The organism is Paracoccus indicus (genome assembly GCF_003056335.1).
GTDB classification, from domain to species: Bacteria; Pseudomonadota; Alphaproteobacteria; order Rhodobacterales; family Rhodobacteraceae; genus Paracoccus; species Paracoccus indicus.
In genome coordinates, this window is sequence record NZ_PYWA01000008.1 from 57672 (window position 1) to 113365 (window position 55694).

General features: G+C 64.7%; 55 protein-coding genes (2 of these 55 cut by a window edge). 32 read left to right on the top strand and 23 right to left on the bottom strand.

What is annotated here, in order from left to right; all coding sequences use genetic code 11:
* The 5 genes from DDE75_RS13740 to DDE75_RS13760 form a co-directional block, all read left to right on the top strand.
* Nucleotides 1-286, top strand: partial view of a LamB/YcsF family protein gene (locus DDE75_RS13740; protein ID WP_108502966.1) — the 3' end only. The gene continues 482 nt to the left of window position 1, outside the view; 286 of the gene's 768 nt are visible here — the last part of the coding sequence; its start codon lies beyond the left edge, outside the window; it ends in the stop codon at nt 284-286.
* Complete coding sequence (locus DDE75_RS13745; RefSeq protein WP_108502967.1) at nt 283-1053, top strand: putative hydro-lyase; 771 nt, start codon at nt 283-285, stop codon at nt 1051-1053. The genes DDE75_RS13740 and DDE75_RS13745 overlap by 4 nt, the downstream gene beginning before the upstream one ends.
* Complete coding sequence (locus DDE75_RS13750) at nt 1050-2618, top strand: 5-oxoprolinase subunit B/C family protein (protein WP_108502968.1); 1569 nt, start codon at nt 1050-1052, stop codon at nt 2616-2618. Before DDE75_RS13745 ends, DDE75_RS13750 begins: the two co-directional genes overlap by 4 nt.
* Nucleotides 2615-4384, top strand: coding sequence for an acetyl/propionyl/methylcrotonyl-CoA carboxylase subunit alpha (locus DDE75_RS13755; RefSeq protein WP_211659356.1), 1770 nt, complete (start codon nt 2615-2617; stop codon nt 4382-4384). The genes DDE75_RS13750 and DDE75_RS13755 overlap by 4 nt, the downstream gene beginning before the upstream one ends.
* Before the next feature lie 167 nt (nt 4385-4551).
* Nucleotides 4552-4779: a hypothetical protein gene (locus DDE75_RS13760; protein WP_162799047.1), complete on the top strand. Its 228-nt coding sequence runs from the start codon at nt 4552-4554 to the stop codon at nt 4777-4779.
* 3 nt (nt 4780-4782) lie between these two features.
* Here DDE75_RS13760 and DDE75_RS13765 read toward each other — a convergent pair whose 3' ends face one another.
* The 7 genes from DDE75_RS13765 to DDE75_RS13795 form a co-directional block, all read right to left on the bottom strand.
* Nucleotides 4783-6252 (bottom strand): mannitol dehydrogenase family protein, encoded by a 1470-nt coding sequence (locus DDE75_RS13765; RefSeq protein ID WP_108502970.1) that lies wholly within the window; start codon nt 6250-6252, stop codon nt 4783-4785.
* A gap of 81 nt (nt 6253-6333) precedes the next feature.
* Entirely contained in the window at nt 6334-7338 is a 1005-nt protein-coding gene (locus tag DDE75_RS13770; RefSeq protein ID WP_108502971.1) for an ABC transporter ATP-binding protein, read from the bottom strand.
* Between the two features lie 9 nt (nt 7339-7347).
* Nucleotides 7348-8172, bottom strand: a complete 825-nt coding sequence (locus tag DDE75_RS13775; protein ID WP_108502972.1) for a carbohydrate ABC transporter permease — start codon at nt 8170-8172, stop codon at nt 7348-7350.
* Nucleotides 8173-8182: 10 nt separating this feature from the next.
* Nucleotides 8183-9052, bottom strand: a complete 870-nt coding sequence (locus DDE75_RS13780) for a carbohydrate ABC transporter permease (protein WP_108502973.1) — start codon at nt 9050-9052, stop codon at nt 8183-8185.
* A gap of 69 nt (nt 9053-9121) precedes the next feature.
* The gene (locus DDE75_RS13785) at nt 9122-10447 is read right to left on the bottom strand and encodes an ABC transporter substrate-binding protein (protein ID WP_108502974.1); all 1326 of its coding nucleotides are present in this window, start codon (nt 10445-10447) and stop codon (nt 9122-9124) included.
* Between the two features lie 142 nt (nt 10448-10589).
* Entirely contained in the window at nt 10590-11546 is a 957-nt protein-coding gene (locus DDE75_RS13790) for a sugar-binding transcriptional regulator (RefSeq protein ID WP_108502975.1), read from the bottom strand.
* On the bottom strand, nt 11543-12211 hold the full coding sequence (locus DDE75_RS13795) for an HAD family hydrolase (protein ID WP_108502976.1): 669 nt from the start codon (nt 12209-12211) through the stop codon (nt 11543-11545). The genes DDE75_RS13790 and DDE75_RS13795 overlap by 4 nt, the downstream gene beginning before the upstream one ends.
* 175 nt (nt 12212-12386) lie before the next feature.
* Here DDE75_RS13795 and DDE75_RS13800 point away from each other — a divergent pair, with 175 nt between their 5' ends.
* From DDE75_RS13800 to DDE75_RS13830, 8 genes are all read left to right on the top strand, one after another.
* On the top strand, nt 12387-12839 hold the full coding sequence (locus DDE75_RS13800) for an RrF2 family transcriptional regulator (protein ID WP_108502977.1): 453 nt from the start codon (nt 12387-12389) through the stop codon (nt 12837-12839).
* Nucleotides 12840-12999: 160 nt separating this feature from the next.
* Complete coding sequence (locus DDE75_RS13805; RefSeq protein ID WP_108502978.1) at nt 13000-13197, top strand: hypothetical protein; 198 nt, start codon at nt 13000-13002, stop codon at nt 13195-13197.
* Between the two features lie 25 nt (nt 13198-13222).
* Nucleotides 13223-13369: a hypothetical protein gene (locus DDE75_RS17345; protein ID WP_162799048.1), complete on the top strand. Its 147-nt coding sequence runs from the start codon at nt 13223-13225 to the stop codon at nt 13367-13369.
* A 34-nt stretch (nt 13370-13403) separates the two neighbouring features.
* Complete coding sequence (locus DDE75_RS13810; protein ID WP_108502979.1) at nt 13404-14384, top strand: sulfate ABC transporter substrate-binding protein; 981 nt, start codon at nt 13404-13406, stop codon at nt 14382-14384.
* Nucleotides 14384-15223: a sulfate ABC transporter permease subunit CysT gene (cysT, locus tag DDE75_RS13815; protein ID WP_108502980.1), complete on the top strand. Its 840-nt coding sequence runs from the start codon at nt 14384-14386 to the stop codon at nt 15221-15223. The genes DDE75_RS13810 and cysT overlap by 1 nt, the downstream gene beginning before the upstream one ends.
* Nucleotides 15216-16082 (top strand): sulfate ABC transporter permease subunit CysW, encoded by an 867-nt coding sequence (cysW, locus tag DDE75_RS13820; protein WP_108502981.1) that lies wholly within the window; start codon nt 15216-15218, stop codon nt 16080-16082. The genes cysT and cysW overlap by 8 nt, the downstream gene beginning before the upstream one ends.
* A 9-nt stretch (nt 16083-16091) precedes the next feature.
* The gene (locus DDE75_RS13825; protein ID WP_108502982.1) at nt 16092-16811 is read left to right on the top strand and encodes a sulfate/molybdate ABC transporter ATP-binding protein; all 720 of its coding nucleotides are present in this window, start codon (nt 16092-16094) and stop codon (nt 16809-16811) included.
* A 69-nt stretch (nt 16812-16880) separates the two neighbouring features.
* Nucleotides 16881-17894: a nucleotidyltransferase family protein gene (locus tag DDE75_RS13830; RefSeq protein WP_108502983.1), complete on the top strand. Its 1014-nt coding sequence runs from the start codon at nt 16881-16883 to the stop codon at nt 17892-17894.
* Here DDE75_RS13830 and DDE75_RS13835 read toward each other — a convergent pair.
* Nucleotides 17891-18652: a DeoR/GlpR family DNA-binding transcription regulator gene (locus tag DDE75_RS13835; RefSeq protein WP_108502984.1), complete on the bottom strand. Its 762-nt coding sequence runs from the start codon at nt 18650-18652 to the stop codon at nt 17891-17893. The two genes, DDE75_RS13830 and DDE75_RS13835, sit on opposite strands and share 4 nt — an antisense overlap.
* 269 nt (nt 18653-18921) lie before the next feature.
* Here DDE75_RS13835 and glpD point away from each other — a divergent pair, with 269 nt between their 5' ends.
* From glpD to DDE75_RS13880, 9 genes are all read left to right on the top strand, one after another.
* Entirely contained in the window at nt 18922-20517 is a 1596-nt protein-coding gene (gene glpD / locus DDE75_RS13840) for a glycerol-3-phosphate dehydrogenase (protein WP_108502985.1), read from the top strand.
* Nucleotides 20518-20547: 30 nt separating this feature from the next.
* Nucleotides 20548-21633 carry an ABC transporter ATP-binding protein gene (locus DDE75_RS13845; protein WP_108502986.1) on the top strand — a complete coding sequence of 362 codons (1086 nt, stop codon included), beginning with the start codon at nt 20548-20550 and terminating at the stop codon, nt 21631-21633.
* 13 nt (nt 21634-21646) lie between these two features.
* Nucleotides 21647-22717, top strand: a complete 1071-nt coding sequence (locus tag DDE75_RS13850; RefSeq protein WP_108502987.1) for an ABC transporter ATP-binding protein — start codon at nt 21647-21649, stop codon at nt 22715-22717.
* 27 nt (nt 22718-22744) lie between these two features.
* Nucleotides 22745-23611: a carbohydrate ABC transporter permease gene (locus DDE75_RS13855; RefSeq protein ID WP_108502988.1), complete on the top strand. Its 867-nt coding sequence runs from the start codon at nt 22745-22747 to the stop codon at nt 23609-23611.
* A 3-nt stretch (nt 23612-23614) separates the two neighbouring features.
* Nucleotides 23615-24424, top strand: a complete 810-nt coding sequence (locus tag DDE75_RS13860) for a carbohydrate ABC transporter permease (protein WP_108502989.1) — start codon at nt 23615-23617, stop codon at nt 24422-24424.
* A 15-nt stretch (nt 24425-24439) separates the two neighbouring features.
* Nucleotides 24440-24712: a DUF2160 domain-containing protein gene (locus tag DDE75_RS13865; RefSeq protein WP_108502990.1), complete on the top strand. Its 273-nt coding sequence runs from the start codon at nt 24440-24442 to the stop codon at nt 24710-24712.
* Nucleotides 24713-24785: 73 nt separating this feature from the next.
* Nucleotides 24786-26489, top strand: a complete 1704-nt coding sequence (locus DDE75_RS13870; protein WP_108502991.1) for an ABC transporter substrate-binding protein — start codon at nt 24786-24788, stop codon at nt 26487-26489.
* Nucleotides 26490-26561: 72 nt separating this feature from the next.
* Nucleotides 26562-28040, top strand: coding sequence for a glycerol kinase GlpK (gene glpK / locus DDE75_RS13875; RefSeq protein WP_108502992.1), 1479 nt, complete (start codon nt 26562-26564; stop codon nt 28038-28040).
* Between the two features lie 74 nt (nt 28041-28114).
* A complete protein-coding gene (locus tag DDE75_RS13880; RefSeq protein WP_162799049.1) occupies nt 28115-29191 on the top strand; it encodes an FAD-dependent oxidoreductase in 1077 nt (358 codons plus the stop codon).
* Here DDE75_RS13880 and DDE75_RS13885 read toward each other — a convergent pair.
* Nucleotides 29188-30126 carry an endonuclease/exonuclease/phosphatase family protein gene (locus DDE75_RS13885; RefSeq protein WP_245894756.1) on the bottom strand — a complete coding sequence of 313 codons (939 nt, stop codon included), beginning with the start codon at nt 30124-30126 and terminating at the stop codon, nt 29188-29190. The two genes, DDE75_RS13880 and DDE75_RS13885, sit on opposite strands and share 4 nt — an antisense overlap.
* A gap of 95 nt (nt 30127-30221) precedes the next feature.
* Here DDE75_RS13885 and DDE75_RS13890 point away from each other — a divergent pair, with 95 nt between their 5' ends.
* From DDE75_RS13890 to DDE75_RS13910, 5 genes are all read left to right on the top strand, one after another.
* Nucleotides 30222-31172, top strand: a complete 951-nt coding sequence (locus tag DDE75_RS13890) for a nucleoside hydrolase (protein ID WP_108502994.1) — start codon at nt 30222-30224, stop codon at nt 31170-31172.
* Between the two features lie 176 nt (nt 31173-31348).
* Entirely contained in the window at nt 31349-31579 is a 231-nt protein-coding gene (locus tag DDE75_RS13895) for a hypothetical protein (RefSeq protein WP_211659357.1), read from the top strand.
* A gap of 137 nt (nt 31580-31716) precedes the next feature.
* Complete coding sequence (locus DDE75_RS13900) at nt 31717-32598, top strand: LysR family transcriptional regulator (protein ID WP_162799051.1); 882 nt, start codon at nt 31717-31719, stop codon at nt 32596-32598.
* Nucleotides 32599-32682: 84 nt separating this feature from the next.
* The gene (locus tag DDE75_RS13905) at nt 32683-33606 is read left to right on the top strand and encodes an NAD(P)/FAD-dependent oxidoreductase (RefSeq protein ID WP_162799052.1); all 924 of its coding nucleotides are present in this window, start codon (nt 32683-32685) and stop codon (nt 33604-33606) included.
* Nucleotides 33599-34921, top strand: a complete 1323-nt coding sequence (locus tag DDE75_RS13910) for an ABC1 kinase family protein (RefSeq protein WP_108502998.1) — start codon at nt 33599-33601, stop codon at nt 34919-34921. The genes DDE75_RS13905 and DDE75_RS13910 overlap by 8 nt, the downstream gene beginning before the upstream one ends.
* Here the strand turns inward: DDE75_RS13910 and DDE75_RS13915 are convergent.
* A complete protein-coding gene (locus DDE75_RS13915) occupies nt 34914-35174 on the bottom strand; it encodes a hypothetical protein (RefSeq protein ID WP_108502999.1) in 261 nt (86 codons plus the stop codon). The two genes, DDE75_RS13910 and DDE75_RS13915, sit on opposite strands and share 8 nt — an antisense overlap.
* A gap of 117 nt (nt 35175-35291) precedes the next feature.
* Between DDE75_RS13915 and DDE75_RS13920 the strand changes: the two genes are divergently transcribed.
* Entirely contained in the window at nt 35292-35903 is a 612-nt protein-coding gene (locus DDE75_RS13920; protein WP_108503000.1) for a hypothetical protein, read from the top strand.
* Nucleotides 35904-35906: 3 nt separating this feature from the next.
* On the opposite strand, the gene DDE75_RS13925 is transcribed toward DDE75_RS13920, so the two are convergent.
* Together DDE75_RS13925 and DDE75_RS13930 are read right to left on the bottom strand one after the other, a co-directional pair.
* Nucleotides 35907-37082 carry a nucleotide sugar dehydrogenase gene (locus DDE75_RS13925; RefSeq protein WP_108503001.1) on the bottom strand — a complete coding sequence of 392 codons (1176 nt, stop codon included), beginning with the start codon at nt 37080-37082 and terminating at the stop codon, nt 35907-35909.
* A 93-nt stretch (nt 37083-37175) separates the two neighbouring features.
* Entirely contained in the window at nt 37176-39317 is a 2142-nt protein-coding gene (locus DDE75_RS13930; RefSeq protein WP_108503054.1) for a malate synthase G, read from the bottom strand.
* Between the two features lie 195 nt (nt 39318-39512).
* Here DDE75_RS13930 and DDE75_RS13935 point away from each other — a divergent pair, with 195 nt between their 5' ends.
* The 4 genes from DDE75_RS13935 (at nt 39513) to DDE75_RS13950 (ending at nt 43749) form a co-directional block, all read left to right on the top strand.
* A complete protein-coding gene (locus DDE75_RS13935; RefSeq protein WP_108503002.1) occupies nt 39513-40496 on the top strand; it encodes a siderophore-interacting protein in 984 nt (327 codons plus the stop codon).
* A 64-nt stretch (nt 40497-40560) separates the two neighbouring features.
* Nucleotides 40561-41316 carry a glycosyltransferase family protein gene (locus DDE75_RS13940; RefSeq protein WP_108503003.1) on the top strand — a complete coding sequence of 252 codons (756 nt, stop codon included), beginning with the start codon at nt 40561-40563 and terminating at the stop codon, nt 41314-41316.
* 119 nt (nt 41317-41435) lie between these two features.
* Nucleotides 41436-42668, top strand: coding sequence for an aromatic ring-hydroxylating oxygenase subunit alpha (locus DDE75_RS13945; RefSeq protein WP_108503004.1), 1233 nt, complete (start codon nt 41436-41438; stop codon nt 42666-42668).
* Nucleotides 42669-42672: 4 nt separating this feature from the next.
* Nucleotides 42673-43749 carry an FAD-binding oxidoreductase gene (locus tag DDE75_RS13950; protein ID WP_108503005.1) on the top strand — a complete coding sequence of 359 codons (1077 nt, stop codon included), beginning with the start codon at nt 42673-42675 and terminating at the stop codon, nt 43747-43749.
* Between the two features lie 182 nt (nt 43750-43931).
* Here DDE75_RS13950 and DDE75_RS17775 read toward each other — a convergent pair whose 3' ends face one another.
* The 11 genes from DDE75_RS17775 to DDE75_RS14005 all read right to left on the bottom strand — a co-directional run.
* Nucleotides 43932-44696 carry a calcium-binding protein gene (locus tag DDE75_RS17775; protein WP_108503055.1) on the bottom strand — a complete coding sequence of 255 codons (765 nt, stop codon included), beginning with the start codon at nt 44694-44696 and terminating at the stop codon, nt 43932-43934.
* Nucleotides 44697-45116: 420 nt separating this feature from the next.
* Entirely contained in the window at nt 45117-45989 is an 873-nt protein-coding gene (gene rfbA, locus DDE75_RS13960; RefSeq protein WP_108503006.1) for a glucose-1-phosphate thymidylyltransferase RfbA, read from the bottom strand.
* Nucleotides 45986-46834 (bottom strand): dTDP-4-dehydrorhamnose reductase, encoded by an 849-nt coding sequence (gene rfbD, locus DDE75_RS13965; RefSeq protein ID WP_108503056.1) that lies wholly within the window; start codon nt 46832-46834, stop codon nt 45986-45988. The genes rfbA and rfbD overlap by 4 nt, the downstream gene beginning before the upstream one ends.
* Nucleotides 46834-47871: a dTDP-glucose 4,6-dehydratase gene (gene rfbB, locus DDE75_RS13970; RefSeq protein ID WP_108503007.1), complete on the bottom strand. Its 1038-nt coding sequence runs from the start codon at nt 47869-47871 to the stop codon at nt 46834-46836. The genes rfbD and rfbB overlap by 1 nt, the downstream gene beginning before the upstream one ends.
* Complete coding sequence (gene rfbC / locus DDE75_RS13975) at nt 47868-48425, bottom strand: dTDP-4-dehydrorhamnose 3,5-epimerase (RefSeq protein WP_108503008.1); 558 nt, start codon at nt 48423-48425, stop codon at nt 47868-47870. Before rfbC ends, rfbB begins: the two co-directional genes overlap by 4 nt.
* A gap of 54 nt (nt 48426-48479) precedes the next feature.
* Nucleotides 48480-49970, bottom strand: coding sequence for a hypothetical protein (locus DDE75_RS13980; protein WP_108503009.1), 1491 nt, complete (start codon nt 49968-49970; stop codon nt 48480-48482).
* A 43-nt stretch (nt 49971-50013) separates the two neighbouring features.
* On the bottom strand, nt 50014-52233 hold the full coding sequence (locus DDE75_RS13985) for a tetratricopeptide repeat protein (protein WP_108503010.1): 2220 nt from the start codon (nt 52231-52233) through the stop codon (nt 50014-50016).
* Nucleotides 52233-53195 carry a GDP-L-fucose synthase gene (gene fcl, locus DDE75_RS13990; RefSeq protein ID WP_108503011.1) on the bottom strand — a complete coding sequence of 321 codons (963 nt, stop codon included), beginning with the start codon at nt 53193-53195 and terminating at the stop codon, nt 52233-52235. Before fcl ends, DDE75_RS13985 begins: the two co-directional genes overlap by 1 nt.
* Nucleotides 53196-53203: 8 nt before the next feature.
* Nucleotides 53204-54325 carry a GDP-mannose 4,6-dehydratase gene (gmd, locus tag DDE75_RS13995; RefSeq protein WP_108503012.1) on the bottom strand — a complete coding sequence of 374 codons (1122 nt, stop codon included), beginning with the start codon at nt 54323-54325 and terminating at the stop codon, nt 53204-53206.
* Between the two features lie 229 nt (nt 54326-54554).
* The gene (locus DDE75_RS14000; protein WP_108503013.1) at nt 54555-55400 is read right to left on the bottom strand and encodes an SMP-30/gluconolactonase/LRE family protein; all 846 of its coding nucleotides are present in this window, start codon (nt 55398-55400) and stop codon (nt 54555-54557) included.
* Nucleotides 55397-55694: the 3' portion of a 2-dehydro-3-deoxy-6-phosphogalactonate aldolase gene (locus tag DDE75_RS14005; protein ID WP_108503014.1), read on the bottom strand. Its footprint extends 308 nt past the window's final position; the window shows 298 of its 606 coding nt (coding positions 309-606); its start codon lies beyond the right edge, outside the window; its stop codon occupies nt 55397-55399. The genes DDE75_RS14000 and DDE75_RS14005 overlap by 4 nt, the downstream gene beginning before the upstream one ends.

Here is a 55694-nt window from a genome sequence, read left to right on the forward strand (position 1 = left end):
CGTGGCCGAGGCATTTGCCGACCGTGCCTATACGCCCCAAGGTGCGCTGGTCTCGCGCCGCCAGCCCGGCGCCGTGCTGCATGATCCGGAAACCGTCGCCGCCCGCATGGTGCAGCTGGCGACCACCGGCGTCATCCAGTCGGTGGACGGATCGGACCTGCACCTGCAGGCCGACAGCATCTGCGTGCATGGCGACAGCCCCGGCGCGGTGCAGATGGCCGCGCAGATCCGTCAGGCGCTGCTGGCGAAGGGCGTCACCATCGCAGCCTTCGCAGGTGCCACATGACCCCGGCCGAGGCACGGGCCATCTACCGCAACGGTCCCGCGCGCCCGACTGCCGGAATGGCGCGCGGGTTCACGCAATGCAACATGATCTCGCTGCCGCGTGAATGGGCCTGGGACTTCCTGCTGTTCGCGCAGCGCAACCCGAAGCCCTGTCCGGTTCTGGACGTGACCGACCCCGGCAGCCATGTGACCGTCCTGGCCCCCGATGCCGATCTGCGCACCGACATCCCGCTCTATCGCATCTGGCGCGACGGGGTGCTGGCGCAGGAAACCCCTGATGCTGCCCAGGCATGGGCCGAACACCCCGATCTGGTCAGCTTCCTGATCGGCTGTTCCTTCACCTTCGAGGCGGGTCTGCTGGCTGCGGGCATCCCTGTCGCCCATGTCGAACAGGGCTGCAATGTGCCGATGTATCTGACCGACCGCGAGTGTCGTCCCGCTGGCCGTCTGTCGGGGCGGATGGTGGTGTCCATGCGCCCCATCCCTGCCGATCGCGTGTCCGAGGCGGTGATGATCTCGGGGCGGATGCCTGCGGTGCATGGCGCGCCCGTGCATGTGGGCGATCCGACCGGATTGGGCATCGCGGATCTGGCCCAGCCCGACTTCGGCAATCCGGTGACGGTGCCTGCGGGGCATGTCCCCGTCTTCTGGGCCTGCGGCGTGACGCCTCAGGCGGCGGTCATGGCATCGCGCCCGCCCTTCGCCATAACCCATGCGCCGGGGCATATGTTCATCACTGATACCCCCGAATCCCGGTGGCAGGCATGAGCGCGCGTTTCCTGCCCGTCGGGCCCCGCTGTCTGCTGGTCGAGCTGGCCGATCTGGACGCCACGCTGGCGCTGTTCGATGCCCTGCTGGCCGATCCCCTTCCCGGCGTGGCCGAGGTGGTCCCCGCCGCCCGCACGCTGATGATCACGACGGGTCCCGGCGTGGCAGCCGATGCGGCACTGGCAGGGGCCATTCTGGCCCGCCAGCCCGCCCCCGGCACGCCGCCTGCGCCTCGTAGCACCGAGACGGTGGAAATCCCCGTTACTTACGATGGCGAGGATCTGCGCGACGTGGCCGAGCACATGGGGCTGACCACCGATCAGGTCATCGCCGCGCATCAGGATGTGCTGTGGCAAGTGGCCTTCTGCGGTTTCGCGCCCGGTTTCGCCTATATGACCTGCGATGACGCGCGCTTCGATCTGCCGCGCCGTCCGGCCCCGCGCACCCGTATCCCCGCGGGGTCGGTCGCCTTGGCCGGGCGCTTCTGTGGCGTCTATCCGCAGGAAACGCCGGGCGGTTGGCAGTTGATCGGCCGGACCGAGGTGCCGATGTTCGACCTGACCCGCAATCCTTCGGCCCTGCTGCGTCCGGGCGTTCGGGCGCGGTTCGTCGAAGGCGCGGCCAAGGTGTATGCCATGGCGACGCCTGCGGCTGCGATGACGCCGACGGGGCTGGCGATCGTGCAATCGCCCTTTCCGATGCTTGTCCAGGATGCGGGCCGGATGGGGCAGGCGGGGCAGGGGGTCTCGGCCTCGGGGGCGCTGGACCTGGGGGCGCTGCGGCGTGCGAACCGCGCCGTGGGCAATCCCTCCGATGATCCCGCGCTGGAGATCACCCTTGGCCCCGTCCGCCTGCGCGCCGATTGTGCTATGACGCTGGCGCTGGCCGGTGCGGGGCAAGCAGTGGTGATTCACCCGCAGGGCCGCACGACCATCGATCCGGGCGCGGCCTTCGCGCTGGACGCGGGCGATCAGGTCCAGATCGACCCGCCCGCCCGCGGCATGCGCAGCTATCTGGCGATGCGCGGCGGCTTCGATGTGGCCCCGGTGCTGGGGTCGGCCTCGACCGACACGCTGGCCCATATCGGGCCGCCCGCGCTGACGACGGGTGACGCCGTCGCGCCCGCGAACCGGCCCACCGCCGCCATTACGCCGCCAGCCTCCGCCCCCGATCTGCCCATGGCCGATCAGGTGGTGGAACTGCCCGTGACGCTTGGCCCCCGCACCGATTGGTTCCATCCCAAGATGGTCGAGCGTTTCCTGGCACAGGACTGGCAGGTGACGGCGCAATCCTCGCGCGTGGGGATCCGTCTGGCGGGTGAGGCGCTGACCCGCGACGCCGGCGAACTGCCGTCCGAGGGCACCGCGACCGGCGCCATCCAGATCCCGCATTCCGGCCAGCCATTGCTGTTTCTGGCCGATCACCCGCTGACAGGCGGCTATCCGGTCATTGCGACGGTTCAACCTCAGGCGCTTGATCTGGCCGGTCAGATCCCCCCCGGCGCCCGCATCCGCTTTGTCGCCGATGCCCCCTTTGCCCCCATTACCCCGGAAGGCCAACCATGACCCTGTTCCACGACAGCGCCACGCTGCGCCCCATCGACCGCCTGCTGATCGCAAACCGTGGTGAAATCGCCCTGCGCGTCATCCGCGCCTGCCGTGACATGGGCATCGAGACCATCGCCGTCTATGCCGATCCCGACCGCGACGCCCCCTTCGTGCGCATGGCCGATCACGCCTATGCGCTGGATGGCTTTCGCCCCGGAGAGACCTATCTGGACCAGCGCAAGATCCTGGACATCGCCGCGCGTGCAGGTGCCGATGCCATCCATCCCGGCTATGGCTTCCTGTCGGAAAACGCCGATTTTGCCCGTGCCGTGCAGGATGCGGGCATCATCTGGGTCGGTCCCGATCCCGATGTCATCGACGCGCTTGGCGACAAGATCCGCGCGCGTGAAATCGCGCAGGCGGTCGGTGCGCCGCTGGTCGCGGGCAGCCCCGGTCCGGTGGACAGCGGCGCGGATGCCCTGGCCTTCGCACGCGAACACGGGCTGCCCATCGCCATCAAGGCAGCTTTCGGCGGCGGCGGGCGCGGCATGAAGATCGCCTGGTCGCTGGACGAGGTCGAGGAGCTGTTCGACAGCGCCGTGCGCGAGGCCGTCACCGCCTTCGGTCGCGGCGAATGCTTCATCGAGCAGTTCCTCGATCGCCCCCGCCACATCGAGGCGCAGGTGCTGGGCGACCGTCACGGCACCGTCAAGGTGCTGGGCACCCGCGACTGTTCCCTGCAGCGCCGCAACCAGAAGCTGGTCGAGGAAGCCCCCGCCCCCTTCCTGACCGACGAACAGCGCGACCGCATCCACCAATCGGCAAAGGCGATCTGCGCCCATGCGGGCTATAGCGGTGCCGGAACGGTCGAATTCCTGCTGTCGGCCAATGGCACGATCTCGTTCCTCGAGGTGAACACGCGCCTTCAGGTCGAACATCCGGTGACCGAGGAAACCACCGGCATCGACCTGGTGACCGCCATGATCCGCGTGGCCCAAGGCGCGGCCATCGCCGATGACAGCGTGCCCACCCCGCGCGGCCACGCCATCGAGTTCCGCATCAACGCCGAGGATCCGGGCCGCGGCTTCCTGCCCACGCCCGGTCCCATCGACCTGTGGCAGCCCCCCGCCGGGCCGGGCATCCGGTTGGACAGCGGCGTCGAACAGGGCGGACAGGTCGCGGGCAGCTTCGACAGCATGATGGCCAAGCTGATCGTCACGGGGCAGGACCGCGAACAGGCGCTGACCCGCGCGGCCCGTGCGCTGAATGAATTCCGCATCGAGGGCGTGGCCTCGGTGCTGCCCTTCCACCGCGCCGTCCTGACCACGCCCGAGTTCCGCGCCGAAGGCGGCGATTTCGGCGTCCACTGCCGCTGGATCGAGACGGATTTCGCCGACCGCCTGACCGCGGCCGTCACCCCGGCCAAGCGCGTGACACCCGCCGCCGATGTCGCGATGATGCGCCTGTCGATCGAGATCGACGGCAAGCGGCACGACCTTGCCCTGCCGCAGGGGATGCTCTCGATGGGGGGCGGTACCGCGCCTGCCGCCGAAGCGCCCGAGGCTGCCGAACCCGGCGCCGTCACGGCACCCGTCGCGGGCATCCTGTCGCTATGGCAGGCCGAGGATGGCGATGAGGTCACCGAAGGTCAGGTCATCGCCGTCATCGAGGCAATGAAGATGGAGACGCGAATCGAGGCCCCCTGCAGCGGTCGTCTGACCCGCAAGGCCGAACAGGGCCAGACCCTTGCCCATGGCGCGCAGATCGCCCTTGTCACAACCTGAGGCGGTCGCACCCCCGATCCGATCGCGGATCGGGGGCATGCATCCGGCAAAACCGGCAAAACCTTGCACAAATCCCCGCCCGCGGCCTGCCGTGCGTCATAGATCAGTGGCCTGATCCGTTTTCTGTTGCTAGCATTTGTTCGTTAATGTTGCGATTTTACGAGGCCATGATGAAGCAGACCATCGACATGATGGGCCGTGATCCCCCACAGCTGCTGGCCAGGGCGGAATTCACGCTGGACATGATCCGAAACCTGCTTGTCGTGGCCGAAGCCACGGCCGAGGGCAGGCCGGTCATGGTCGAGTTCCGCAGCTTCGGGGTCTGGGCCCTGACCCCCGAGGGCCATCGCCTGTTCGTGGGTCACGTCGAAGACGCCGATCCGCAGGACGGTTGAGCGTCATCCCCCGACATAGGCCGCAAGCGTCGCGGCGACCCCCTTGTCGTGCAGCTGGCGCAGTTGCGCGGCAAATGCGTCTTGCAGGAGGTCGTTGCGGGCCAGATCCCCGAAGATCGCCTCGTTCGCCAGGAAGGCGGCGGGATCGCTGCGCGCTGCCAGTGCGCTGGCCTTCAGCTGGGCGTGCTGGTCGTCGTTCGGCGCGATGGGCGTGCCGTCCTGCGTGGTGCCTTCGCAATAGCGGCACCACAACGCCAGCTCCAATGCCAGCCCGTCGATGGGGGCGCCAGCCGCCAGCCTGTCGCGCAGCGTCGGCAGGATGAACTTGGGCTGGCGGTTCGACCCATCAAGGCAGAGGCGCGGAATGGTGTCGCCGATGCGCGGGTTCGAGAAACGCTGCAGGATCAACTGCAGATAGTCGTCATAGCTGACACCCTCGATCGGTTGCAGGGTGGGGATGACCTCGCGGGTTTCCAGGGCGCTCAGCCAGTCGGCGATGCGGGGATCGGCCATGGCGTCATGGACGAAATGGTGCCCCAACAGCGCGCCTGCATAGGCGATGGCCGCGTGACCTCCGTTCAGGATGCGCAGCTTCATCAGCTCGTGCCGGGCGACGTCCTGGACGAATTCCGCGCCGACGGTCTCCAGCGCGGGGCGGCCTTGGGGGAAGTTGTCCTCCAGTACCCATTGGCGGAAAGGCTCGCAAACGACGGGGGCGGCGTCGACGATGCCGAACCGGTCGCGCACCAGATCGCGTTCCCGGTCCGAGGTCGCGGGCGTGATGCAATCCACCATCGAGTTCGGGAAGGCGATGTTCTCGCCGATCCAATCGGCCAGCGCCGGGTCCGACAGTGCCGCCAACCCGCGCAGCGTCCGCGCGCAGACATGGCCGTTTTCAGGCAGGTTGTCGCAGGACAGGACGGTGAAGGGCGCATGACCCGCATCGCGGCGGGCACGGATCGCGGCCAGCATCATGCCGAAGACGGTCCGCGGGCTGTCGGGGTTGGCGGCATCATGCGCCATGTCGGGGTGGGCCGCATCGAAGCCGTCCGTCTTGGCATCGACGTAATAGCCGCCCTCGGTGATGGTCAGCGACACGATGCGGATGGCGGGGTCCGACATGGCGGCGACGACGGCCTGCGGATCGACGGGCAGGAAATCGATCATCGGCCCAAGGACGCGCGCCGACAGCCCTTCGGGGTCCAGTTCGACCAGGGTGCTCAGCCAATCCTGTTCGGCCAGACGGTCGCGCATCGCCGCATCGCCCGGACGCACGCCCGCGCCGACCAGCGCCCAGTCATGATCGCGCCCCGAGGCGAACAGCCGGTCCAGATACCAGGCCATATGCGCGCGGTGGAAGTTGCCCACACCTACATGCAGGATCCCCGCCTTCAGGGCGCTGCGGTCGTATTCGGGCCGCCCGATGTCGGGGGACAGCTGGTCGAGGGCGGTTTGGGTCAGGGCAGTGGTCATGATCGGACCTTTCGTCAAGGCGACCCCCGCCGCGACGCGGGATGCGCGCGCGGGGCCGTTCGGATCGGGGTGAAGCGGGGATCAGGCGATGCGGTCGCCCTGGGCGTCGAAGCGGTGGATCTTGGTCGGATCGGGCGTCAGCCAGACCGTGTCGCCGTGGTGAAGGTCGATCTCGCCACCTGCGCGCACGGTGATGGTTTCGGACAGTCCCGTATCCTCGATATAGAAGAAGGTGTCGCTGCCCAGGTGTTCGCTGACGCCGATGCGGCCCTTCCATGTCCCTTCGGTCGCCGAAACCTTTATGTGTTCGGGACGCACGCCGATGGTGGTGGCGTCATGGTCCGCAGCGGCAGGCCCGGTGATCAGGTTCATCTTGGGGCTGCCGATGAAGCCCGCGACAAAGAGGTTCCTGGGCGTCCGATAGAGGTCCATCGGGCTGCCGACCTGCTCGATATGCCCGGCCCGCAGGACGACGATCTTGTCGGCCATGGTCATCGCCTCGACCTGGTCGTGGGTCACATAGATCATGGTGGTCTTCAGCCGCTGGTGCAGCTCGGAGATCTCCAGCCGCATGCCGACGCGCAGGGCGGCATCTAGGTTCGACAGCGGTTCGTCGAAAAGGAAGGCCGCAGGTTCGCGCACGATGGCCCGCCCGATGGCGACACGCTGGCGCTGACCGCCCGACAGCTGACCGGGGCGACGGTCCAGGTAATCCGTCAGGTTCAGCGCCGCGGCCGCGGCTGCGATGCGGCGGTCCTGTTCGGCCTGGTCGACATTCGCCATCCGCATGGGGAAGGCGATGTTCTTGCGCACCGACATATGCGGATAAAGCGCATAGGACTGGAAGACCATCGCCAGCCCGCGACGGGCAGGGGGCGTGTCGGTGGCGTCGTTGCCGTCGATCAGGATCTGGCCGCCGCTGGTATCCTCCAGCCCCGCGATCAGGCGCAGCAGGGTGGATTTCCCGCAGCCCGAGGGGCCGACAAAGACCACGAACTCGCCATCCTCGATGTCTAGGTTCAGCGGCGGAATGACTTCGACATCGCCGAAGCGTTTGGTCACGTTCTCAAGTGTGATGCGTCCCATGGTCGTCTCCTATTTCACGGCGCCGAAGGTCAGACCGCGGACAAGTTGTTTCTGGCTGAACCATCCCATGATCAGGATCGGCGCGATGGCCATGACGGATGCCGCCGAAAGCTTTGCCCAGAACAGGCCCTGCGGGCTGGAGAAGCTGGCGATGAAGGCCGACAGCGGCGCTGCGTTTGTGGTGGTCAGCTGAATGGTCCAGAACGCCTCGTTCCAGGCCAGAATGACGTTCAGAAGCATGGTGGATGCGATGCCCGGCACCGCCATGGGCGTCAGCACATAGAGGATCTCGTCCTTCAGGGACGCGCCGTCCATGCGCGCGGCCTCCAGGATCTCTCCGGGGATCTCGCGGAAGTAGGTGTAGAGCATCCAGACCACGATCGGCAGGTTGATCAGCATCAGCATGACCGTCAGGCCGATCCGCGTGTCCATCAGGCCGGTGCGAAGAAAGATCAGATAGATCGGCACCAGCACCGCGACGGCGGGCATCATCTTGGTCGAGAGCATCCACATCAGGATGTTCTTGGTGTTCTTGGTGGGCGAAAAGGCCATCGCCCAAGCTGCCGGGATCGCCACGATCAGCGCCAGGATGGTCGAACCCACCGACAGGATCACCGAATTGGTGAAGGGCTTCCAATAGTCGTTCTGGGTCTGCACCGCCTCGAAGCTGGAGAGCGTGAACGAGGGGATCAGGCTGAAGCCCGAGATCGCCTCCTGTTCGGTCTTGAGGCTGGTGATGATCGTGTAGAGGATCGGGAAGAAGATCAGCAGGGCCACGAACCAGGCCGCGGCGGTATAGCCGATGCGGGTGCGGGTCGAAACTGCACGTGCCATGGGATGCTCCTCAGTCCAGGTTCTTGCCGACGGCGCGCATCAGGAAGACGGCGACGATATTGGCCAGGATGACGGCGATGATGCCCCCGGCAGCGGCGCCGCCGATGTCGAAGTTCAACCGGGCCGCGCGATAGATCAGATAGGTCAGGTTCGTGCTGGCGTTGCCGGGCCCGCCATTGGTGGTCACCAGGATCTCGGCATAGATGCCCAGAAGGAAGATCGTCTGGATCAGGATCACCACGGTGATGGCGCGTGCCATATGCGGCAGGGTCAGGTGGATGAAGCGGCTGAGAGAGCCGGCACCGTCCATCTCGGCGGCCTCCATCTGTTCGCCGTCCAGCGATTGCAGGGCGGTCAGCAGGATCAGCGTGGCGAAGGGCAGCCACTGCCAGGCCACGATGATGATGATCGAGGTCAGCGGGAACTGCGCGAACCAGTCCACCGGCTGCGCCCCGAAGAACCGGGCGATGTCGGCGAAGACGCCATAGGACGGGTGCATGATCATGTTCTTCCAGATCAGCGCCGCGACCGGCGGCATCACGAAGAACGGAGAGATGACCAGGATCCGCACGATGCCCTGCCCGAAGATCGGCTTGTCGATCAGCAGCGCGATGGCGATGCCGCCGACGACGGTGATCGTCAGCACGCCCAGCACCAAGGCGAGCGTGTTCCAGATCGCGTCGAAGAAGGCGGGGTCGGAATAGAAGTACTGATAGTTGAACCAGCCTGCCCAGCTGGTCCCGGTCGGGTTCAGCAGGTTGTAGTTCAGGAACGAATAATACAGCGTCATCCCCAACGGGACGATCATCCAGATCAGCAGCAGGATGATGGCAGGTGCGCGCATCAGGCGCGCAAGACTTGCGGTCTGGCGGGTGGCCATGGCTTGCGTCCTCTTGGGGGGAAAGCGGGGGTGCGCCGCCCCGTCGATGGGGGCGGCGCAGATCGCGGCTTACTTGGGGTAGCCGGCGCGGGTCATCTCGCGCGTGGTGGTGGACTGGGCCGCGGCCAGCGCGTCCTCGGCCGACATCTGGCCTGCCAGCGCCGCCGAGAAGGTCTGACCGACCGCCGTGCCGATGCCTTGGAACTCCGGGATCGCGACGAACTGGCCGCCGGTATAGGGGATGTCCTGAACCGAGGATTTCTGCGTATCGGCAGCGTTGATCGATTCCAGCGTCATCGCAGCGAAGGGTGCGGCTTCCTGGTATTCGGCGTTCTCATAGAGCGAGGTCCGCGTGCCCGGAGGTGCAGCACGCCAGCCTTCGGCCTCGGCCACCATGTTGGTGTATTCCTTGCTGGTCGCCCAGGCCACGAAGGTCTTGGCCGCGTCCTGCTTCTGGCTGGAGGCCGGGATGGCCAGGTTCCACGCCCACAGCCAGTTGCCGTGGTTGTCGACGCCTTCCTTGTTGGGGAACTGGGCAAAGCTGACGCTGTCGGCGACGGTCGAATCCTCGGGGTCGGTCACGAAGCTGGCCGCGACGGTCGCGTCGATCCACATGCCGCATTTGCCCTGCTGGAACAGCGACAGGTTCTCGTTGAAGCCGTTCGAGGACGCGCCCGGAGGTCCGTATTCGTTCATCAAGGTCAGATAGTCGGTCAGCGTCGCCTGCCATTCGGGGCTGTCGAACTGCGGCGCCCATTCCATGTCGAACCAGCGCGCGCCATAGCTGTTGGCCATGGCGGTCAGGAAGGCCATGTTCTCGCCCCAGCCCGGCTTGCCGCGCAGGCAGATGCCATAGACTTCGTTGTCCTTGTCGGTCATCGCCTTGGCGGCGGCGGTGATGTCGGTCCAGGTCGGATTGTCGGGAATGGTCACGCCGGCGGCCTCGGCCAGATCGGTGCGGTACATGACCATCGCCGATTCGGCATAGAAGGGCGCGGCATAGAGCGTGTCGTCCACCGACAGAGCGTCGCGGACGGCAGGGACCAGGTCGTCGACGTCATAGCCTTCGGGCAGCTCGTTCAGCGGCGTCAGCCAGTCCTGGTTGGCCCAGATCGGAACCTCGTAGGTGCCGATGGTCAGCACGTCGTACTGGCCGCCATTGGTGGCGATATCGGTGGTGACACGCTCGCGCAGGATGTTTTCCTCCAGCGTCACCCACTCCAGTTCGATGTCGGGGTTCGCTTCGGTGAAATCCGAGGTCAGCGACTGCATGCGGATCATGTCGCCGTTGTTGACGGTCGCGATGGTCAGGGTCGTCTTGTCCTGTGCAATGGCGGCACCGCCGATGGCACATAGGGCCGTAGCGCCCAGAAGGGCGCGCAATGTGGTGTTCATGTAGTCCTCCCTTGCCGGATGGGCATTTGCCCGACCGATGGGCATATATTCGGACCTTGGAGGGATTCTGTCAACGGGCTATGCGAAAAAGACCCGCAGAATCCTGCAAGTCCTTGGCAGCGTGCGAAACTTGGGCGGTGGTTCAGGCCAGCAGGCGCTCGGCCGTGGCTTCCGAGGTGATCAACCCGGTGATCAGGCGGCCCTTCAGTGCCGCGCGGATCGCGGGCAGCTTGGCGGTCCCGGATGCCAGGGCCACGACCGGCTTTTCGGGATTGGCGGGCAGGGGGGCCGAGGCGACGCGGCGGTTGAAGGCGCAATCCATGATCCGGCCGTCCCCGTCATAGATCCAGCTGGTGATCTCGCCCGCGGCACCTTGGGCGATCAGTTCGCGGATTTCGGGCTCGGGCAGGAAGCCGTCGACATGCAGGGGCGCGGTCATGTCCATCTGCCCGATTCCCACCAGCGAGATATCGGCCCGTGCACAAAGGGTCAGCGTGTTTCGGACACCGAGCTGCTGCTGCATGGCGCGAAGTTCCCGCGCATCGGGCGCCAGGACCGGCAGCGGATAGGGGTAATGCGGCGCACCCACGCGTTCGGCCAGCCGGATGGTGGCATTATAGGGGGTGGCCGAGCCGTCCTCCATCATGTTGCCAAGCCGCGAGACGATGACATGCTGGGGGCAAGACATGCGCGGCAGCTGTTCCACCAGCGCCCGCAGGCTGCGCCCGGTCCCAAGGCTGATGATCCGCTGTTCGGGCGATTTCAGCACGCGTTCCAGCTCGGCCGCGGCGGCAATGGCGATGCCGGTCAGCAGGTCCGGCGCGTCCGGATCGGATGGCGCGACCTCGCAGATCTGCAGATCGAAGCGGTCGCGCAGGGCCGCGGCCAAGTCCATGCAGCGCCCGATGGGGTGATCAAGGCGGACCTTGACCAGCCCCTCGGCCACCGCCATCGCCACCAGACGTTGTGCCGATTGGCGGCTGACCCCCATCTTGCGCGCGATCTCATCCTGGGTGTTGCCCGCAACGTAATAGAGCCAGCCCGCGCGGGCGGCATCGTCAAGCCGGGTGGATTCGGGGCTGAAGCGGCCGTGGCTCATCCTTGGTCCCCCGGGGTCTGCATGCGGGCGATCAGATCGGGCAGGCTGGACCAATCGTCAAGGCGGGTCACGCCCTCATGGGGGGATTGGTCGCGCAGGTGTGCCCCGCCCGTGTAATGCAGCACGCGGATGTCGGCGGCCTGCGCGGCCTGGATGCCGGGCACGCTGTCCTCGATCACCAGGGCGTTTTCGGGGGGGCAGCCCATCTGCCGGGCCGCGAAGAGGAACAGGTCCGGTGCGGGCTTGCCGCGCGCGACCTGGCTGGCGGTGAAGACATGCGGGCCGAAGCGTTCTGAAAGGCCCAGCACCTGCAACGTATGCGCCACCCGCGGCGGGCTGGACGAGGTCGCCACGCAGATGCGGCGGTCGCCGATGGAGGACAGCATCGCTTCGAACCCCGGGGTCGGCTTCAGTTCGGCGTCGAAACGGTCCAGCAGACGGGCGCGATAGGTCGCCTCGAAGTCGTCGGGAAGGGTGCGGTCGAAACGGTGGCGGATGGTGGCGGCCACGGTCGGAAAGCTGCGGCCCAGAAAGTCGCGGCGCACGTCCTGCATGGTGATCGCGATCCCCAGCTGCGCCAACTGATCGATCAGCACGCTGGCGGACAGGACCTCGCTGTCGGCGATGACCCCGTCACAGTCGAAAATGATCAGATCGACCTGCATATGGCCTTCCCCTTCGTTGATTTCCGCAGGAATAGTCAAAAAACCCGTTGCAGGAAATAGCGGAACAAAACGCTTGGACTGCGGCCCATTGTGCCCCGCCAAGGCACGCGTTTATCTGCGCGCTTGCGTCGAACGGCTTTACACCCCGCCCCCCAGCTTGCAAACCAGAGAGACGATGATCACGCAAAAGATGAAATACGCGCTGAAGGCCTTGCTGGTTCTGGGCGACGAGGCCCGCAGCCCCGCCCCCCAGCCCCTGACGATCGAGATGATCGCCAAGCGTTCCGGCGCGCCCAAGCGGTTCCTGGAGCAAATCCTGCTGGAGATCCGCAACGCCGGGCTTGTCGGATCGGTCCGCGGGCGGGCAGGGGGATACAGCCTGATCAAGCCCGCCGCCGAGATCTCGATCTCGGAACTGCTGCGCCTGATCGACGGCCCCATCGCGCCGCTGCCCTGCCTGTCACGCCGTGCCTATCAGCGGTGCGACGATTGTACCGACGAGGCGACCTGCCGTCTGCGCAAGGTCTTTGCCGAGGTCTTCTGGTCCTATCTGATTTTAATCGAATCGCTGAGCCTGGCCGACATGCTGAACTCGGATCAGGTGGCCGCAAGCGTCACGGGCGCTTGATCCTGAACTGATCAAGGCCTTGATTCAAATACACTAATTCAGCATTTTTAAAAGCGACCTTTCAGGGCGTTGCTTTTATCTTGCCATACACGACTTTGTCTGTCGTTATTTAGGTATTGGCTGCGATGACAGCCTGACCCGGACCAGCAAGGATGCGACGATGACCAGACCCCTGCGCCAGATCGACCTGCCCCCGCGCCCCTTCCGCGCGGTGACGCTGATCGAAGGCCGCGATGCCGGCTTTCATGGTTCGGCCGTCATTCCCAACACTCTGCAGGGCCGGCATCACAATCGCCCCGCAAGCCAATCCTGTCTTGCCCGACAGGGCGGACAGGCCAGCCTGACCGTCATCCTCTAACCATCGTTCCCACAGGAGAACCGCCATGATCGTCACCATCCAGACCGGCAAGTACAGCAGCGCCCAAGGCCTCCGCGTCGCTCAGCACAGCGATGGCCGTGTCACCATCAGCACCGGCCGCAGCCAGCTGACAGGCTTTCCCGTCGGGCGGCTGACGCCGACGGGCATCTGACCCCGGCATCTGACCGCAGCAAAGGACGCGTCCCATGACCATCCGCCCCACCTTCCTGACCCTTGCCCTGCTGGCCGTGGCGCCGCAGGTCCATGCTCAGGATCTGCTGAACGTCAGCTATGACCCCACGCGCGAACTGTATCGCGAGGTAAACGAGGCTTTCGCACAGTCGTGGTCCGATCAGGGCCATGACGCGGCCCGGCTGGAGACCAGCCACGGCGGGTCCGGCGCACAGGCCCGCGCCGTGATCGAGGGGTTGGACGCACAGGTTGTCACCCTTGCCCTTGCCAGCGACATCGACAAGATCGCCGAGGCCGGAAAGCTGCCCGCCGATTGGCAGGCACGTCTGCCGCATAACTCCAGCCCCTACACCTCGACCATCGTGTTCCTGGTGCGGGCGGGCAACCCCAAGGGCATCACCGATTGGGGCGATCTGACGAAGGACGGGGTCGAGGTCATCACACCGAACCCCAAGACCAGCGGCGGTGCGCGCTGGAACTATCTGGCGGCATGGGCATGGGCCGAGGCCAACGACCGTGACCCCAAGGCATTCGTGCATGACCTGTTCGCCAATGTTCCGGTGCTGGATACCGGCGCGCGCGGCGCCACGACGACCTTCGCGCAGCGCGGCATCGGCGATGTCCTGCTGGCTTGGGAAAACGAGGCCTGGCTGGCGCAGCAGGAGCTGGGCAGCGATCAGTTCCAGATCGTCACGCCCTCGGTCAGCGTCTTGGCCGAACCGCCGGTCGCAATGGTCGACGCCAACATCAAGGACGATGCGCAGCGCGAACTGGCGACGGCCTATCTGGAATACCTCTATACGCCACAGGCGCAGGCGATGGCCTTTGCCCATTACTATCGCGCGTGGGATGACAGCCAGGCCGACCCCGAAGACGTCGCCCGTTTCCCCAAGATGAACCTTGTCACGATCGAGGATCTGGGCGGTTGGGCCAAGCTGCAGCCCGAACACTTCGGCGACGGCGGCATCTTCGACCAGATCTACGCGGGTCCGTGATGACCCGACGCATCTGGATCGCCCGCAGCCCCATGCCGGGGCGGGGCCTTTCGGCGGGGATCACCCTGTCGATGCTGTCGGCGGTGGTGCTTCTGCCCATCGGCGCGTTGATCTGGCAGGGGGCGCAATTCGGCCCCTCGGGGCTCTGGGATGTCATCAACCGTCCCCGTGTCTGGGCGGCGCTATGGCTATCCTTCCGGCTGGCCTTCCTGGCGGCGGCGTTCAATCTGGTTTTCGGCACGCTGCTGGCCTGGGTTCTGGTGCGCTATCGCTTTGCCGGCCGCAGGCTGGTCGATGCAGCGGTCGATCTGCCCTTCGCACTGCCAACCGCCGTTGCGGGCATCGCGTTGACGACGCTTTACGCGCCGAACGGCAGGCTGGGGGGGCTGGCCGCGCAGATCGGCTGGAAGATCGCCTATACGCAATGGGGCATCTTCCTGGCACTGGTCTTCGTGGGCCTGCCCTTCGTCACCCGCACCGTCCAGCCCGTGATCGAGGAGATCGACACCGAGGTCGAGGAGGCCTCGGCCACGCTTGGGGCATCGCGCATCCACACGATCCGCCGCGTCATCCTGCCCATGCTGACGCCCGCGGCCTTGACCGGCTTTGCGCTGTCGATGGCGCGCGGGGTGGGGGAATACGGCTCGGTCATATTCATCGCCGGCAACATCCCCCTGAAGACCGAGATCGCCCCCCTGCTGATCGTCATCCAGTTGGAGGAATACAATTACGACGCAGCCGGTGCGATCGGCCTGGCGATGCTGGCGATATCCTTCGTCACGCTGCTGGCGATCAACCTTGTCCAGATCTGGTCCCGCAGGAGGATTGGTCATGTCTGATGCCGTTTTCATACCCCGTTTCCGCCGTGCCAGCGACGATAGTCCCTTGATGCGACTGGTGCTGATCGCGGTGGCGCTTGGCGGCTTGGCGCTGCTGGTGGTGATGCCCCTGGTGGTCGTCATCGGTCAGGCGCTGGCGCAGGGCTGGGGCGCGGCCATCGCTTCGCTGGCCAGCCATGACGCATGGTCGGCGATTCGGCTGACGCTGCTGATCACCGCCATCGCGGTGCCCTTGAACGCGGCCTTCGGCATCGCAGCTGCCTGGTTCATCACCAAGTTCGACTTTCGCGGCAAGGCCTTCCTGATCACGCTGATCGACCTGCCGTTTTCGGTCAGCCCCGTCGTTGCGGGCCTCTGCATCGTGCTGCTGTTCGGGGCGAATTCCACCCTTGGCGGCATCCTGATCGCGCATGGCCATCCGGTGGTCTTTGCCGTGCCGGGCATCGTGCTGGCCACGGTCTTCGTCACCTTCCCCTTCGTCGCCCGCGAATTGATCCCCGTGATGATCGAACAGGGCCGCGCCGAGGAAGAGGCCGCCCTGACCCTCGGCGCATCCGGCTGGCGGGTCTTTGCGAGTGTCACCCTACCCAACATCCGTTGGGCACTTCTTTACGGCACGCTGCTCTGCACCGCCCGTGCCATGGGGGAATTCGGGACCGTGGCCGTCGTGTCCGGCAAGATCCGCGGCCAGACCGCCACCATGCCGATCACGATCGAGATGCTGTATAACGAATACCTCTCGGTCGCGGCCTTTTCCATGGCGGGGCTGCTGACCTGCCTGGCCCTGATCACCCTGACCCTGAAAACCGGGCTGGAGCTGCGCCACGCGGACGCCCTTGCCGCAACCCGTCGCCACTGAGGACAGATCATGCATATCCAGATCGACCAGATCGCCAAGACCTTCGGCACCACCTCGGCGCTGCATCCGGTGTCGCTCTCCATCCCGCAAGGCGCGCTGGTGGCGCTGCTGGGGCCTTCGGGGTCGGGCAAGACCACGCTGCTGCGCATCATCGGCGGGTTGGAGTATCCGACCGCGGGCCGCGTCTTGTTCGACGGTCAGGACGCCACGAACATGTCGGTGCAGGATCGCCGCGCGGGCTTCGTCTTCCAAAGCTATGCCCTGTTCCGGCACATGACGGTTTTCGACAACATCGCCTATGGCCTGCGGGCCCGCCCCCGTGCGTCCCGTCCGGCCCCGGCGCAGATTGCGCAGCAGGTGACGCGCCTGTTGGACCTGATTCAGCTGCCCGATATCGGCAGCCGCTTTCCGACCCAGCTGTCGGGCGGGCAGCGGCAGCGGGTGGCGCTGGCCCGCGCCCTGGCCATTCAGCCGCGCATGTTGCTGCTGGACGAGCCCTTCGGCGCGCTGGACGCCAAGGTCCGCAAGGAGCTGCGCCAGGGGCTGCGCGACATTCACGATGAAACCGGCCTGACGTCGATCTTCGTCACCCATGATCAGGACGAGGCGATGGAGCTTGCCGATATGGTCGTCGTCATGTCCATGGGCCGGATCGAGCAGATCGGCACCCCGGCCCAGATCCGCCAGACGCCCGCGACCAGCTTCGTGCGGGATTTCACCGCGGCATGACGCGCCTGTTCAACACTCTTGATGGTTGTTGAACATCGCTGTATTCAACAGTCGAAAGGATTGTTGAACATGGCGCCGAAACTGCACTCCGCCCTGGCCCATGCGGCCTATCACGACCTGCTGCGGTCGCTGCGCGACGAAGGGCTGCGCGACCTGCGTGGCACGCCGACGCTGGTGACGCGGAACGGGCGCGGGTACTGGTATGACAGCTTCCGCGTCGGGGCCGATGTCCGCAAGCGCTATATCGGTGAGGATACGCCCGACCTTGCCGCCCGCATGGCCCGCGCGCGCGAGGATCGCGTCCCCGCCGATCAGCGACGCCGCGACCGCGCCCGCCTTGTCCGCCTGCTGCGGGCCGAGGGATTCCTCGGCCTCGATCCGACCACCGGCAGCCTGCTGGCGGCGCTGGCCGGGGCGGGAGTCTTCCGCCTTGGCGGCACCGTGGTCGGCACACATGCGTTCCGGCTGTACGAGGGCGAGTTGAACCTGCGCCTCGGACTGGATCAGGTGGCGCAGACCGACGATCTGGACATCGCCAGCTTCGAACGCCTGTCGCTGGCGCTGGAGGATGCCGCCGCGCCCCCCGTGCAGCAGGTGCTGGCCGATTTCGCCTTCGATCCCGCGCCCAGCCTCGAACCCGGTCGCGCCTGGCGCTGGCGTCAGACGGCGGGCAATGCGCTGGTGGAATTTCTGACCCCGGCCTTCGACCAGGAAGGCCTGCGCGATCTGCCGGCGCTTGGGGTGCAGGCGCAGGCGCTGCGGCATCTGAACTATCTGATCGCCGAACCGATCCACGCCGCCATCCCCTATCGCAGCGGCGTGCTGGTACAGGTTCCCCGACCCGAGCGTTTCGCCATCCACAAGCTGATCGTTGCCGACCGCAGGCAGCAGCAGGACCGCCTGAAATCGGCCAAGGATCGCGCTCAGGCGGCGCTGCTGATCGAGACGCTGGCCCGCGACCGCCCCGAGGATCTGGCCGAGGCGCATGACGACGCCCTGTCCCGCGGCCCACGCTGGCGCGACCGGATCGCCGCCAGCCTGGCGCGCATGCCGGATACCGCGGCGCTGCTGGCCGCGCTTTAACCCGCCACCACGATGCGGGTTTGCCAATCCTGGCAGGCACGGGACAGATCGCGCGGCAGATCCTGATCGGTGAACAGGCAATCGACCTGCGACAGGCTGGCGATCCGCGCGGGCGCGCTGCGCGTCAGCTTCGAGTGATCCGCCACAAGGAAGGTGCGCCGCGACTGGCGCAGGATGGTCTGGCTGACCCCGACCTCCTGGATGTCGAAATCCAGCATGTCGCCGTCGCGGTCCAGCGCCGAACAGCCGATCACCGCCAGGTCGAACTTGAACTGCTGGATGGTCTGGGCTGCCAGCGATCCCACCAAGCCGCCATCCGCGCGTCGCAGGCTGCCGCCGGTGACGATCACGTCGCAATCGGGATTGGCGGTCAGGATGTTGGCGACATTGATGTTGTTCGTCACCACCAGCATGTTGCGATGGCCCAGCAATTCGCGGGCCACGGCCTCGGTGCTGGTGCCGATGTTCAGGAACAACGAGATGTTTTCCGGCACCTCGGCGGCGCAGGCGCGGGCGATGCGGGTCTTGGCATCCTGATGCAGGGCGCGGCGATCCTCGTAGCCGATGTTGGCCACGCCCGAGGACAGGATCGCACCGCCATGCACGCGCTCCAGGCGGCCGCTGTCGGCAAGCTCGGACAGATCGCGGCGGATGGTCTGCAGGGTGACGCCGAAGTGGTCGGCCAGACCTTCGACCGTGACCTTGCCGTCGCGGCGGGCAATCTCGAGGATCTGGGGGTGGCGGAAGGTCTGCGACATCGGGCGTCCTTTTCGCCAGATGTGCCACGCGAAAACCGATCAGGCAAGATGTTCGTTTCCTTGCGCTTTGTGCAGAATCTCGACGCCATGGCGGAGGGAACAGCCACGAAAGCAGCGCCTGATAGGGCAATGATTGTGACTTCAACCGCGTAACATACTGTTATATCTGCAAAATCATTAAATGAACGAAAACGAACATTTTTTACTTTCTTTTTTTTGCGTTCGCCGTCAGAACTTGGGGGACGCGCAGAGGTGGAAAGGAACGGCCCTTGTCCGACAGCAGCACTCCGGATCTTGTCGATCTGTTCGTGATCGGCGGCGGCATCAACGGCTGCGGCATCGCGCGTGACGCGGTCGGTCGCGGGCTTTCCGTGACCCTGGCCGAGATGGGCGACCTGGCGCAGGCGACGTCCTCATCCTCGACCAAGCTGTTCCACGGCGGGCTGCGCTATCTGGAATACTTCGAATTCCGCCTGGTCCGCGAGGCGCTGATCGAGCGTGAGGTTCTGCTGCAGGCCATGCCGCACATCAGCTGGCCGATGCGCTTTGTCCTGCCCTGGCATCCCGACATGCGGTTCGAATCCGACACGCCGACCTCGAAGCTGCTGGGGATGGTGATGCCCTGGATGAAGGGCCGCAGGCCGTCCTGGCTGATCCGCTTGGGGCTGTTCATGTATGACAACCTGGGCGGTCGCAAGATCCTGCCCGGCACGCGGACCCTGTCGCTGGACGGTACGCCCGAGGGCGCGCCTTTGCAGGACCGCTTTCACCACGCCTATGAATATTCCGACTGCTGGGTCGAGGATTCGCGTCTGGTCGTCCTGAACGCCCGCGACGCCGAGGCGCGTGGTGCACGCATCATGACCCGGACCAAGGTGATTTCGGCCGACCGCCATGCCGACCATTGGGTCGTGACCGTCGAAGATCCCGAGGGACAGCAGCAGACCCATCGTGCCCGCATGCTGATCAACGCGGGCGGGCCGTGGGTCGGCGACATCATCCAAGGCAAGATTCGCCTGAATTCGTCCGAAGGCGTGCGGCTTGTCCGCGGCTCGCATATCGTGACGCGCAAGCTTTATGATCACGACAAGTGCTATTTCTTCCAAGGCACCGACGGGCGGATCATCTTCGCCATTCCCTACGAGACCGACTTCACCCTGATCGGCACGACTGATGCCGAACATCAGGACCCCTCGGTCACGCCCGAATGCACGCCCGAGGAACGCGATTACCTGCTGAACTTCGCCAACCAGTATTTCCGCCAGCAGTTGTCGGCGGATGACGTGGTCTGGTCTTATTCCGGCGTGCGTCCGCTCTATGACGACGGCGCGCAGAGCGCGACGGCGGCCACGCGGGATTATACGCTGAAGGTGGACAGCGATGGTGGTGCGCCGGTGCTGAACGTCTTTGGCGGCAAGATCACCACCTATCGTCGGCTGGCGGAATCGGCGCTGGAAAAGATCGGCGTGCATTTCGACGGGCTGTCCGGGCCCTGGACCAAGGGCGTCGCGCTGCCGGGGGGCGATTTCCCCGTCGATGGGGTCGCGGCGCTTGTCGAAGGGCTGCGTAAGGCGCATCCTTTCCTGACCGATCGTTGGGCGCTGCGCCTTGTGCGCGCCTATGGCGCCGAGGCCTCCGAGGTGATGGGCAATGCCGTCATGCCCGCGGATCTGGGCATCGATTTCGGCGCCACCCTGACCGAGGCCGAGGTGATCTGGCTGATGGATCGCGAATATGCCACCTGCGCCGCCGACGTGATCTGGCGCCGCAGCAAGCTGGGTCTGCATCTGGACGATGATCAGATCCATGCACTGGATGAATGGATGCAGGCCCGAGCGGGCCGCGTGGGTGCAGCCGCAGGATAAGCGGCGCGACCTTGGGAGGGGATCGAAGACATGACTTTGGAACTGAAGGGCGTCAGCAAGATCGTCGAGGGGCAGGTGCATATCCACCCCACCGATCTGACGCTGGAACGCGGAACGATGAACGTGCTGCTGGGGCCGACGCTCTCGGGCAAGACCTCGCTGATGCGGCTGATGGCAGGGCTGGACAAGCCCGCCGAGGGTCGGATCATCTGGAACGGCAAGGATGTCACCGGAATGCGGGTTCAGGACCGGCAGGTGGCGATGGTCTATCAGCAGTTCGTCAACTATCCGGCGATGACGGTCTTCGACAACATCGCCTCGCCGCTGCGGCTGATGGGGGTGGATGCCTCTGAAATCGACGCCCGCGTCCGCGAGACCGCCGAGATGATGAAGCTGACCCCGATGCTGCAGCGCAAGCCGCTGGAGTTGTCGGGCGGCCAGCAGCAGCGCTGCGCCTTGGCGCGCGCGCTGGTCAAGAATGCCGGTCTGGTGCTGCTGGACGAGCCGCTGGCGAACCTCGACTACAAGCTGCGCGAGGAATTGCGCGTCGAGATCCCGCGAATCTTCGAGGCCTCGGGCGCGATCTTCGTATATGCCACCACCGAACCCGAGGAAGCCCTGCTGCTGGGCGGCAATACCGCCACGCTCTGGGAAGGCCGCGTGACGCAATTCGGACCGACGCCCCATGTCTATCGCCAGCCGGCCTCGGCCACGACGGCGCGGGTCTTCTCCGATCCGCCGATGAATTTCGTCGGCATGGAGAAGCGCGGCGACCGCCTGTCCTTCGACGGCGGGCAGGGTGGCGATGCGGGCTTGCTGGCCACGCTGCCCGACGGGCGGTATCAGGCGGGCTTTCGTCCCAACCACCTGCATCTGTCGCAGCCCGCGCCCGACGCGCTGCGCTTCGACGCCGCACTGGTCGTGACCGAGCTGACTGGGTCCGAGACCTTCGTCCACCTGGACCACCACGGGCAGCGTTGGGTCGGCTTGATCCACGGCGTCCACGACCTGCCGCTTGGCCAGACCCTACCGGTCTGGCTGGAACCGCGCCACGTCTATGTCTTTGCCGAGGATGGCCGTCTGGTCACCCCCGCAGCATATGCAACGGCAGCCTGAGGGGGACGCGACAATGGCAAAGATCACACTGGAAAATCTGGCGCATTCCTATCTGCCGAACCCGAAATCGGAAGACGATTACGCGCTGAAGCAGCTGGACCATGACTGGGACGACGGGGCGGCCTATGCGCTGCTGGGGTCGTCGGGTTGCGGGAAGTCGACGCTGCTGAACATCATCTCGGGGTTGCTGGTCCCGTCGCAGGGCCGCATCCTGTTCGACGGGCAGGACGTGACCCGCGCCCCCACGGCGGAACGCAACATCGCGCAGGTGTTCCAGTTCCCGGTCGTCTACGACACCATGACCGTGCGCGACAACCTGGCCTTCCCGCTGCGCAACCGTGGCCGGGACGAGGCCTATGTCGCCGAACGCGTGAACGAGATCGCCCGCATGATCGGCATGGAGCACATGCTGTCGCGCAAGGCCCAGGGGCTGACCGCGGACGCCAAGCAGAAGATCAGCCTGGGCCGCGGCATGGTCCGCAAGGATGTGAACGCGCTTCTGTTCGACGAACCGCTGACGGTGATCGACCCGCATATGAAGTGGGAATTGCGCACGCAGCTGAAGAAGCTGCACCATGATTTCGGTCACACGATGATCTATGTCACCCATGACCAGACCGAGGCGCTGACCTTCGCCGACAAGGTCGTGGTCATGTATGACGGTCGCGTCGTCCAGATCGGCACACCCGAGGAACTGTTCGCACGTCCCGAACATACCTTCGTCGGCTATTTCATCGGATCGCCGGGGATGAACCTGCTGCCCGCCAAGATCGACGGCAACCAGGCCCTGATACCGGGCGGCACGACGCCCCTGGCGCATTCATACGGCCCCGTCTCGGGCAACGTGCAGCTGGGTATCCGCCCCGAACACGTGCGCCTATCGTCGGATCAGGGGCTGCCCGTCACCATCCGCCGGATCGAGGATGTGGGCCGCCACAAGATCATCCGCGCCGACCTGATGGGCCATGACATCAACATCATCGCACCCGAGGATCAGTCGATCGGATCGGACATGACCCGCGCGGTCTTCGATCCGGGCCGCGTGAACGTCTATGCCGACGACTGGCGCGTCGCGCCCGGATAAGGGCCGGCAAGGGGAGGGGAAAGAAAAATGGACAAGACAGTCAACAACAAGGCCTGGTTCCTGGTCCTGCCGGTGCTGGTTCTGGTCGCCTTCTCGGCGGTGATCCCGCTGATGACGGTGGTCAACTACTCGGTTCAGGACACCTTCGGGAACAACGTCTTCTTCTGGGCGGGCCTCGAATGGTTCAAGGAATTGCTGGCATCCGACCGGATGTGGAACGCCCTGGGCCGCCAACTGGCGTTTTCCGCCATCATCATCGCGATCGAGATCCCGCTTGGCATCTTCGTCGCGCTGAACATGCCCAAGCGCGGCTTCTGGGCCAGCGTCGTGCTGGTGCTGATGTCGCTTCCGCTGCTGATCCCGTGGAACGTGGTGGGCACAATCTGGCAGATCTTCGGACGCGTCGACATCGGGCTGCTGGGCTATACGCTGGATGCCCTTGGCATCGACTACAACTATACCCAGAATTCAGTCCATGCTTGGGTCACGGTCATCGTGATGGATGTCTGGCACTGGACGTCGCTGGTGGCGCTGCTTGCCTATGCCGGTCTGCAATCCATCCCCGACGCCTATTACCAGGCCGCCAAGATCGATCAGGCCAGCCGCTGGAAGGTCTTCCGCTATATCGAGCTGCCCAAGATGGCGGGCGTGCTGATGATCGCCATCCTGCTGCGCTTCATGGACAGCTTCATGATCTATACCGAACCCTTCGTCGTCACCGGCGGCGGTCCGGGCAACGCCACGACCTTCCTGTCGATCGATCTGGTCAAGATGGCATTGGGGCAGTTCGACCTGGGTCCCGCGGCGGCATTCTCGCTGATGTATTTCCTGGTCATCCTGCTGATTTCCTGGGTGTTCTATACCGTGATGACCAATCTGGACAAAAGGGGCTGATCCATGAGCAAGCGCATCAACGGCAGCGCCGTCGTCATGATCCTCTATCTTCTGTTCCTGATGCTGCCGATCTATTGGCTGATCAACATGAGCCTGAAGACCAACGCCGAGATCACCGGCACCTTCAGCCTGTGGCCGCAGAGCCTGACATTCGCGAACTATGCGACCATCCTGACCGATCCGGCCTGGTACATGGGTTACGTCAACAGCCTGATCTATGTGGTGATGAACACGGTGATTTCCGTCGCCGTGGCACTGCCGGCGGCCTATGCCTTCAGCCGCTATCACTTCATGGGCGACAAGCACCTGTTCTTCTGGCTGCTGACCAATCGCATGGCACCACCCGCGGTCTTTGCGCTGCCCTTCTTCCAGCTCTATTCCTCGGTCGGGCTGTTCGACACGCATATCGCGGTGGCGCTGGCGCATTGCCTGTTCAACGTGCCGCTGGCCGTCTGGATCCTGGAGGGCTTCATGCGCGGCGTCCCGAAAGAGATCGACGAGACCGCCTATATCGACGGCTACAGCTTCGGGCGGTTCTTCGTGAAGATCTTCATGCCGCTGATCTCATCCGGTATCGGGGTTGCCGCCTTCTTCTGCTTCATGTTCAGCTGGGTCGAGCTGCTGCTGTCGCGCACGCTGACCTCGGTTGCGGCCAAGCCTATTGCGGCGACGATGACGCGGACGCAAGGTGCATCGGGGGTGGATTGGGGCGTACTGGCCGCAGCCGGCGTGCTGACCATCGTGCCGGGTGCCTTGGTCATCTGGTTCGTTCGAAACTATATCGCCAAGGGCTTTGCCCTGGGCCGCGTGTAAGGGGGGAATTGCATCATGTCCTGGATGGCCTGGACCATGCCGACGGCGCTTTTCTTCGCCACCATCGCGGTGCTGCTGATCATCTTCTCGATCCTTGCGATCCGCTTTCCCGAAACGCCGCGCACCGGCGTTCTGGGGATCGAGACGACACGCGGCGACCGCCTTTTCATCACGCTTCTGGGCTCGGCCTTCATCAACCTGGCATGGCTGGGTCTGGTGGGGCTGGCGCAGCCCTGGGCGTTGCTGGTCTGCCTGATCTACGCCGCTGCCGTTTTCCGGTGGGTGTGATCGCGCGGGGCCTGCGGACGTAAGGAACCTGCGGGCCAAAAAGAAACGGAATGATCCCAAGGGAGGGAAACACATGAACAGAAGATTGCTGTCCACCACTGCGGTGCTGATGGCGCTGACCGGACCCGCATTCGCGGATATGGCAGCCGCCACCAAGTTCCTGGACGAGGAGATCGGCGACCAGTCGGTCCTGTCGCGCGAGGATCAGGAAGCCGAGATGCAGTGGTTCGTCGATGCGGCAGAGCCCCTGAAGGGCATGTCCATCAACGTGGTCTCGGAAACGATCACCACGCATGAATACGAAAGCCGCGTCCTCGCGCCCGCTTTCACCGCCATCACCGGCATCGAGGTCACCCATGACCTGATCGGCGAGGGCGACGTCGTCGAAAAGCTGCAGACCCAGATGCAGACCGGCGAGAACGTCTATGACATGTACATCAACGATGCCGACCTGATCGGGACGCATTGGCGCTATCAGCAGGCCCGCAACATCACCGACTGGATGGCCGAAGAGGGCGCGGAGTTCACCAACCCCGATCTGGACCTGGACGATTTCATCGGCTTGGCCTCCGCGACCGGTCCGGACGACAAGCTGTATCAGCTGCCCGTCCAGCAGTTCGCGAACCTCTACTGGTTCCGCCACGATTGGTTCACCGATCCCGACATCATGGCCGAATTCCGCGCCGAATACGGCTATGACCTGGGCGTTCCGGTCAACTGGTCGGCTTACGAAGATATCGCCAAGTTCTTCACCGGCCGCGAGATCGACGGCCAGGAAGTCTTCGGCAACATGGATTACGGCAAGAAGGACCCGTCGCTCGGCTGGCGCTTCACCGATGCATGGATGTCGATGGCCGGCATGGGCGACAAGGGTGAACCCAACGGCTTCCCGGTCGACGAATGGGGCATCCGCGTCAACGAGGATTACCAGCCCGTGGGGTCCTGCATGGCGCGTGGCGGTGCCACGAACAGCCCCGCCGCCGTCTATGCCATCGAGAAATACATCGACTGGCTGAAGAACTATACGCCCCCCGCAGCCGCAGGCATGACCTTCAGTGAGGCCGGTCCGGTTCCCGCACAGGGCAACATCGCCCAGCAGATGTTCTGGTACACCGCCTTCACCGCCGACATGGTCAAGGAAGGTCTGCCCGTCATGAACGAGGACGGCACGCCGAAATGGCGCATGGCTCCGTCCCCCTATGGCGCCTATTGGGAAGAGGGCATGAAGGTCGGCTATCAGGACGTGGGTGCCGCCACGCTGATGAAATCGACCCCGGTGGATCGCGCGCAGGCCGCCTGGCTTTACGCCCAGTTCATCGTCTCGAAGACCGTCGACACCAAGAAAAGCCACGTCGGTCTGACCTTCGTGCGTGACAGCACCGTCCGCCACGAGAGCTTTACCGAACGTGCGCCGCAACTGGGTGGCCTTGTCGAGTTCTATCGTTCGCCCGACCGCACGCGTTGGTCGGATACGGGCCTGAACGTGCCGGATTATCCGCGCCTGGCGCAGCTGTGGTGGCAGAACATCGGCGATGCATCCTCGGGTGCGAAAACCGCGCAGGAAGCCTTGGATGCGCTGTGCGAACAGCAGGAATCCGTGCTGGAGCGTCTGGAGCGTTCGGGCGTCCAGGGCGACCTTGGCCCCAAGATGAACGAGCCGCTGGACCCGCAGGTCTGGCTGGATCAGGAAGGTGCGCCCAAGCCCAAGCTGGAGAATGAAAAGCCCGCTCCGGTCACCATCGCCTATGAAGACCTGATCAAGCGCTGGCAGGAATAAGCCCGCGCCATGCGAAACGGGGGGCGCGGGCAGCCGCGCCCCCTTCCGACATCTTCGACAGGATGGATTGCCATGACTCATATCCTTGCCATCGATCAGGGCACGACCTCGTCCCGCGCCATCGTCTTTGATGGCAAAATGGCGATTGTCGCCACTGCACAGGAAGAATTCCCGCAGCATTTCCCGAAATCGGGCTGGGTCGAACACGATCCCGCCGATCTCTGGGCCAGCGTCGCCGCCACCTGCCGCGCCGCGATCGAGAAGGCAGGCAACCCCACCATCGCCGCCATCGGCATCACCAACCAGCGCGAAACCACGCTGGTCTGGGACCGCAAGACCGGCAAGCCCATCCACAATGCCATCGTCTGGCAGGACCGCCGCACCGCCGATTTCTGCCGCGAGCTGGAGGCCGCCGGCCACGCGCCGATGATCACCGAGCGCACCGGACTGCTGGTCGATCCCTACTTCTCGGCCACCAAGCTGAAGTGGATATTGGACCATGTCGACGGCGCCCGCGCCCGCGCCGAGGCGGGCGAACTGCTGTTCGGCACCGTCGATAGCTGGCTGATCTGGAACCTGACGGGCGGCCAGGTCCACGCGACCGATGCGACCAATGCCGCCCGCACGATGCTCTATGACATCCACAAGGGCCGCTGGAGCCGCACGATCAGCGATCTCTTCGGTATCCCGCTGAAGATGCTGCCCGAGGTTCACGACTGTTCATCCGATTTCGGCACCACGCGCCCCGATCTTTTCGGTCGGCCCATTCCCATCACCGGCCTTGCGGGCGATCAGCAGGCCGCGACCGTGGGGCAGGCATGCTTCAAGCCTGGGATGATGAAATCGACCTATGGCACCGGTTGCTTCGCGCTGCTGAACACGGGCGATACGCCGGTCACATCCTCGAAACGCCTGCTGACGACCATCGCCTATCAGCTGGACGGCAAGCCGACCTATGCGCTGGAGGGGTCGATCTTCATCGCGGGCGCGGTGGTGCAATGGCTGCGCGACGGGCTGCAGATCATCCGCAATGCCGCCGAGACGCAGCCCCTGGCCGAAAAGGCCGACCCAGGGCAGCAGGTGATCCTTGTGCCCGCCTTCACCGGCCTTGGCGCGCCCTATTGGCAGCCCGATTGCCGTGGCGCGATCTATGGGCTGACCCGCAATTCCGGCCCCGCCGAATTCGCCCGCGCGGCGCTGGAGAGCGTGGGCTTCCAGACCCGCGACCTGCTGGAGGCGATGAAGGCCGACTGGCAGGCCAAGGGTGAAACCGCCCTGCGCGTCGATGGCGGGATGAGCGCATCCGATTGGGCCATGCAGTTCCTGTCCGACATCCTGGGCGCGCAGGTCGACCGCCCCCGCGTGACCGAGACCACGGCGCTTGGCGCGGCCTGGCTGGCAGGTCGGAAATGCGGTCTCTATCCCGACGCCCAAGGATTTGCCGACGAATGGCGGCTGGACCGCAGCTTTACGCCCAACATGGATGAGGCGGACCGCGAGGCGCGCTATGCGGCATGGGGGCGGGCGGTCAAGGCGACGATGACGATCTAGGGTCGTCGTCGCGCTTGCCAAGCGGGCCTTTCGGGGGCAACCCTTGGGACATTCACGGACAAGGCAGGCCCCCGATGCAGGACGCACCCCGGATATTGCTGATCGGCGCGGGCCATGCGCATCTGGTGGCCCTGCCCGACATCAGGCGGCGCCTGCCCGATGCCCAGATCACCCTGATCGATCCGTCGCCCTTCGCGGCCTATTCGGGGATGCTGCCGGGGGTGGTCGCAGGGCATTATGAGCCCGATCAGGCGCGCTTCGACTTGTCTTGGATCGCCCAAAGGAATGGCGCCAGATTGGTCACCGGCAAGGTGGATGGTATCGATCCGAAGCTGCGGCAGGCGACGACGACGGCGGGCCGGATGGGGTTCGACATCGCCTCGGTCGATATCGGCATCCAAGGTGATCTGCGTCAGATCCCGGGTTTCGTCGAACATGGGGTGGCCGTCAAACCCCTATCCCGCTTCGCCGAGCGTTGGACGCAGTTTCTGGAAAACCCCGGCCCTGTGACCATCATCGGCGGCGGCGTTGCAGGGGTTGAACTGGCGCTGGCTGCCGCCCATTGCATCGGCCCCCATGTCACGCTGATCGAGAAGGGGCCGCGGGTTGTCCCCGAACTGCCGTCCGCGCCGCGTCGCCTGCTGCTTGAACTACTGGCCGAGCGTGGCGTCACCGTCCACATCAAGTCCACCGTAGCCTGCATCCTGCCCGAGGACGTGATCCTGGCCGATCGGACCCGCATCGCCAGCGACCTGACCATCGCCGCGGCGGGCGGGCAGCCCGCGCCGTGGCTGGCGCGCTGCCTGCCATGCGACGCGCAGGGACATGCGACCGTCGGGCCGGACCTTCAGGTCACGGACTGTCCGGGCATCTTTGCCGTGGGCGACTGCGCGGTCATCCTCGATGCGCCGCGCCCCAAGGCGGGGGTCCATGCGGTGCGGCAAGGGCCTGTGCTGGCGCGCAATATCGTGGCGGTGGCGCAGGGCAAGGCGACGGTGCCCCACAAGCCGCAGAAGCATCACCTGAAGATCGTTTCACTTGGTGGCAAGTCAGGGTTGGCGATCTGGCGTGGGGCGCATGTCGCGGGCCCTTGGGTCTGGCGGTGGAAGGACCGCATCGACCGCCGTTTCATGGCACGGACCGGTCGTTAGGACCCGCAGCTGCCTGCGCCGGAGGTGATCTGGGCCAGGATCGGATAGTGGTCGCTTGGCCATTCCCCGTCGAAGCGCTGGCGGATGGCCACCGGGCGTCCCTGCATGGCGGTCCCGCAATCCAGCATCACATGGTCGATGGCACCAAAAAGGTTCAGCCCCCGGTTCAGGTGATAGGTGGATCCCGTGACCGGCGACAGGCTCAGCCCGGCCTCTTTCAGGATCGCGACCGTCTCGGACCCGGCCATGGCGTTCAGATCGCCCGCCAGAACGACATGCTCGCCCTCCGAGGTCCATTCGTTCACCCGATCACGCACCAGCCGCGCCGAGCGCAGCCGGTTCTCGCCGCTGCCATAGTCGAAATGGACGTTCACCACCCGCAGATCCTTCCCGCTGCGCAGGTCGTGGAATTTCGCCCAGGACGCGAAGGCCGGATAAGAGCCGTTGAAGGTCCGCGAATAGATGACATCCGGCGTCTCGGAAAAGAAGAACCACCCCTGATCCAGCAGCCTCAGCCGGGCATGGCGATAAAAGATCGGCTGCGTGGTCGGAAAGCTGCGCCAATCACCCGTGGCGGCGGCGCGGTAATCCGGCATCGCCTGCAACAGCGCATCGCGGGCCAGATTGACGCTGCCATCATCGCCGCGGCGAAAGCTCTCCATTTCCTGGAAGGCGATGATATCGGCGCCAAGCGTGCTCACGGCCTGTGTCATGGCGGGACGGCGGCGGTCCCAATCGGCGATGGACCACGCACCCTCGGGCTTGTCCAGAATGATGTAATGGACGTTGAAGCTGGCCAGCCGCAGATCTCCGGGCGCGGCCGCGCCAAGCGCCTGCGCCCCCGCGCCGCGCCCGTTCCACAGGTGCAGGACCCCGACGGCCAGCACCAGCAGCAGCGCGAAACCGGCGACCAGCCTGAAAATTCGACGGGCCATGCGCATTCATCCGTTCCCGATCAGATATGGGGTGGTTGACCCTGCCGGACAGCAGGGTAAATCAGCCGCTTCTTCATGATAGGCAGGAACGGCACATGGGCAAGCACAAGGTCATCTTCGACACCGATCCCGGCGTGGACGACGCGCTTGCGCTCTATTACCTGATCCGCCATCCGCAGATCGAACTGCTGGGCGTGACGACGGTCTTCGGCAATGCCTCGGTCGCGGATACGACCCGCAATGCGCGGTTCCTGCTGCGGTCCTGGGGAGTGTCGGTGCCGGTCCATGCCGGTGCCGCCGAGGCCCTGACCCCCGACATGCCGTCCGAGGATTATCCCACCCATATCCACGGCACGAACGGGCTTGGCGATATCGACATTCCCGACCCCGCGGTCGAGGAGCGCGACACCGCCGCCCGTTTCCTGATCGACCAGGTGCGCGCGAACCCCGGTCAGATCCGCATTCTGGCAGTGGGCCGCATGACGAACCTTGCCCGCGCCCTGCAGATGGACCCCGAGATCGCCGATCTAGTCGGCGATGTGGTCATCATGGGCGGTGCCTTCCGCGTCCCCGGCAACATCACGCCCGCGGCCGAGGCGAACATCTGGGGCGATCCGCTGGCCGCCGACATGGTCTTCGGGGCGGATTGGCATGTAACCGCGATCCCGCTGGATCTGACCACCCGAACGCTGATCAACCGCCGCGAACTGCAGGCCATCGCCGACAAGGGCGGGCCCGGGATGCAGCTGGTGGCCGATCTGTCCCAGGATTACATCGCCTTCTATGGGCAGGCGGGCTTCGACGGCATGGTGATCCACGACTGCTGCGCCGCCGTCTTCCTGACCGACCCCGACCTCTTCCGGCTGGTGCACGGGCAGGTTCGCGTGCTGTGGCAGGGTATCGGCCTTGGGCTGACCATCATGAACCCCCGCGACCGCAAGGGGCCGAATGCCGAATGGGATGGGCTGCCGCTGCAGGCCTATGCGCAGGATGGCGACGTCGATGCGATCATAACCCGGATTGCGCAGGTCTGCGGACAGGAATAATACGCTGACCGTGAACGATGGCGCGCGATTGTATCGCCATATCGAACACAGAAGGCGAAATTTTATGACTAATCAATGACGGTCCCCCCGCTTATCTGTCAGTCATCGAAACGGCGCAGTCGTTTCCCTGACATTCAAATTCGGAGACTGAAACCATGAAATCCATCATGATCGCAATGACCGCCCTGACCCTGGCAACCGGCGCAGCTGGTGCTGCCGTCAGCGCCCGCAACGAACGCCCCGACGCCATCAACGCCGCTGCTGCCGTCGAAACCATGCAGGTTCGTGCAGACTCGGTGATGACCTCGGCCGAACTGGCCCGCGCCAACATGGACGGCGACGAAGTTCTGACCGTCACCGCCTTCCCGACCAGCACGAAAGTTGCAACCGACAACCAGGACCGCTAATGGTTCTGAAGCTGGAAGGTTCCGTCAAGGTTCCCTCCGACCGTCATGTCCAATTTGGGCATGGCGGTCTTTCTTTATCTGGCACCGGCCCTGCAGGCGTCTTGGCTGAACGCGACAGGCCCCTGTTGGACATGGGAATGGATATCAAGGTCCTCCGCAGCTTTGCGGCCATCATCGACGAAGGAAGCTTTGCCAATGCCGCGCGCAAGGTCGGCATTTCGAAAAGCATGTGCAGCAAGCTGATCTCGGATCTCGAGGCGGATCTGGGCACGCGCCTGCTGACGCGCACGACGCGGGCGGTGAAGCCAACGGCCATCGGCCTCAGCTTCTATGCCGAGGTCAGCGAGATCCTGGCCCGCCTGGATGCCGCGACCGAGGCCGTGCGCGCTGCCTCGCAGCGCCCCTCGGGGCCGCTGAAGCTGGGCAGCCCCGTGCAATACACGCTGAAGGTCTTTCAGCCGCATCTGGTCCGCTTCATGGAGGAACATCCCGACATCCAGCTGGACGTGACGCTGGACGACGGGCGATCGGACATGACGCGCGACGGTTTCGATGCGGTGATCCGCATCGGCAACCTGGAAGACAGCACCCTGCATGCACGCAAGCTGCACGATGCGCGGATCATGCTGGTCGCATCGCCGGGATACATCGCGGAAAAAGGCAGCCCCGACAGCCCCGCGCAGCTGCGCGACCATCATTGCCTGCATTACACCAACCTGCGCGGCCCCAGCACATGGCCCCTGCGTCACCAGAACGAGGTGATCTATCAGAAGATCACGCCCGCCTTTTCGTCGAACAACGGCGAATTGCTGCGGTCGCTGGCCGTGGCGGGCAAGGGCATCGCGCTGGCCCCTGAATTTCAGGTGGCCGACGATCTGGCGCAGGGTCGGCTTGTGCCGGTCATGGCCGATTACGCGCTGCCGGGGGTGCCGGTCCATGTCCTCTATTCCAGCCGCAAGCTGGTGACGGCGGCGCTGGCCAGTTTCCTCGACTTCGTGGGTGGCCTGAACCTGGACTGAGGGCCTTGGTGACAAATCGCCGCCTTGCGCCCCGCGCCGCGACCTGACCTGATGGGGAAGGGCGCAAGGGCAAGGGGACCAGCCATGACCGATCAGGTGACCATCATCGGCGCAGGGATCACCGGCATTGCCTGCGCATGCCGCTTGCAGCAGGCCGGACTGCGCGTGCGCGTCCTGGACAAGGGGCGCAACATCGGCGGGCGCATGGCCACGCGCCGCACGCGGCAGGGGTTGCAGTTCGACCATGGCGTGCAGGATCTGCCGACGACCGATCCCGACTTCGCGCATATGCTGCGGGGGTTGGGTGATGCGGTGGCCCCTTGGGCCGATCGCGGCCCGGTGGGCAGCCCTGGCATGTCCGATGTCGTGCGTGCCATGGCCCGCGATCTGGACATGACGCAGGGCGCGATGGTGGCCGGTTTGCGGCGCGGCGATCCGGGCTGGCAGGTCGCCGTCGACGACATCTGGCAGGACGCGGGCCGCGTGGTTGTGGCCATCCCGGCACCGCAGGCACGCGACCTGCTGGGTGCCGATCACCCCTTCGCCGACCCCTTGGCGCAGGTCGCCTATGATCCCTGCGTGACGCTGATGGCGGGACTGTCGCCCGAGGCCCCGCGACCTTTCCACTGGAAGTCCGACACAGGCGCGGCAGGTTGGATCGCCCATGACGGCAGCAAGCCCGGACGCCAAGGGCAACCGCTGGCCACCTGGGTCATGCAGGCCGACCCCGAGTTCAGCACGCGCCATATCGACGTGGATTTCGACACGCTTGCCCAGATGATGGCCCCCGTCCTGCTGAAACATCTGGGCGCGGCACCCGCGCATTTGCAGTTCGCAGCCGCGCACCGCTGGCTCTATTCGCGGGTGTCGCGACCCCTTGGGCAGCCGTTTCTGGCCGATGATGCGGCGGGGCTGATGGTGGGCGGCGATTGGGCGCTTGGGCCGACGGCACGGGATGGCTGGGCCAGCGGTGCCGCCATGGCCGCGCATCTGCTGGCCCATGGATGATCGTCGTTCAAAGCCGCGGGCGGTCCCCTCGGGGCGGTTGACGCGGCTGATGCGCCTTGGCGGGCTTGCCACCAACGTCGGGGGCAGGGCCATCGCGCAGGGACTTGGCCAACTGGCGACCGGGCGCAGGCCGGATGCCCGCGACCTGCTGCTGACGCCTGCCAATGCTGCACGTCTGGCGGTGCAGCTGTCGCGGATGCGGGGGGCTGCGATGAAGGTTGGGCAGCTGGTCTCGATGGAGACGGGCCAGTTCCTGCCGCCGCAACTGGCGCAGATGCTGGAGGGGTTGCAGGCCGGGGCCGACCCCATGCCCGAACGCCAGTTGCAGCGCGTGCTGGCCCAAGCCTGGGGCAAAGATTGGCGCAACGGTTTCGCGGAATTCCAAGTCAGGCCGATCGCAGCGGCCTCGATCGGGCAGGTGCATCGGGCGGTGACGCGTGACGGGCGGGTCCTGGCGGTGAAGGTGCAATACCCTGGCGTGCGGGCCAGCATCGACAGCGATGTCGACAACCTCGGGCTGCTTCTGCGCATCTCGGGCCTGCTGCCCGCCGGAACCGATATCGCGCCCATATTGCACGAAACCCGCCTGCAACTGCACGCCGAGGCCGATTACCTGGCCGAGGCCGACAAGATGACCGCCTATGCCCGTGCGCTTGGCGACCGTGATGGCGTGGTCATGCCGACCCCCGATTCCGATCTGACCACCGATCAGGTGCTGGCGATGCAGTTCATCGAGAGTGAGCCGATCGACAGCCTGATCCATGCGCCGATCGCCACGCGCAACAAGGTGGCGCGGGACCTGATCGACCTGACGCTGGACGAATTGTTCACTTTCAACCTGATGCAGACCGATCCGAATTTTGCGAACTATCGCTGGCAGGCCCGGACAGGGCGGGTCGTCCTGCTGGATTTCGGGGCATTGCGCAGTTTTTCACCCGGCTTGGCCCCCAAATATCTGGCGTTGCTGCATGCGGGATTGGCCGGTGATGCTGACGGTGTTCGACGGGCTGCGATCAACATCGGCTATCTGGCCGACACTGCCGACGCCGACCATCAGGCCGCCGTCTTGCAGATGATCGAGCTGGCGATGTCGCCCCTACGCCAAGGTGGGCTCTTCGATGTCGCCACCACGACCATCCCGCAGCAGATTGCCGATATCGCGCTGCGTCTGTCGCAATCGCCGCGGGTCGCCCATGTTCCCCCGCCCGAGATCCTGTTCCTGCATCGCAAGCTGGGCGGATTGTTCCTGCTGCTGTCACGGCTGCGGGTTCAGGTCGACCTTGACCGGATGCTGCGCAGGCTGGGCGTCAGCTGACCTGATCGGACAGGCTGTCGCCCGCCAGGATGGCCACGCGGCTGAATTCGTCCGCCATGGCCAGTTCAAGGGCGCTGCCCTCGGTGGGAACGGCGCCGGGGTCTTCCTGACCGTCGCGCATCACCTCGCGGGCGGACATCCAGTCCAGCAACGGTGCGCGGTCCTGTTCGGGCAAGGCTGCGATCAGGCGCGACAGAATGCGACGATGGGCCAGAAGACGGCCCTCGAGGGCGCTTGGGGTGGTATCGGTCATGGCATTTTCCTTTTGCGGATCAAGGTCTGAACACGGGCGCGGCCCGCGAAGTTCCTGCTATGGAACAAGGCTGCCACGCATGAGTTGTGACGCGCAACCGATACGGGAGATTGGCCGATGTGGAACTGGGTATCGGAGAACAGCGGTGTCGTTCAGGCGGCATTGTCGGCCGTCACGGCACTGGTCTGGATGGTCTATCTGCACATCATCGTCTCGGGGTTGCGGCGACAGCGCCGGACCGAGATCCTGGTGCATCTGGGCGGTGCGCGCGATCTTTCCGCCCGCATCCTCGTCAGCAACCTAGGATTCGAGCCGATCTACGTGCTGGAGATCATGCTGTCGGTGCATACGACCAAAGGTGAACGTGTGTCCTCGGTGGCCGACCGGACCGAGATTGCCCACGAACAGCACAAGACCCCGCGCGAAGCGACGCTGCAAGGTCCGATGAAATCGGGTGAATCGGTCGATATCGGCAGCGTCACCGATCTGCTGGACCGCGCCCGGCACAACAGCTTCGAGAATATCGACCTTGAGGACATCACGCAGGTCGAGGTGACCGTCGCCGCCCTGACGGCCGCCGACAGCCGCGTTGCCGCCGCGACCCGCCGTTTCCTGCTGAAGCACAACGAGGACACCATCTGCCTTGTGCCCAAGAACCTCTATGCCAAGCAGATCAGGTCACGTTGGCGCCGCCGCAAGATCGAACAGCGCCTGCGCCAGCTTCTGTGACGATCAGTCCGCGCCGAACAGATCGCGCGTATAGAGGCGATCGCGGACATCGTGCAGGTCCTGCGTGACGCGGTTGGCGACGATCAGATCGGCGCGGGCCTTGAAGGCTTCCAGATCGTTGATCACCTCGGATCCGAAGAAGCTGTTCTCGGGCATGGCGGGTTCGTGGACGATAACCTCCAGCCCCTTGGCCTTCAGCCGCTTCATGATGCCCTGCACCGCACTTTGCCGGAAATTGTCCGAACCCGCCTTCATCACAAGGCGATAGATGCCGACAACCTTGGGGTTCCGCGCCAGGATCGCCTCGGCGATGGTGTCCTTGCGGGTGCGATTGGCATCGACGACGGCGGCGATCAGGTTCTGTGGCACGTCGCGATAGTTGGCCAGCAGTTGCTTGCTGTCCTTGGGCAGGCAATAGCCGCCATAGCCGAAGGACGGGTTGTTGTAATGCGTCCCGATGCGCGGATCGAGGCCCACGCCCTCGATGATCTGGCGGCTGTCCAGCCCCTGAGCCATGGCATAGCTGTCCAATTCGTTGAAATAGGCCACGCGCAGCGCAAGATAGGTGTTGGCGAACAGCTTGATCGCCTCGGCCTCGGTCGATCCTGTCAGAAGGATCGGCACATCGTCTTCCATCGCCGCCTCGGCCAGCAGATCGGCAAAGGCACGGCCACGGGGGCTGTCCTCGCCCACGACGATGCGTGATGGGTGCAGGTTGTCATGCAGCGCAAGACCTTCGCGCAGGAATTCCGGGCTGAAGATGACCTGATCGGTGCCCAAGTTTTTACGCAGCTGCCGCGTGAAGCCCACCGGCACGGTCGATTTTACCACGATCAGCGCCTGCGGGGCCAGCCGGATCACGTCGGCGATGACCGCCTCGACGCTGGAGGTGTCGAAATAATTCGTCACCGGGTCGTAGTTCGTGGGCGTCGCCACGATGACCACATCGGCATCGCGATAGGCGACGGCGGGATCGGTGGTCGCTGTCAAATCCAGCCTGCGATGCTTCAGGTGGTCCGAGATGTCGTCGTCGACGATGGGGCACTGCCGACCGTTCAGCATCGCCACGCGGGCTTCGTCCACGTCCAGCGCGCGGACGCTGTTGCGCTCGGCCAGCAGGACGGCATTGGACAGCCCGACATAGCCGATGCCGGCCACCGCAATTCGTTTTCCCGCCATATGTCGCCGAAGCCCCGCTGATTTGTGCCGCACCAGCTTAGCAGGCGGTGCGGGCGCCGCAATGGCACCCGCATTCACCTTTCGGGGGATGGTTCAGGCCGTCTGCTTGGCCTTGGCCCGCCATGCGTGCAATGCCGGTTCGGTATAGCCCGAGGGCTGCTGCGTCCCGGTCAGGATCAGCTCGCGCGCGGCATTGAAGGCGGGGCCGTCGAAGCCCGGCGCCATGGGGCGATAGGCGGGATCGCCCGCGTTCTGCGCATCGACCTTGGCGGCCATGCGGCGAAGGGCCTCCTCTACCTGATCGCGGGTGATCAGCCCGTGTTCCAGCCAGTTGGCCAGATATTGGGCGCTGATCCGGCAGGTGGCGCGGTCTTCCATCAGTTGCACGTCGTCGATGTCGGGCACCTTGGAACAGCCGATGCCCTGATCGACCCACCGCACGACATAGCCCAGGATCCCCTGTGCGCTGTTGTCCAGTTCGCGCATCACCTGATCCTGCGGGATAGGACCGTCGGCCAAGGCAGGCGTCAGCAGCAGGTCCAGACCGGGCAGGGGCTGGTCCTTCAGCTCATCCTGACGGGCGGCGACATCGACCTGATGATAGTGCAGCGCATGCAGAACGGCGGCGGTGGGGCTGGGCACCCATGCGGTCGTGGCACCCGATTTCGGGTGGCCGATCTTGACCTCCAGCATCTCGGCCATGGCATCGGGCTTGGCCCACATGCCCTTGCCGATCTGGCCGCGCCCCTTCATGCCAGCGGCAAGCCCGATCAGCACGTTGCGATCCTCGTATGCCTTCAGCCATGTCGAGGTCTTCATGCCGTCGCGCCCGACAAAGGGACCCGCTTGCATCGAGGTATGGATCTCGTCACCCGTGCGGTCGAGGAAACCGGTGTTGATGCAGACGATGCGGTTGCGGATCGCGTGGATGCATGCAGCAAGATTGGCGCTGGTGCGGCGTTCCTCATCCATCAGGCCCAGCTTGACGGTGTTCGGCGCAAGGCCCAGCACTTTTTCGACATGGGTGAAGACCTCATCGGCGAAGGCCGCTTCCTCGGGGCCGTGCATCTTGGGTTTGACGACATAGATCGCACCCTTGCGGCTGTTGCCCAGACCTTCGGTCCGCTTCAAGTCGTGGATGGCGCAGGCGGTGGTGACCATCGCGTCCATCAGCCCTTCGGGGGTGGGCTGGCCGTCCAGCATCACGGCATCGGTGGTCATCAGGTGGCCGACATTGCGTACCAGCAGCAGCGCGCGACCGGGCAGGGTCAGGGTGCTGCCATCGGGGCGGGTGATCTGGCGGTCATCGGCCAGGCGGCGGGTCATGGTCTTGCCGCCCTTCTCGAAGCTCTCGGTCAGATCGCCCTTCATCAGGCCCAGCCAATTGCCATAGACGGCCACCTTGTCGGCGGCATCGACGGCAGCGACGCTGTCCTCGCAGTCCTGGATGGCGGTCAGGGCGGCCTCGACCACCACGTCGCGCAATCCGCTGGCCGAGGCGGCGCCGATCGGGTGGTCTGGGTTCAGCACCAGTTCGACATGCAGCCCGTGATGGCGCAGTACCAAGGCGGTGTCATCGCCATCCTTGCGCGTGCCGACGAAGGCCGAGGGATCGGCCAGCGCGACCTGCTGGCCATCGACCGTTGCGCGCAGACCCGAGCCATCGGCCATATAATCCGTGACATCCGCGTGGCTGCCTGTCGCCAATGGGAAGCTGTCGTCCAGGAAGGCTGCGGCCTTTGCGACGACCGCATCACGCCGCGCCGTGTCGAAGCCGCCCGAAGGCACCGGCCCCATGACGTCCGACCCATACATCGCATCGTAAAGCGACCCCCACCGCGCATTCGCCGCATTCAGCGCAAAGCGGGCATTGCTGACCGGCACGACCAATTGCGGACCGGCGAGGGTTGCGATCTCGGGGTCGACATCGCCGTTCTGCACGGTGAAGGGCGCGGGCTCGGACACCAGATAGCCGATGCTGGTCAGGAATTCGCGATAGGCCTCGGGGTCCATCCGCGGGTTCGCCCGATGCCAGTCGTCGATCTTGCCCTGCAGGTCGGCGCGGCGTTCCAGGAGCGCGCGATTGCGGTCCCCGAATTCCGCCAGCATCGCGGCATAGCCCTTCCAGAAGTCATCCGACTGAACACCGGTCCCCGGCAGAACCCGGGTGTCGATGAATTCTGCAAGCTGGCCGTCGATCTGAAGGCCGTGGCGATGGGTGGTGCTGGCGGTCATGCTCATCCTCCGGATTGCGGTGGAATCGGCGGCCACCGCAGGTTTCGTCAGCTTGACATACGACAGCCGCAGGGTTTTGCCAAGGTTTTTGAAAAAACTTTCCATTATTCTGACCACATCATTTTGACGCACCCCAAAATTAGTTGACAAATTTAATGGGTCATTTCACACCTGCTGCAAAGGAAAGGTCCCGTCATGTCGCTCATGTCCAGTCACCGCCGCGTCGGCGTCATTCCTCGTGCCTCGGGGGCGGCAGCGGTCGCCGTGAAGGCGCGGGCAAGTGCATGGGATGTCCCCCTGACCGAAACGCCCGGTGTCATCAGCCTGTTTGTCTGGGGGTGCGAACTGCGCCTGACCGCCGAATCCGACAGCGCAAGGGTCGAGCTTCTGGCCCCCGAACCGCGGCTGATCGGCAACCTGCAGGACAGTGCCTCGGAACTCTTTGCCGAGGCGGGCCTGGAAGTCGCATGGGATCATGTCGACGAAGGCGCGCTTGCGCCGGGTCTTTCGTTGATGACCGTCGCCCGCGTCACATGTCCCACCCCCGGCTTTCTTCGCGTGCGTCTGCGTGGCCCCGAGGCCGAGCGTTTCAGCCGCGACAGCCTGCATTTCCGCCTGTTGCTGCCGCCCTCGGGGCGCGCACCCATCTGGCCACGGATCGGGGCCAATGGACGGACCCTCTGGCCCTCGGGCGAGGATGCGTTGCACCGCCCCGTCTATACGGTGGCCGCGCAGGGGCAGGACTGGCTGGACTTCGACATCTTCCGCCATGACGGCAGCCCGACCTGTGCATGGGCCGAAACGGTCAGCCCCGGGGCAGAGGTCGCGATCATCGGCCCGGGCGGCGGCTGGTGCCCCTCGGGCCCTGCGCTGACGCTGTTCGGGGATCAGACCGCACTCCCGGCCATCGCGCGCATCCTTCAGCTGGCGCCCGACATGGTCGCCGGTCCTGTCCGCGCCTTCATCGATGCGGATGCCGCCGACCTTGGTGCGCTGTCAGGCGATCCACGGGTCGCCATCCGGCGCGATCTGCTGACCGCCCTGCGCGACGTTCAGCTTCCCCAAGGTGGCTTCGTCTGGTTCGCGGGCCGTGCCGCCGACGCCCGCGCCGCCCGCAAGCATCTGGTCGAGCGTGGCATCGCAAAGCGCGACTTCCTTGCGGCGGCCTATTGGGACTGAGCGGCATCGGAACGGTTGCCCCAAGGCGGTTTCGTCCGCAGGATGGCCGTTGAAACACCATGTGATGGCCCAAGCGATGATCCGAGCCCATCTGGCGACCTTTCCCCCGCGGGCGGGGATCCTGATGCAGACCGTCGCCTCGATCCTGCCGCAAGTGGATCGGCTGTGCATCTGCCTGAACGGGTATGACGCCATCCCGGACGCCTTTGCGAAGGATGACCGGATCGAGGCCATGATCCCCGATCGCGACCTGAAGGACGCCGGCAAGTTCGCCTTTCCGCCTGCCGATGACGACATCGTCCTCACCATCGACGATGACATCCTCTATCCGCCCGATTACGTCACCCGCACGATCGCTTTCTTCCGGACGCTTCCCGCCGATCGTCATGTCGTGGGTTATCTGGGCAATGCCTTCGTGATCAAGGATGACAGCGGTCGTCGAGGCTGGAAGAACTGGATGTTCCACAAGCGTGCGCCGCATGTGGTCAAGGTCGACATCCTGGGCACCGGCACGACATGCCAGTTGGGCCGCAACCTGCCTCGGCTGGATCAGATCGAAGATGCCAAGGGTTTTGTCGATCTGCGCCACGCTCGCCATCATGCGCAGGCCGGTCGCTGGATGTGGATCGTCCCGCGCGATGGCGGCTGGCTGACCAGCACCATGACGCAGGACCTGGAGGCGACCGGCCTGTTCCATACCGTCAATCTTGCCCGTCCTCCGGCCATGCAGGATGAATTGCGCGCCCTGATCGCCGGCATCGGTCCGCATTCCGGCGAACAGCTGGCGCGGTTGCGCGCATCGGGACTGCTGCCTGCCTAAATCGTATCGCGTGTCTGTTTCCGCGAACCGAATGTCGCAAATCTGCCAAGACGCGGCCCCATCGGCTTTTACCTTGTGAGGGAATGCCACCGCCAAGCGCCTTGGGAACGATCCGCGCCATGACATACGCACCCTCGACTGCACAGCTGATCGCCGATCGCCTGCCGGACCACGCCCTGCCGCGCGATCTCTATTGCGGGCAACAGGCCTACCGCGATGATCTGGACCTGATCTGGTATCGCGAATGGCTGTTCGCGGGGCCGTCCTGCGAATTGCCGAAGGCCGGCAGCTTCACCACCCTGCAGGTGGGCGAATCGCCGGTGGTGATCACGCGCGGCGACGATGGCCGCCTGCGGGCCTTTCACAACGTCTGCCGGCACCGGGGCCAGCGTCTCTGCGCCAAGGCCAGCGGCAGCAACCCCAAGCTGGTCTGCCCCTATCACCAGTGGACCTACGACCTGACGGGCAAACTGGTCTTTGCGCGCGACATGGGGCCGGATTTCGACGCCTCGAAATACGGGCTGAAGCCGGTGCATTGCGTCGAGCTGGCGGGAATGGTCTTCGTCTGCCTGGCGCAGGTGCCGCCGCCGATCAGCGAGTTTGCCCAGAACGTGATGCGCTATGTCGGCCCCTCGGGGCTGACGGATGCCAAGATCGCCCATTCCAGCACCATCGTCGAGAACGGCAACTGGAAGCTGGTTCTGGAAAACAACCGCGAATGCTATCACTGCGGCGGATCGCACCCCTCGCTGTGCCGCACCTATTCCGACGATCCGCTGATGACGGTGATGGAGGGGCCGAATGCCGCCAGCCCCGAGATCCTGGACCATTGGGCGCGCTGCGACGCGGCCGATCTGCCCGCGCGCTTCGTCAACGATCCGCAGATGCAATGGCGCATGGCCCGCGTGCCGCTGATGGACGATCAGGAAAGCTTCACCATGTCCGGGAAGGCCGCCGTCACCCGTCGCATGGGCAGCATTCCGTGGAATGATGCGGGCAGTCTGATGCTGTATCACTTCCCCTCCAGCTGGAACCACTTCCTGCCCGATCATGCCATCGTCTTCCGCATCCTGCCGATCAGCCCGACCGAGACGCAGGTCACCACCAACTGGCTGGTCCACAAGGACGCGGTCGAGGGCGTGGATTACGACGTCGAGACGCTGACCCGCGTCTGGCTGAACACAAATGACGAGGATCGCCAGGTGGTCGAGGAAAACCAGAAGGGCATCCTCTCGCCCGCCTATCAGCCCGGACCCTATTCCCCCACGCAAGAGGCCGGGGTCATCCATTTCGTCGATTGGTACTGCGGTCTGATGTCCGCCCGCCTTGGAATGCAGCACGCCGCAGAGTGACCCGATGAAAAAGCCCCGCCTGAACTGGAATGCCGAACCCTGGTCCGACGACGAGCATCTGGAATGTGTCATGGTCGTCCCCGAGACCCGCGACACGGCCACCTTCATCTTCCGCGCACCATCGGGGGCCTGGTTCGATTACCAGCCCGGGCAGTTCGTGACGCTGGACCTGCCGGTGCCGGGGGGCAACGTGCAGCGGACCTACACGATCTCGTCCTCGCCATCGCGGCCCTTGTCGATCTCGGTGACGGTCAAGGCACAGGCGACATCGATCGGGACGCGATGGATGCTGGATCACCTGAAGCCGGGCATGCGGCTGAAGGCCTTTGGTCCGGGCGGCATCTTCAGCTTCCACCGGCATCCGGCGCAGAAATACCTGTTCATCTCGGCAGGGTCGGGCATCACGCCGATGATGTCGATGACCACATGGGCCTGGGATCAGGCGCAGAATGCCGACATCACCTTCGTTCATGCGGCACGGCGCCCATCCGACATCATCTTCCGCGAAAGATTGGAGCAGTTCGCCGCCCGCGTGCCGGGCGTCCAGCTGCGCTTCACCATCGAAGAACCCGAGCCCTATATCACCTGGACCGGATACCAAGGCCGCCTGAACCAGCTGATGCTGGGCCTGATGGCGCCCGACTATCTGGAACGAGAGGTTTTCTGCTGCGGTCCTGAACCCTTCATGCAGGCAGTGCGCGACATGCTGATCGCGCTTGGCTACGACATGGACCGCTATCACCAGGAAAGCTTCGGCACGCCCATCGAATCCGAGGCCGAGGCGCCCGTCATCGACGACGTGGCGCCCGACGAGGATGCGCGCGCCCAGGTCACCTTCACCACCAGCGGCGTCACTGCGGCCTGTGCCGAAACCGACACCGTGCTGGCGGTGGCCAAGCGGGCCGGGCTGAACATCCCCTCGGGCTGCACCTTCGGCCTGTGCGGGACCTGCAAGATCCGCAAGACTGCGGGCGATGTGCATATGGTCCACAATGGCGGCATCAGCGACGACGACATCGCCGACGGCTGGATCCTTGCCTGCTGCTCGAACCCGATGGGACGCGTTTCGGTCGAGGTCTGAGCGCCTGCGGCCCTTGTCCTGCAAGCTGCACGGCGACATTGCCGAAGGTGCCTTCGGTAGGCAGCGGCATGGATGAAGCCATCCAATCCGCCTTGTCCGCCCGTTAGGGCATCAACGCCCCCGGAACGCAGACGGGCGACACGTGAGAGTGCCGCCCGTCATGGTCATGCAGATCCGGTCGATCAGATGAATTCGATATGTCCGGCCAAGCCCGAAAGGTCGGTCATGTTCTGGAAGATGATCATGTCGCCGTCGCCGAAGTCCAGCGCTGCCACGCCGTCGACCATCGTGCCATACATGTCGATGACGTCTTCGGCGCTCATCGGGGCATCGAACAGCTTGTTGCTCAGCTGCAGGGTGTCGCTGGCGCCGCCGGTGGTGAAATCGACAAAGGTGTCGCGTCCGCCGCCATCGTGGAAGATGAAGATATCCGCACCCGCGCCGCCGGTCAGCATATCGGCACCTGCGCCACCGTCCAGGATGTCCTTGCCCTGGCCGCCGTCCAGAACGTCGCCGCCCCCGCCGCCGGAAAGGTGGTCGTTGCCTGCGCCGCCCTCAAGACGGTCGGCTCCGTCGCCGCCGAACATCTTGTCGTTGCCGGCACCACCGAACATCTTGTCGTTGCCCTGGCCGCCGAACATCTTGTCGTTGCCATTGCCACCATCGATGACGTCATTGCCGACGCCGCCCGACAGATGATCGTTGCCGTCGTTGCCGCGCACGGTGTCGTCGCCCGAACCACCCAGCACGGTGTCACGGCCTTCACCACCTTCGACCAGGTCGCCACCCGCGCCACCCGAGATGACATCGTCTCCGGCATCGCCCTTCAGATGGTCGCTACCGCCACCACCCTGGATATCGTCATTTCCGTCTCCGCCCTTGATGGTATCGGCGCCGCCGGTACCGACCAGATCGTCGTCATTTGCAGTTCCCAGAATCTCGGCCATGTCTTCCTCCATCGGAAAAAAAGAACTCGTTGAAAAGCCGGACCGACATGGGCCGGCGTCCAGTGACCCCGCCCACGTGGCCGGAGTGGATGTCGAACTGTCAGAAACCGGCAATCGTGAATGCGTCCGCAAACAGAACCGGACAAAGCCCCTCGGCGGTCCCGAATGGGTCCGTTTGAAATTGCACAAGTTTTCTGACATTGCGCCCGACCAACCGATCAGGTGCCCGGACCAAGGTCCTGCAGGACCCGGTCGTGCAGGAACCAAGGTGAACTGCCTTGGCGCCCTGCATGAGTTATTATTAGATAGTTAAAATTATAATGACAACGATAAATACACGGGCGGGTTATTTAATTAAGTTGTTTTTTATATTTATGAATACCGCTCTGGTTGTTTGAATGCGTTTTAAATTAATATGCATCAATCTAGAAGCTTGAAGAGATAGGTGCCATAGCCCGTCTTCTCGAAGAAACGGGCGCGCGAGGCCAGTTCCTCACGGGTGATCCAGCCTGATTCGAAGGCGATCTCCTCGGGGCATCCCGACTGCAGGCCTTGCCGATTTTCCAGCGTCCGGACGAAATTCCCGGCATCCAGCAGGCTTTCATGGGTCCCGGTGTCCAGCCAGGCAAATCCACGCCCCATGCGATCCACATTAAGCTGCCCCTGATCCAGATAGGATTGCAGCAGCGAGGTGATCTCCAGTTCGCCCCGGGCGGAAGGCGTGACCCGGGACGCACGCTCGGGGGCCGTTCCATCCAGGAAATAGAGGCCGGTGACCGCAAAGGACGAGGGCGCGACCTGGGGCTTTTCGATGATGGCGCGCACGCCGCCCTGCGCATCGAAATCGATCACGCCATAGCGCTCGGGGTCGCGGACGTGATAGCCGAAGACCGTCGCGCCGGTCTTGCGCCGGTCCGCCGCCAGCAGCATCGGTGGCAAGCCGTGGCCGAAGAAGATGTTGTCACCCAGCACCATCGCAGAGGGTGCCCCGTCCAGAAATTCGGCCGCCAGCAGATAGGCCTGCGCCAGGCCCTCGGGGCGGGGTTGCACGATATAGGTGAAGCGCAGACCCCATTGACCGCCATCGCCCAGCAGGCGCTGGAACTGGGTCTGATCCTCGGGGGTGGTGATGATGGCGATGTCGCGAATGCCCGCCAGCATCAGCACCGTGATCGGGTAATAGATCATCGGCTTGTCATAGAGCGGCAGCAGCTGCTTCGACACGGCCAGCGTGATCGGATAGAGGCGCGTGCCGCTGCCCCCGGCCAGGATGATGCCCTTGCGGTCGGTCATGTCTGCCTTTCACTGTCCAAGATGCGACCGATGGCTTGGCGCCAGTCGGGCCGTTCGATGCCGAACTCGCGCTGGATGCGGCTGCAGTCCAACCGCGAATTCAGCGGGCGTTTGGCGGGGGTCGGATAATCGGCTGTCGGGATGGGATCGACGCGACAGGCCAGACCGGCCTGTTCGAAGATGCTGGCTGCAAAGCCCGCCCATGAGACGTCGGGGGCGCCCGACAGGTGAAAGATGCCCGCCTTGGCGGGATCGTCCTGCATCATGCGAACCATGCGCAGCAGCGCGGCGGCGATATCTGCAGCCGGGGTCGGACCGCCGAGCTGGTCGTCGACGATTGACAGCCGGTCCCGTGAAGCGCCCAGGTTCAGCATGGTGGTCAGGAAGTTTCGCCCGTGACCGGAAAAGACCCATGAGGTCCGCAGGATGGCCGCCTGACCCCCCTGATCCAACACCGCCCGTTCCCCCGCCAGCTTCGATGCCCCATAGACGTTCAGCGGCCCGGTCGGGTCATCCTCGCAGCGCGGCGCATTGCCTTCGCCTGAAAAGACATAGTCGGATGAGACATGCACGAAGGGTATGCCGCGCATCCGACAGGCCCGCGCCATGGCTGCCGTAGCCTCGGCGTTGATCCGATGGGCCAGTTGCGGTTCGGCCTCGGCCTGATCGACGGCGGTATAGGCGGCGGCATTGATGACCGCGCCCGCACCGTCGATGGCAGCGGCGCAGGCCTGCGGGTCGCTCAGATCCGCCTGATCGCGCCCCAGGAAGCGCGCCTTGGGCGCCAGGCGGGTCAATTCGCGCGCCACCTGTCCCGTGCGGCCGAAGACCAGCAGATCCCGCATCATGCCGTGCCCAATCGCTGGCCCACGCCCTGACGATCCAGCAGGGGGCGCCACCAATCGCGGTTCTGCAGATACCATTCCACCGTCTGCCGCAGTCCCTGATCCAGGGTGACCGAGGGACGCCATCCAAGCTCGGTCCGCATCCGGGTTGGATCGATGGCATAGCGCCTGTCGTGTCCCGGTCTGTCGGGCACGAATTCGATCAGCCTGTCATGCGGCGCACCATCGGGGTTCAACACATCCATATGCGCGCAGATCATAGACACCAGGTCGATGTTGCGGACCTCGGCCTCGCCGCCGATGTTATAGCTGCGACCGGGACGGCCCTGTTTCAGAACGGTCAGCAGGGCATCGGCGTGGTCTTCGACGTGCAACCAGTCGCGGATGTTGCCGCCATCGCCATAGACGGGAATCGGGCGCCCGGCCAGCGCGTTCAGGATGACCACGGGCACCAGCTTTTCGGGGAAATGGTAGGGCCCATAGTTGTTGGAGCAATTGCTGAGGACCACCGGCAGGCCATAGGTTTCATGCCACGCCCGCACCAGGTGGTCCGAGGCGGCCTTGCTGGCGGAATAGGGACTGCGGGGGTCATAGGCGGTGGTTTCGGTGAAGCTGCCCGTCGGGCCGAGGCTGCCGAAGACCTCATCCGTCGAGACATGGTGAAAGCGGAACCCCACGGGTCGCCCCGAGGCGATCCAATAGGCGCGCGCGGCCTGCAGCAGGTTGAAGGTACCCATGATGTTGGTCTGCATGAAGGTCGCGGGACCATCGATCGACCGGTCGACATGGCTTTCGGCGGCCAGATGCATCACCGCATCGGGGCGGTGCTGCGCCAGGATACGGTCCAGCGCCTGCGGGTCGCGGATATCGGCATGTTCGAACGCATAGGCGGGGTCGTCGGCCACGGTAGCGACATTGCGCAGGTTTGCGGCATAGGTCAGCGCATCCAGATTGACCACATGATGCCCCCGCGCGATGGCCAGCCGCACCACGGCCGAGCCGATGAACCCCGCGCCCCCTGTCACCAGCACCTTCATGCGACGTGCCAGTCGAAGGGCGACTGCCAGTCGGCAAAGGCGGGGGCGGCGCGGTCCTTGTCGGACAAGATCGGATCTTCGATCCCCCAATCGATGCCAAGCGAGTTCCATGCCACGGCACCGTCGCAATCGGGGTCATAATGATCGGTGCATTTGTAGACGACCTCGGTGTCGTCCCGGCGCGTGACGAAGCCGTGCAGGAAGCCCGCGGGTATCCACAACTGGCGACCGTTCTCGAAGCTCAGTTCTTCGCCGATCCATTGTCCGAATGTCGGGCTGCCGCGCCGCACGTCCACCGCCACGTCGAACAGCGCGCCGCGACCGCAGCGCACCAGCTTGCCCTGCGCATGGGGGGGCGATTGATAATGCAACCCGCGCAACGTGCCGGCATGGCGTGACAGGGAATGATTGTCCTGGACGAATTCGGGCAGGTGCAGCCCTGCCGCATCAAGGCTGCGGCGGTTCCAGCTTTCACTGAAGAAGCCGCGTGTGTCGCCATGTCGCGCGGGCGTGATGACCACCACGCCCGGCAAGGCTGTCGTCTGGATCTGCATCGTCACCTCTGGCCCGTTTGCCCGGACAGGGTTAGCCACCCCGAAGGCACCCCGTCAATGATCGCGGCCCTGAAGATCACCTTGCGGCGTGTCGTTCGTCGATGCGGGAACGTGGTCGACCAGCATCCAGTCCATCAGGCGACGGGAGACCTCCCCGGCCAGGATCTTGTCCTTGCCCGCGACCTCGACCTCGACCGGCATGAAGTCCAATTCGTCCAGAAGCGCGACGAAACGCTCCATCGCGATGCTGCCCTTGGTCGATTTGACGTTCTTATGCGCCGATTTGAAGATCGCGCGGGCGTCGTCGCTGAACAGGGTCCAGACAAAGCCCGACATCACTTTTCGACGCAGGTCCGGCATCTGCGCCTCGGCATCGCGCAGCGCGGTGACGGCCAGGGTCGGGACATCGTCCATCGTTGGTTCCCGTCCCTCGGCGTGCATGGCGGCAGCGCGGTCGCGGAAGGCGCGGATCGCCAGTTCCCAGAAGAACGGCGCCTCCTCGAGGTGCTTGTTCAGCACGTGCAGGCGTGAGTTGGTGATGCGGTTGTCGGCCACGGCCAGTTGCAGGTGATCGCGGCACAACGTCGGTTGCGGGTTCTTCAGCAGCTCCTCCAGCTCGGCGGCAAGGACGGGCTGGGGAACCTTGTCGGGATGGACCGGCACCGGCTCGTCCGGGGTCAGGTTGCGCAGCAGGTGCGAAAGCTCGGACAGGTCGGGTTCGTCGCGGACCAGGAAATCATCCGGCATGGCGCGCCCCGCGATCAGCGAGACATATCCGATATGGGTCTGCAGGCGCGGGACGTGGCGGTTGCGCTGGCGCGTGTCCTCGGAGGCGGCAAAGGCGCCGCTTTCGGAAAAGTCGAAGTAATGCGCCCTGGTCTTATGCGCCAGGATCGAGCCGACCGACTGGTCATGGCGGTGATCGCGGAAGGCTTCATGCGTCGGGCCGGTTTCGTCGGGTTGGTCGGTCAGGATGCGCGGGTCCTTGCAGTACGCCAACCATTGTTCCAGAAAGTCGAAGCTGGCCTGCGAGGGCATAAACAACAGCGGCCCCGCGCAGACCTGGGCCGCCAGACGCTGTTCATCGGTGTCGGCATCCATCAGCACGAAGGCATCGCGCTTGGTGTAATGCCCCTGGATCTGCCAGTTAGAGATGAAGCCGTGGATGAAGCGCTTGGGCGTCAGGGCGCAAAGCTCGACCGCGGCATGGGGGAAGGCCGGGAACTGGTGGAAGCTGCCCGCGCCATAGCGGCCCGCGTCGTTGTAGATGACGATGTCGTCCGGCCCGACCTCGCGCAGTTTCTGCAAGATGATCCAAGGTTTCCACAGCCAGTAGCCTGCGCCGCGCTCCTGTTCCAGGATGAAGCGGTTCTCCTCCCAGAACGGGGTCTGCTTCAGGTCCTCCTCGGTCACGTGGCGTGCGCTGTCGAAGCCGACCTTCAGGGCCGATGCGCAATAGTCGTCGGCGTTTCGGGCAAAGGGATCGACCCCGTTGGAATAGACCAGGAAATGCGCCTGACCGACCCTGCTGTGACCACGTCTCATAATCTCTTCTCCTGATCGGGTGACGATGGGACCATCGTCGCCGCTACAAGTTTGCCAGCTTCTTGTGGCGCCGCATGTATTGCTTCTTGTCCGGATATCGGACCATCAGCCGTTCCAGAAGGGCGCGCGCCCGATCGACCTGCCCCGCCTCGACCAGCAGATCGGATTTCAGCATTACCAGCGGAGGGTGATCGTCCGCCCATTGCAGCGCCCAGTCAAGGACGGCACCGGCCCCTGCGGCATCGCCAAGCTGCGCCTTCATCTCCGCCAAGGCATGCTGCCTGCGCCAATTCATGGGCGCCAATGACAGGCCGCGTTCCAGGATGCGGACGGCATCCTCGATCCGGCCCGCATCCTGCGCCGCATCCGCGGCCAGGAAATAGACCGACGGGAACTGCAACTGCCCCTCGTCCACGATCTGCACCAGCAGGTCGGCGGCCCCCGCCGCATCGCCCGCGCGCCATTGGAACAGCCCCCGCATGGCGCGGAAGATCGTCACGCCGGGTTCCAGGGCGATGGCCTTGTCCATCGCCGCCAAGGCATCGTCGTGGCGATCCTGTTCATGGCGCAATTCGGCCAGCCGCTTGTGGAACAGCGCGATCTCGGGCTTGGCATCGATGGCTTGCAGCATCAGTTCCTCGGCCAGCGCCAGATCGCCTTCGCGCAGGGCGATCATGCCGGTGAAGCTGTCGAAATGCGGCTTGAGGGCAGGGGACCACGTCCGCCGTTCGAGGATCTTCAGGATCGAACGAAAATGTCCGCGGAACTTGTAGTGACTGCGCAGGTCCGAGCGGGTGAAATCCGGCCATTCCCAGACCATCACCCGGTTGGTCGGGACCATCTTGCCGAATGTCAGGATGCCCGCCTCGACCGGTGCGGTATAGAAATTGCGGATATGGTCGACGATGAAGCGGTTCGGGAACAGCTGTTCGATATGCGTGTCGGTGACCCAGAAGTTGCCGTCGTGGTAATCGCCCTGACCGCGCAGCAGGCCCGCCAAGGCGTTGATCTCGCCCTCGACCGGTTCGTGCCAGAAGGCCGAGGTGATCTGCTCCATCGCCTCGGGCTTGCGTCTCAGCATCAGCAGGGCCAGCCCGTGATACAGCGCGATCTGCGCATAGCTGCGCTGGAAGGTGACGAAGCCGCGGTCCACCGCGGGGCGCAGGTCGCAGATGGCCTGATACTGGCCGTCGAAGAACATCTCGCGGAAGGCCATCGCATAGATGAAGGCGATGTTCAGCCCGGCTTCGATGTGCTGGCGTGCCAGATCCACGAATTCGCCGCGCCGTCCGGTCTTGACCAGATGTTCGCAGGCATAGACCAGGTATTGCCCGATCTCGCCTTCATTGGCGAAAAGTTCGGGCCGGGTCTTCAGGCGGCTGGCCAGAAGGTCCAGCGCGGCATGACGTGCCTCGGGCGTGATATCGGATTCGACATCGCGGAAATCGCCGCCGCCGATGGTCTTGGCGGTCGAACTGAAGGCCGAGGACGGCGGGGCCACGATCAGGTCCGACATCGACATCGCGAATAGTTCCAGCGCGTCCCGCTGCAACTCGGTCAGCCCGGTCGTGTCGGCGACCTTCGAGAATGTCAGCAACTCGGGGAACATGGCGGTATAGCGGTCCAGAACGCTCTGGTTGTCGCTGAACAAGATGGTGCGCGCACCGTCGCCATCCATGTTGGCGCGGATATGGGCCTCGAAGAATTCATCGGGGACGAACTTGTTGGGCCATGCGCGGTTCATCGCCCGCAGGTCGCTGGTCAGATCGCCGCGCCGGATGTGATAGGCCACAGTCCGCCGCCCGTCGTCGCGCAGCTTGGCGCCAAGCGCCCGCAGATGCTGCGCCAGAACGGGGTTCAGCGGCACGCTGGCCACGACTTCGCGGAACGTTCGGTTGACCTCGTCCTGATCCTCGAAGGGCATCTTCAGCACGTCGAAGGGCGGGTCCAGCAGGACGTGCATGCCACCGCGCAGGTTCTCCATGAACTGCTCGCGCGAGGCGCTCTGGATGACGGTGCCGATGGCCGTCGCGTTGCGCTTCATCTCCTGATAGGTCGGCTTGTCGATGAAATGGTCGCGGACGAAATCCTTGTCGAACAGCTCGGTCCCGTCGCCAAGGCCGTCGCTGTCACGCCAGTGGACCACGAAGGGCAGGTCGAAGCTGCGCGCGAACCGCATGGTGTTCAGCAGCGCGATCAGCCGCCCCCCCATCCGGTCGGCGCGAAAGGCGATCAGCTTGCCGTGGGTCTCCGCCATCGTCATCAACCCGCGCGGTTTTCAAGAAACCACTGATAGGTTTCCGCCACACCGCGTTCCAGATCGACCTGCGGCTTCCAGCCCATCGCCATCAGCTTGTCCGAAGACATCAGCTTGCGCATGGTCCCGTCGGGCCGGGTCAGGTCGTTTTCGATGCGCCCCTGGTATCCCGTCACACGCGCCACCATCTGCGCCAGTTCGCCGATGGCGATATCGGTGCCGCTGCCGACGTTCAGATGCGACAGCATCGGATCGGTATTGGCCTGATAGGTGTCGCGGTCCATGTCGAAGACGAAGAGCGAGGCCCGCGCCATGTCGTCCACATGCAGGAATTCGCGGCGCGGCGTGCCCGTGCCCCACATGACGACCTCGGGCAGGTTCTTTTCGCGCGCCTCGTGGAAGCGGCGGATCAGGGCGGGCATGACATGGCTGTTCTCGGGGTCGAAGTTGTCGCCCGGGCCATAGAGGTTCGAGGGCATGACCGACCGGAAATCGGTGCCATACTGCCGGTTGTAGCTTTCGCACAGCTTGATCCCCGCGATCTTGGCGATCGCATAGGGTTCGTTCGTCGGTTCCAGGATGCCGGTCAGCAGCGCATCCTCGCGGATGGGCTGGGGCGCTTCGCGCGGATAGATGCAGCTGGAGCCCAGCTGCAGCAGGCGCGTCACCCCGGCGGCGTAGGCCTCGTGGATGACGTTGCATTCGATCATCAGGTTCTTGTGGATGAATTCGGCCGGATAGGTGTTGTTGGCATGGATGCCGCCCACCTTGGCCGCCGCAAGAATGACCGCATCTGGCCGTTCGGTCGCCATGAAGTCGCGCACCGCCGCCTGTTCGGTCAGGTCCAACTCGCTGCTGGTGCGGGTGATCAGCTCCAGCGGTTCACCCGCGTCGCGCCGTGCCTGCAACTGGCGCAGGATGGCGCTGCCGACCATGCCCCGATGACCTGCCACGAAGATCCGTGTCATGTCGAACCTCAGCTTTCCTGATAGAGGGGAATGTCATAGCCATGCGTCTTCAGCAGGGCATGACGACGTGCGGCTTTCAGATCCTCCGCCACCATCTCCTCGCACATCTGCTGGGTGGTGATCTGCGGGGTCCAGCCCAGCTTTTCGCGCGCCTTGGTGGGATCGCCCAGCAGGGTCTCGACCTCGGTCGGGCGGAAATAGCGCGGATCGACGCGCACGATCACCTGTCCTGCGGTGACACCGGGGGCATCGTCACCGACGACGGAGTCGACGATGCCAACCTCGGCCTCGTTCTGGCCGTCAAATCGCAAGGTGATGCCGACCTGCGCCGCCGACCATTCGATGAACTGGCGCACCGAATATTGCACGCCCGTCGCGATGACGAAATCTTCGGGCTCGTCCTGCTGCAGCATCATCCACTGCATGCGGACATAGTCCTTGGCATGCCCCCAGTCCCGCAGCGCATCCATGTTGCCCATGTAAAGGCAATCTTCCAGCCCCTGGGCGATATTGGCGATGCCGCGGGTGATCTTGCGGGTCACGAAGGTCTCGCCCCGGCGGGGGGACTCGTGGTTGAACAGGATGCCGTTGCAGGCATAGATGCCATAGGCCTCGCGATAGTTTACCGCGATCCAATAGGCATACATCTTGGCCACCGCATAGGGCGATCGGGGATAGAAGGGCGTCGTCTCGCGCTGCGGAATTTCCTGGACCTTGCCGTAAAGCTCGGATGTCGAGGCCTGATAGAACTTGGTCTTGTCTTCCAGCTTCAGAAACCGGATCGCTTCCAGGATCCGCAGCGTGCCAAGCGCATCGACGTTGGCGGTATATTCCGGCGTCTCGAAGCTGACGGCGACATGGGATTGGGCGCCGAGGTTGTAGACCTCGTCGGGGCGGACGGCTTCCATGATGCGCATGACCGAGGATGTGTCGCCCAGATCCCCGTAGTGCAGGAACATCCGCGCATCTTCGGCATGAGGGTCCTGATAGATGTGGTCGATGCGCTGCGTGTTCAGCGATGAGGACCGGCGCTTGATGCCATGGACCTCATAGCCCTTTTCCATCAGCAGCTCAGCCAGATAGGATCCGTCCTGACCTGTGATCCCGGTGATAAGCGCCCGTTTTGTCATCCAAATCCCTCATTTGCACACACATACTGGCCATCGCTTGAAAGGCCGCCCGTTCTTTCCGGTTTACGTCACGTCCCGGCGGTTGTCCAAGTCTCAAGTGCGCAGTCTTGTGATTGATGAGGCAGCTTGCACGAATATCGTGAAGGTTCGCTGAACGGCCACAGGAAGACGGCAATTCGCAAGGCATCCGGTCGCCATCTTCGCGCCAAACAACGGATGCCCGAGAGTATCAGCCCAGAATCACCCGATGCTCGGCCTGACCCTTGCCGTCCAGGGGAACGGCGAAGGTGCACCCGTCGTGGGGACCGGGGCTGTCCATGCCTTGGGTAGCCGACGTCGCGAACAGGGTATCCAGTTCTGGACCCCCGATCGCGGGGCAGGACACATGCGCCGCGGGCAGCATCACTGCCCGGTCGAACCGACCTTGCGCGTCATAGCGTGCGACACGGCTTGCCCCCCATTGGGCCGACCACAGCCCGCCCTCCGCGTCCATCACCGCGCCATCGGGGTTCAGCCCCTCGGCACGCAGATCGATGAAGGGTTCGGCCTCGCCGACGGGCCATCCATCGGCGTCCAGCCGGACGCGCATGATCACGCCCTTGGCCGTATCGGTGAAGCAGGCCGCATCGCCCGAGGGCGCAAAGCAGATGGCATTGGTGATGGTGATGTCGCCGAACAGCTTGCACAGCTCTCCCCTATGGAAGCGCCAGATCGAGCCCGCACCCTCTTCGGCATTCAGCCCCATCGTGCCGATCCAGAAACCGCCCTGAGGATCGGCACGCCCATCGTTGGAACGGGTGACGGGGTTGTCAGCCTCCAGCGGGGTCAGATCCTGCCGCGATCCATCGCGCAGGTCGAACAGCATCAATGCCCGCGACGATGCCACGATCAGCCGGTCCGCATCCACGATCCCCGCGGCCGAGACATGGTCGTCGAAGTCCCAGTGCCGGCGCGTGCCATCCAAGGGCTTCAGATACATGCGCCTGGAGAGGATATCGAACCAGATCAGCGCGTTCAGGTCGGAATGCCACAAGGCACCCTCGCCCAAGGCGCAGGGGGTGTCGTCGAAGATCATGCCACCACCCCGTCCCATGCCGCGACCATCGCGCGGGCCTTGGCGGTGACAGCTGCCGCGTCATCGCCCGGCTTGTAGAGCGACGACCCGATGCCAAAGCCCGCGGCCCCCGCCTGATGCCATTCGCCCATGTTTTCGGCGGACACGCCGCCCACTGCCCACATCGCGGTCCTCGCGGGCAGGATCGCCCGCATCGCGCGCAGCCCCTTGGGGCCGATCAATTCGCCCGGGAAAAGCTTCAGCCCCGAGGCGCCCGCATTCAGCGCCACGAAAGCCTCGGAAGGGGTCATGATG

What these genes read in the sequence shown, in the direction of transcription:
- DDE75_RS13930 (WP_108503054.1), bottom strand. Translation starts at nt 39,317, where the DNA reads ATGACCGCCAGCACCACCCATCGCCACGGCCTTCAGATCGACGGCCAG.
- DDE75_RS13985 (WP_108503010.1), bottom strand. Translation starts at nt 52,233, where the DNA reads ATGACGATGGCGGAGACCCACGGCAAGCTGATCGCCTTTCGCGCCGAC.
- DDE75_RS13925 (WP_108503001.1), bottom strand. Translation starts at nt 37,082, where the DNA reads ATGGCGGGAAAACGAATTGCGGTGGCCGGCATCGGCTATGTCGGGCTG.
- DDE75_RS13805 (WP_108502978.1), top strand. Translation starts at nt 13,000, where the DNA reads ATGACCAGACCCCTGCGCCAGATCGACCTGCCCCCGCGCCCCTTCCGC.
- DDE75_RS13750 (WP_108502968.1), top strand. Translation starts at nt 1,050, where the DNA reads ATGAGCGCGCGTTTCCTGCCCGTCGGGCCCCGCTGTCTGCTGGTCGAG.
- DDE75_RS14000 (WP_108503013.1), bottom strand. Translation starts at nt 55,400, where the DNA reads ATGATCTTCGACGACACCCCCTGCGCCTTGGGCGAGGGTGCCTTGTGG.
- DDE75_RS17775 (WP_108503055.1), bottom strand. Translation starts at nt 44,696, where the DNA reads ATGGCCGAGATTCTGGGAACTGCAAATGACGACGATCTGGTCGGTACC.
- DDE75_RS17345 (WP_162799048.1), top strand. Translation starts at nt 13,223, where the DNA reads ATGATCGTCACCATCCAGACCGGCAAGTACAGCAGCGCCCAAGGCCTC.
- DDE75_RS13800 (WP_108502977.1), top strand. Translation starts at nt 12,387, where the DNA reads ATGATCACGCAAAAGATGAAATACGCGCTGAAGGCCTTGCTGGTTCTG.
- rfbA (WP_108503006.1), bottom strand. Translation starts at nt 45,989, where the DNA reads ATGACCGACCGCAAGGGCATCATCCTGGCCGGGGGCAGCGGCACGCGC.
- DDE75_RS13910 (WP_108502998.1), top strand. Translation starts at nt 33,599, where the DNA reads ATGGATGATCGTCGTTCAAAGCCGCGGGCGGTCCCCTCGGGGCGGTTG.
- DDE75_RS13890 (WP_108502994.1), top strand. Translation starts at nt 30,222, where the DNA reads ATGGGCAAGCACAAGGTCATCTTCGACACCGATCCCGGCGTGGACGAC.
- DDE75_RS13745 (WP_108502967.1), top strand. Translation starts at nt 283, where the DNA reads ATGACCCCGGCCGAGGCACGGGCCATCTACCGCAACGGTCCCGCGCGC.
- rfbB (WP_108503007.1), bottom strand. Translation starts at nt 47,871, where the DNA reads ATGAAGGTGCTGGTGACAGGGGGCGCGGGGTTCATCGGCTCGGCCGTG.
- rfbD (WP_108503056.1), bottom strand. Translation starts at nt 46,834, where the DNA reads ATGCGGGATCTGCTGGTCTTCGGCCGCACGGGACAGGTGGCGCGCGAA.
- DDE75_RS13765 (WP_108502970.1), bottom strand. Translation starts at nt 6,252, where the DNA reads ATGACCACTGCCCTGACCCAAACCGCCCTCGACCAGCTGTCCCCCGAC.
- DDE75_RS13920 (WP_108503000.1), top strand. Translation starts at nt 35,292, where the DNA reads ATGTGGAACTGGGTATCGGAGAACAGCGGTGTCGTTCAGGCGGCATTG.
- DDE75_RS13785 (WP_108502974.1), bottom strand. Translation starts at nt 10,447, where the DNA reads ATGAACACCACATTGCGCGCCCTTCTGGGCGCTACGGCCCTATGTGCC.
- DDE75_RS13860 (WP_108502989.1), top strand. Translation starts at nt 23,615, where the DNA reads ATGAGCAAGCGCATCAACGGCAGCGCCGTCGTCATGATCCTCTATCTT.
- rfbC (WP_108503008.1), bottom strand. Translation starts at nt 48,425, where the DNA reads ATGCAGATCCAGACGACAGCCTTGCCGGGCGTGGTGGTCATCACGCCC.
- DDE75_RS13895 (WP_211659357.1), top strand. Translation starts at nt 31,349, where the DNA reads ATGACCGCCCTGACCCTGGCAACCGGCGCAGCTGGTGCTGCCGTCAGC.
- DDE75_RS13865 (WP_108502990.1), top strand. Translation starts at nt 24,440, where the DNA reads ATGTCCTGGATGGCCTGGACCATGCCGACGGCGCTTTTCTTCGCCACC.
- DDE75_RS13950 (WP_108503005.1), top strand. Translation starts at nt 42,673, where the DNA reads ATGAAAAAGCCCCGCCTGAACTGGAATGCCGAACCCTGGTCCGACGAC.
- DDE75_RS13940 (WP_108503003.1), top strand. Translation starts at nt 40,561, where the DNA reads ATGGCCCAAGCGATGATCCGAGCCCATCTGGCGACCTTTCCCCCGCGG.
- cysT (WP_108502980.1), top strand. Translation starts at nt 14,384, where the DNA reads ATGACCCGACGCATCTGGATCGCCCGCAGCCCCATGCCGGGGCGGGGC.
- DDE75_RS13775 (WP_108502972.1), bottom strand. Translation starts at nt 8,172, where the DNA reads ATGGCACGTGCAGTTTCGACCCGCACCCGCATCGGCTATACCGCCGCG.
- DDE75_RS13880 (WP_162799049.1), top strand. Translation starts at nt 28,115, where the DNA reads ATGCAGGACGCACCCCGGATATTGCTGATCGGCGCGGGCCATGCGCAT.
- DDE75_RS13870 (WP_108502991.1), top strand. Translation starts at nt 24,786, where the DNA reads ATGAACAGAAGATTGCTGTCCACCACTGCGGTGCTGATGGCGCTGACC.
- DDE75_RS13885 (WP_245894756.1), bottom strand. Translation starts at nt 30,126, where the DNA reads ATGGCCCGTCGAATTTTCAGGCTGGTCGCCGGTTTCGCGCTGCTGCTG.
- DDE75_RS13900 (WP_162799051.1), top strand. Translation starts at nt 31,717, where the DNA reads ATGGATATCAAGGTCCTCCGCAGCTTTGCGGCCATCATCGACGAAGGA.
- DDE75_RS13810 (WP_108502979.1), top strand. Translation starts at nt 13,404, where the DNA reads ATGACCATCCGCCCCACCTTCCTGACCCTTGCCCTGCTGGCCGTGGCG.
- DDE75_RS13780 (WP_108502973.1), bottom strand. Translation starts at nt 9,052, where the DNA reads ATGGCCACCCGCCAGACCGCAAGTCTTGCGCGCCTGATGCGCGCACCT.
- DDE75_RS13855 (WP_108502988.1), top strand. Translation starts at nt 22,745, where the DNA reads ATGGACAAGACAGTCAACAACAAGGCCTGGTTCCTGGTCCTGCCGGTG.
- DDE75_RS13830 (WP_108502983.1), top strand. Translation starts at nt 16,881, where the DNA reads ATGGCGCCGAAACTGCACTCCGCCCTGGCCCATGCGGCCTATCACGAC.
- DDE75_RS13850 (WP_108502987.1), top strand. Translation starts at nt 21,647, where the DNA reads ATGGCAAAGATCACACTGGAAAATCTGGCGCATTCCTATCTGCCGAAC.
- DDE75_RS13905 (WP_162799052.1), top strand. Translation starts at nt 32,683, where the DNA reads ATGACCGATCAGGTGACCATCATCGGCGCAGGGATCACCGGCATTGCC.
- DDE75_RS13915 (WP_108502999.1), bottom strand. Translation starts at nt 35,174, where the DNA reads ATGACCGATACCACCCCAAGCGCCCTCGAGGGCCGTCTTCTGGCCCAT.
- DDE75_RS13795 (WP_108502976.1), bottom strand. Translation starts at nt 12,211, where the DNA reads ATGCAGGTCGATCTGATCATTTTCGACTGTGACGGGGTCATCGCCGAC.
- cysW (WP_108502981.1), top strand. Translation starts at nt 15,216, where the DNA reads ATGTCTGATGCCGTTTTCATACCCCGTTTCCGCCGTGCCAGCGACGAT.
- DDE75_RS13945 (WP_108503004.1), top strand. Translation starts at nt 41,436, where the DNA reads ATGACATACGCACCCTCGACTGCACAGCTGATCGCCGATCGCCTGCCG.
- DDE75_RS13760 (WP_162799047.1), top strand. Translation starts at nt 4,552, where the DNA reads ATGATGAAGCAGACCATCGACATGATGGGCCGTGATCCCCCACAGCTG.
- DDE75_RS13835 (WP_108502984.1), bottom strand. Translation starts at nt 18,652, where the DNA reads ATGTCGCAGACCTTCCGCCACCCCCAGATCCTCGAGATTGCCCGCCGC.
- DDE75_RS13755 (WP_211659356.1), top strand. Translation starts at nt 2,615, where the DNA reads ATGACCCTGTTCCACGACAGCGCCACGCTGCGCCCCATCGACCGCCTG.
- DDE75_RS13825 (WP_108502982.1), top strand. Translation starts at nt 16,092, where the DNA reads ATGCATATCCAGATCGACCAGATCGCCAAGACCTTCGGCACCACCTCG.
- fcl (WP_108503011.1), bottom strand. Translation starts at nt 53,195, where the DNA reads ATGACACGGATCTTCGTGGCAGGTCATCGGGGCATGGTCGGCAGCGCC.
- gmd (WP_108503012.1), bottom strand. Translation starts at nt 54,325, where the DNA reads ATGACAAAACGGGCGCTTATCACCGGGATCACAGGTCAGGACGGATCC.
- DDE75_RS13845 (WP_108502986.1), top strand. Translation starts at nt 20,548, where the DNA reads ATGACTTTGGAACTGAAGGGCGTCAGCAAGATCGTCGAGGGGCAGGTG.
- DDE75_RS13790 (WP_108502975.1), bottom strand. Translation starts at nt 11,546, where the DNA reads ATGAGCCACGGCCGCTTCAGCCCCGAATCCACCCGGCTTGACGATGCC.
- glpK (WP_108502992.1), top strand. Translation starts at nt 26,562, where the DNA reads ATGACTCATATCCTTGCCATCGATCAGGGCACGACCTCGTCCCGCGCC.
- DDE75_RS13935 (WP_108503002.1), top strand. Translation starts at nt 39,513, where the DNA reads ATGTCGCTCATGTCCAGTCACCGCCGCGTCGGCGTCATTCCTCGTGCC.
- DDE75_RS13980 (WP_108503009.1), bottom strand. Translation starts at nt 49,970, where the DNA reads ATGAGACGTGGTCACAGCAGGGTCGGTCAGGCGCATTTCCTGGTCTAT.
- DDE75_RS13770 (WP_108502971.1), bottom strand. Translation starts at nt 7,338, where the DNA reads ATGGGACGCATCACACTTGAGAACGTGACCAAACGCTTCGGCGATGTC.